This is a genomic window from Anaeromyxobacter sp. SG17 (assembly GCF_022690695.1).
Classification (GTDB): Bacteria; Myxococcota; Myxococcia; order Myxococcales; family Anaeromyxobacteraceae; genus Anaeromyxobacter; species Anaeromyxobacter soli.
This window is the reverse complement of the sequence record NZ_JALCYX010000033.1, coordinates 1-46,481: the sequence shown is the minus strand read 5'-3', so window position 1 is coordinate 46,481 and position 46,481 is coordinate 1. Positions and strand designations below refer to the sequence as shown.

General features: G+C 74.5%; 39 protein-coding genes, 1 tRNA gene and 1 pseudogene. 28 read left to right on the top strand and 13 right to left on the bottom strand.

Going from position 1 to position 46,481, the window contains the following annotated elements; genetic code table 11:
• Both MNY60_RS13665 and MNY60_RS13660 read left to right on the top strand, forming a co-directional pair.
• On the top strand, window positions 1-437 hold a 437-nt coding region (locus tag MNY60_RS13665), incomplete at its 5' end, for an ATP-binding cassette domain-containing protein (RefSeq protein WP_242360810.1).
• The gene (locus tag MNY60_RS13660) at window positions 434-2,080 is read left to right on the top strand and encodes a hypothetical protein (RefSeq protein WP_242360808.1); all 1,647 of its coding nucleotides are present in this window, start codon (window positions 434-436) and stop codon (window positions 2,078-2,080) included. The genes MNY60_RS13665 and MNY60_RS13660, both read left to right, overlap by 4 nt.
• A gap of 93 nt (window positions 2,081-2,173) precedes the next feature.
• Here the strand turns inward: MNY60_RS13660 and MNY60_RS13655 are convergent, their stop codons facing one another.
• The 4 genes from MNY60_RS13655 to MNY60_RS13640 form a co-directional block, all read right to left on the bottom strand.
• Window positions 2,174-3,700 carry a Glu/Leu/Phe/Val dehydrogenase gene (locus MNY60_RS13655; RefSeq protein WP_242356780.1) on the bottom strand — a complete coding sequence of 509 codons (1,527 nt, stop codon included), beginning with the start codon at window positions 3,698-3,700 and terminating at the stop codon, window positions 2,174-2,176.
• Window positions 3,701-4,132: 432 nt separating this feature from the next.
• Window positions 4,133-4,498 carry a GIY-YIG nuclease family protein gene (locus MNY60_RS13650; RefSeq protein WP_242360806.1) on the bottom strand — a complete coding sequence of 122 codons (366 nt, stop codon included), beginning with the start codon at window positions 4,496-4,498 and terminating at the stop codon, window positions 4,133-4,135.
• An 11-nt stretch (window positions 4,499-4,509) separates the two neighbouring features.
• Complete coding sequence (locus MNY60_RS13645) at window positions 4,510-5,109, bottom strand: DUF2239 family protein (protein ID WP_242360804.1); 600 nt, start codon at window positions 5,107-5,109, stop codon at window positions 4,510-4,512.
• A gap of 304 nt (window positions 5,110-5,413) precedes the next feature.
• Window positions 5,414-5,489 (bottom strand) — tRNA-Thr (locus tag MNY60_RS13640).
• A 115-nt stretch (window positions 5,490-5,604) separates the two neighbouring features.
• Here MNY60_RS13640 and MNY60_RS13635 point away from each other — a divergent pair.
• Window positions 5,605-5,961 carry a translation initiation factor IF-2 gene (locus MNY60_RS13635; RefSeq protein ID WP_242360802.1) on the top strand — a complete coding sequence of 119 codons (357 nt, stop codon included), beginning with the start codon at window positions 5,605-5,607 and terminating at the stop codon, window positions 5,959-5,961.
• Here MNY60_RS13635 and MNY60_RS13630 read toward each other — a convergent pair.
• Window positions 5,929-8,973, bottom strand: coding sequence for a BamA/TamA family outer membrane protein (locus MNY60_RS13630; RefSeq protein ID WP_242360800.1), 3,045 nt, complete (start codon window positions 8,971-8,973; stop codon window positions 5,929-5,931). The genes MNY60_RS13635 and MNY60_RS13630 overlap by 33 nt on opposite strands.
• Window positions 8,974-8,982: 9 nt before the next feature.
• Window positions 8,983-9,969, bottom strand: a complete 987-nt coding sequence (locus MNY60_RS13625) for an alpha/beta fold hydrolase (protein ID WP_242356773.1) — start codon at window positions 9,967-9,969, stop codon at window positions 8,983-8,985.
• Window positions 9,970-10,072: 103 nt separating this feature from the next.
• On the opposite strand from MNY60_RS13625, the gene MNY60_RS13620 reads away from it, so the two are divergent.
• The 19 genes from MNY60_RS13620 to MNY60_RS13530 all read left to right on the top strand — a co-directional run bounded on the left by MNY60_RS13620 (window position 10,073) and on the right by MNY60_RS13530 (window position 33,941).
• Window positions 10,073-11,107 (top strand): cation diffusion facilitator family transporter, encoded by a 1,035-nt coding sequence (locus MNY60_RS13620; RefSeq protein WP_242340427.1) that lies wholly within the window; start codon window positions 10,073-10,075, stop codon window positions 11,105-11,107.
• Window positions 11,108-11,166: 59 nt separating this feature from the next.
• Window positions 11,167-12,111: a hypothetical protein gene (locus tag MNY60_RS13615; protein WP_242360799.1), complete on the top strand. Its 945-nt coding sequence runs from the start codon at window positions 11,167-11,169 to the stop codon at window positions 12,109-12,111.
• Window positions 12,108-12,647, top strand: a complete 540-nt coding sequence (gene rsmD, locus MNY60_RS13610; RefSeq protein ID WP_242356816.1) for a 16S rRNA (guanine(966)-N(2))-methyltransferase RsmD — start codon at window positions 12,108-12,110, stop codon at window positions 12,645-12,647. Before MNY60_RS13615 ends, rsmD begins: the two co-directional genes overlap by 4 nt.
• A gap of 18 nt (window positions 12,648-12,665) precedes the next feature.
• Window positions 12,666-13,163: a pantetheine-phosphate adenylyltransferase gene (gene coaD / locus MNY60_RS13605; RefSeq protein WP_242341178.1), complete on the top strand. Its 498-nt coding sequence runs from the start codon at window positions 12,666-12,668 to the stop codon at window positions 13,161-13,163.
• 108 nt (window positions 13,164-13,271) lie between these two features.
• Complete coding sequence (locus MNY60_RS13600; RefSeq protein ID WP_242341179.1) at window positions 13,272-14,474, top strand: pyridoxal phosphate-dependent aminotransferase; 1,203 nt, start codon at window positions 13,272-13,274, stop codon at window positions 14,472-14,474.
• A gap of 241 nt (window positions 14,475-14,715) precedes the next feature.
• Window positions 14,716-15,234 (top strand): outer membrane beta-barrel protein, encoded by a 519-nt coding sequence (locus MNY60_RS13595; RefSeq protein ID WP_242341180.1) that lies wholly within the window; start codon window positions 14,716-14,718, stop codon window positions 15,232-15,234.
• Between the two features lie 307 nt (window positions 15,235-15,541).
• On the top strand, window positions 15,542-17,212 hold the full coding sequence (locus MNY60_RS13590) for an ATP-binding protein (protein WP_242356818.1): 1,671 nt from the start codon (window positions 15,542-15,544) through the stop codon (window positions 17,210-17,212).
• Window positions 17,187-19,070, top strand: a complete 1,884-nt coding sequence (locus MNY60_RS13585; protein ID WP_242356820.1) for a hypothetical protein — start codon at window positions 17,187-17,189, stop codon at window positions 19,068-19,070. Before MNY60_RS13590 ends, MNY60_RS13585 begins: the two co-directional genes overlap by 26 nt.
• A complete protein-coding gene (locus tag MNY60_RS13580; protein ID WP_242356822.1) occupies window positions 19,057-21,423 on the top strand; it encodes a DUF11 domain-containing protein in 2,367 nt (788 codons plus the stop codon). Before MNY60_RS13585 ends, MNY60_RS13580 begins: the two co-directional genes overlap by 14 nt.
• 180 nt (window positions 21,424-21,603) lie before the next feature.
• On the top strand, window positions 21,604-24,858 hold the full coding sequence (gene carB / locus MNY60_RS13575; protein ID WP_242356016.1) for a carbamoyl-phosphate synthase large subunit: 3,255 nt from the start codon (window positions 21,604-21,606) through the stop codon (window positions 24,856-24,858).
• 91 nt (window positions 24,859-24,949) lie between these two features.
• Window positions 24,950-25,456 carry a transcription elongation factor GreA gene (gene greA / locus MNY60_RS13570; RefSeq protein ID WP_242339991.1) on the top strand — a complete coding sequence of 169 codons (507 nt, stop codon included), beginning with the start codon at window positions 24,950-24,952 and terminating at the stop codon, window positions 25,454-25,456.
• A 26-nt stretch (window positions 25,457-25,482) separates the two neighbouring features.
• Window positions 25,483-28,200, top strand: a complete 2,718-nt coding sequence (gene recG, locus MNY60_RS13565) for an ATP-dependent DNA helicase RecG (protein WP_242360797.1) — start codon at window positions 25,483-25,485, stop codon at window positions 28,198-28,200.
• Between the two features lie 57 nt (window positions 28,201-28,257).
• On the top strand, window positions 28,258-28,881 hold the full coding sequence (locus MNY60_RS13560; RefSeq protein ID WP_308197069.1) for a protein-L-isoaspartate(D-aspartate) O-methyltransferase: 624 nt from the start codon (window positions 28,258-28,260) through the stop codon (window positions 28,879-28,881).
• 19 nt (window positions 28,882-28,900) lie between these two features.
• Entirely contained in the window at window positions 28,901-29,428 is a 528-nt protein-coding gene (locus tag MNY60_RS13555) for a hypothetical protein (RefSeq protein WP_242339993.1), read from the top strand.
• 58 nt (window positions 29,429-29,486) lie between these two features.
• Entirely contained in the window at window positions 29,487-30,683 is a 1,197-nt protein-coding gene (locus MNY60_RS13550) for an aminotransferase class I/II-fold pyridoxal phosphate-dependent enzyme (protein WP_242339994.1), read from the top strand.
• 3 nt (window positions 30,684-30,686) lie between these two features.
• Window positions 30,687-32,057 carry a threonine synthase gene (gene thrC / locus MNY60_RS13545; RefSeq protein WP_242356012.1) on the top strand — a complete coding sequence of 457 codons (1,371 nt, stop codon included), beginning with the start codon at window positions 30,687-30,689 and terminating at the stop codon, window positions 32,055-32,057.
• A gap of 10 nt (window positions 32,058-32,067) precedes the next feature.
• Window positions 32,068-32,436: a hypothetical protein gene (locus tag MNY60_RS13540; RefSeq protein WP_242356010.1), complete on the top strand. Its 369-nt coding sequence runs from the start codon at window positions 32,068-32,070 to the stop codon at window positions 32,434-32,436.
• A gap of 1 nt (window position 32,437) precedes the next feature.
• Window positions 32,438-33,091, top strand: a complete 654-nt coding sequence (gene tmk / locus MNY60_RS13535; protein ID WP_242356008.1) for a dTMP kinase — start codon at window positions 32,438-32,440, stop codon at window positions 33,089-33,091.
• A gap of 103 nt (window positions 33,092-33,194) precedes the next feature.
• Window positions 33,195-33,941 carry a molybdopterin-binding protein gene (locus MNY60_RS13530; RefSeq protein ID WP_242356006.1) on the top strand — a complete coding sequence of 249 codons (747 nt, stop codon included), beginning with the start codon at window positions 33,195-33,197 and terminating at the stop codon, window positions 33,939-33,941.
• Between the two features lie 61 nt (window positions 33,942-34,002).
• Here the strand turns inward: MNY60_RS13530 and MNY60_RS13525 are convergent, their stop codons facing one another.
• The gene (locus tag MNY60_RS13525) at window positions 34,003-34,203 is read right to left on the bottom strand and encodes a hypothetical protein (RefSeq protein WP_242339999.1); all 201 of its coding nucleotides are present in this window, start codon (window positions 34,201-34,203) and stop codon (window positions 34,003-34,005) included.
• A gap of 49 nt (window positions 34,204-34,252) precedes the next feature.
• On the opposite strand from MNY60_RS13525, the gene MNY60_RS13520 reads away from it, so the two are divergent.
• Window positions 34,253-35,068 (top strand): hypothetical protein, encoded by an 816-nt coding sequence (locus MNY60_RS13520; protein WP_242360795.1) that lies wholly within the window; start codon window positions 34,253-34,255, stop codon window positions 35,066-35,068.
• Window positions 35,069-35,080: 12 nt separating this feature from the next.
• Here the strand turns inward: MNY60_RS13520 and MNY60_RS13515 are convergent, their stop codons facing one another.
• Entirely contained in the window at window positions 35,081-35,491 is a 411-nt protein-coding gene (locus tag MNY60_RS13515; RefSeq protein WP_242340001.1) for a hypothetical protein, read from the bottom strand.
• 164 nt (window positions 35,492-35,655) lie between these two features.
• Here MNY60_RS13515 and MNY60_RS13510 point away from each other — a divergent pair, with 164 nt between their 5' ends.
• A complete protein-coding gene (locus MNY60_RS13510; protein ID WP_242360793.1) occupies window positions 35,656-36,537 on the top strand; it encodes an acyl-CoA desaturase in 882 nt (293 codons plus the stop codon).
• Window positions 36,538-36,629: 92 nt separating this feature from the next.
• Window positions 36,630-38,012: a glucose-6-phosphate isomerase gene (locus MNY60_RS13505; RefSeq protein WP_242360791.1), complete on the top strand. Its 1,383-nt coding sequence runs from the start codon at window positions 36,630-36,632 to the stop codon at window positions 38,010-38,012.
• A gap of 65 nt (window positions 38,013-38,077) precedes the next feature.
• On the opposite strand, the gene MNY60_RS13500 is transcribed toward MNY60_RS13505, so the two are convergent.
• Entirely contained in the window at window positions 38,078-39,241 is a 1,164-nt protein-coding gene (locus tag MNY60_RS13500; protein WP_242360789.1) for a lysophospholipid acyltransferase family protein, read from the bottom strand.
• Window positions 39,242-39,448: 207 nt separating this feature from the next.
• Between MNY60_RS13500 and mutL the strand changes: the two genes are divergently transcribed.
• From mutL to MNY60_RS13485, 3 genes are all read left to right on the top strand, one after another.
• Entirely contained in the window at window positions 39,449-41,266 is a 1,818-nt protein-coding gene (gene mutL / locus MNY60_RS13495; protein ID WP_242360787.1) for a DNA mismatch repair endonuclease MutL, read from the top strand.
• Window positions 41,267-41,704: 438 nt separating this feature from the next.
• Window positions 41,705-41,872 carry a hypothetical protein gene (locus MNY60_RS13490; protein WP_242340006.1) on the top strand — a complete coding sequence of 56 codons (168 nt, stop codon included), beginning with the start codon at window positions 41,705-41,707 and terminating at the stop codon, window positions 41,870-41,872.
• 57 nt (window positions 41,873-41,929) lie between these two features.
• Window positions 41,930-42,457, top strand: a complete 528-nt coding sequence (locus MNY60_RS13485; RefSeq protein WP_242340007.1) for a hypothetical protein — start codon at window positions 41,930-41,932, stop codon at window positions 42,455-42,457.
• A 9-nt stretch (window positions 42,458-42,466) separates the two neighbouring features.
• On the opposite strand, the gene MNY60_RS13480 is transcribed toward MNY60_RS13485, so the two are convergent.
• From MNY60_RS13480 to MNY60_RS13465, 4 genes and pseudogenes are all read right to left on the bottom strand, one after another.
• Window positions 42,467-43,105, bottom strand: coding sequence for a hypothetical protein (locus MNY60_RS13480; RefSeq protein ID WP_242340008.1), 639 nt, complete (start codon window positions 43,103-43,105; stop codon window positions 42,467-42,469).
• The gene (locus MNY60_RS13475) at window positions 43,102-44,925 is read right to left on the bottom strand and encodes a sigma 54-interacting transcriptional regulator (protein ID WP_242340009.1); all 1,824 of its coding nucleotides are present in this window, start codon (window positions 44,923-44,925) and stop codon (window positions 43,102-43,104) included. Before MNY60_RS13475 ends, MNY60_RS13480 begins: the two co-directional genes overlap by 4 nt.
• 37 nt (window positions 44,926-44,962) lie before the next feature.
• Window positions 44,963-45,805, bottom strand: a complete 843-nt coding sequence (locus tag MNY60_RS13470; protein WP_242340010.1) for a tol-pal system YbgF family protein — start codon at window positions 45,803-45,805, stop codon at window positions 44,963-44,965.
• Window positions 45,802-46,481, bottom strand: a pseudogene (locus tag MNY60_RS13465) (serine/threonine protein kinase); the annotation flags it as partial. The gene MNY60_RS13470 and the pseudogene MNY60_RS13465, both read right to left, overlap by 4 nt.

The window sequence follows — 46,481 nt, the reverse complement described above, 5'->3', positions numbered from 1 at the left end:
GCGAGGCCGGACGGCGCGCCGACGAGCTCCTCGGCGCGCTCGAGCTCGCGGACGACGCCGGGAAGCTCGTCTCCGAGTACAGCCACGGGATGCGGAAGAAGCTCGCGCTCGGCTGCGCCCTCATCCACGGGCCCCGGCTGCTCTTCCTCGACGAGCCGTTCGAGGGCATCGACGCGGTCGCCGTGAGCGGGATCCGGCGCCTCCTCCAGGACCTCGTCGCCCGGCGCGCCCTGACGATCTTCCTCACGAGCCACGTGCTCGAGGTGGTGGAGCGGATCGTCACGCACGTGGGGATCATCCGGGAGGGCCGCCTCGCGGCGCAGGGCACGCTCGCGGAGGTCCGCGGCGCCCTCACGCTCGAGGAGGTGTTCATCCGCACCGTCGGAGACGAGCGCGGCGAGGTGCGCGGCCTCTCCTGGCTCGGCGAGGGCGCGTGAGCGCGGGGGAGGGGGGACGCGCGCCCGCGCCGCCGGGCGCGCTCGGCACCCTGCGCGCGCTCGCGGAGCTCCGCTGGCTCCTGCTCCTGCGCCGGCTGCGGCGCCCCGGCGGCGTGCCGGAGGTCGTCGCGCGCGTCGCGCTCTACGTCGTCGCCGTGCCGGCCGGGCTCGCCTTCGCGGCGCTCACCGGGATCGGCACGTACCAGGCGGTGCGCGCGGGGCGGGGGCTGCAGGCGACCGTGCCGATCGCGGCCCTCTTCTTCGGCGTCTGGCAGACCTGGACGGTCGTGTCGCTCTCGATCTCGGAGCGCGACGCGCTCGACCTGCGCCGCTTCCTCGTCTACCCCATCTCGCCGGCGCAGGCGTTCGGCCACGGGCTCGCGGCGTCGGTGGCGGGCGATCCGTTCGCGGCGTTCTGGTGCCTGCTCCTCGTCGGCGCGTTCGGCGGCGCCGCGGTGGCGCGTCCCGGCGCCTGGCTCGCGCTGCTCGCCGTCGTGCTCGCCGCCTTCGTCGTGGCCACCGTCGCGCTCGTCGCGCTCCTCCAGGAGCTCCTCGCGCGGCTGCTCCGCGGGCGGCGCGCCCGGGAGATCCTGGTCGCGGCGGTCTACGTCGGCGTGGGGGTGCTCCTCGCCTGGACCGCCGGCCATCCCGGCGCGCTGCTCCGCATGCTGCGCGGCGCCCGCGCGCTCCGCTGGCTCGCGTACCCCGCCGCGCTCGCGGAGGCCGGCGCCGGGGAGCTCTACGCGGGCCGCGTGCTGGCGGCGCTGCCCTGGGCCGCGGCGCTCGTCCTGGCCGGCGGCGCGACCGCCTGGGCCGCTTACCGGCTCGCGCTCGCCTCGGCCCGGGCCGGGGCAGGCGGCGCGCCGCGCGCGGCGGCGACGGGCCGGGGCGGCTGGCCGCTCCCGGGCCGGCTGGGCGCGCTCGTCGAGAAGGAGGCGAAGTACGTCCTCCGCCACCCGGTCGCGACGCTGCTCGCGCTCATCCTGCCGCCGTTCGCCGCGATCGTCGCGTGGAAGATCCCGCCCCGGCTGCCCGCCGGGTCCGGCGAGGTCGTGCGCGCGCTGCCGGTGCTGGGCTTCGCGCTCTACGCGCACATGGCGGCGCAGATCTTCTGGCTCAACGCCTTCGGCTGGGAGCGCGGCGGCGGCCGCGTCTGGTTCCTCGTCCCCGTCGCGCCGGCCGAGGTGCTCGTCGCGAAGAACCTCGCGGCCTACGGGCTCTCCGCCGCGCTCTTCGCGGCGGCCGCGGCCGCGGCGATCGCGGTCGGCGGTCCGCTGCCGGGCTGGGCGCTCCTCGCCGCGGTGGCGCTCCACGCCGGCATCGCCCCCTGGCTGCTCGCGGCGGGCAACTTCGTCTCGGTGCTGAACCCGCGCGCCGCCGCGAGCACCGTTCAGCGCGGCGGGTCGCTCTCCCCGCTCTCGTCGCTCGCGGGGATGGTCATCGTCTCCTGCGCCGCGGGCGCCTTCGCGGTCCCGGTGGTCTTCGCCGTCCGGCGCGACGCGCCCTGGCTGCTCGTCCTGGGCTGGACGGCGCTCGGGCTCGCCGGCGCGATCGCCTACCGCGTCGCGCTGCCCGCGGCCGCGCGGCTCCTCGCGCGGCGCCGGGAGCCGCTCCTCGACGCCATCGCGGGCGACGAGGACTGAACGGCCGCGCCCGGCGGGCCGGCCTCCGGGGAGGCTTGGCGCGACGCCGGGCGCGGGGTGAGGCGGGCCGCCGGAGGGCGACCTTCGGGGCCGCTACTGCGAGAAGCCCTCGATGAGGTAGTGCGCCTCCACGCGCTTCAGCGCGAGGACCATCGCGGCGGTGCGGACGTCGATCTCCTGCCCGACGCAGTAGGGGCGCGAGTCGTAGTGCGGCGTGCGCTGCGGGCGGTTCCGCGCGATGTCGCGGATGATCGCGTAGTTCTTCTTGATGGCCTGCTCCAGGCGGCGGTTCACGTCGCCCTCGGTCCAGTGCTCGAGCCGCTGGTTCTGCAGCCACTCGTAGTACGAGACGGTGACGCCGCCGGCGTTGCAGATGATGTCCGGGATGAGATCGATCTTCCGGCCCATCATCACGCGATCGCCGTCGCGGGTGGTGGGGCCGTTCGCGCCCTCCGCCACGAGCTTCACCTTGAGCCGCTCCGCGACGTCGCCCGTGATCTCCTCGCCGAGCGCGGCGGGGATGCAGATGTCGGCGTCGATGGACCAGAAGTCGTCCTTGGAGATCGCCGTCGCCCCCGGGAACCCCTCGACGGTGCGGCGGAGGTTCTCCTTGTTGCCGTGGACGTACTGCACCAGGGCCGCGACGTCGATCCCCTTGTCGTTGTGGATCGTCCCGTTGGCGTCGTTCACGGCGACGATCTTGGCGCCGTGCGCGGCGAGGATCTCCGCGGCCGAGGAGCCCACGTTGCCGAAGCCCTGTACGAGGATCCGCGCGCCCTTGAGATCGAAGCCGCGATCGCGCGCCCACTCCTCGATGCAGTACACGACGCCCTGGCCCGTGGCGCGGACGCGCCCCTCGGAGCCGCCGATGCGCACGTCCTTGCCGGTGACCACCCCGCGGAGCTTGTGGTGCTCGCGCTCACCGTCCGTGAACTGGCGCATCATGTACGCCATGATTTCCCCGTTCGTCCCGACGTCGGGCGCCGGGATGTCCACGAACGGGCCCATGAAGTTCTTGAACTTGTAGATGTAGCGGAGGGTGATGTGCTCGATCTCCTCGCGCGAGTAGTTGAAGGGGTCGAGCTTGATGCCGCCCTTCGCCCCGCCGAACGGGATCTCCGCGATCGCCGTCTTCCAGGTCATGTCGGCGGCGAGCATCTTGAAGAGGTCGAGCGAGACGTCCTTGTGGTAGCGGATGCCGCCCTTGTACGGACCGCGCACCTGGTTGTGCTGGATGCGGTAGGCCTTGAACTTCCGCGGGCCGCCCTTCTCGATCCGGAAGAGGCCCATCTTCGGGATGTTGATGACGCCCTGCCGCATGTGGATGTCGGAGCGGAGCAGCGCGCGGCGGTGCAGGATGAAGTTGCCGTTCGCGAGCGGCTCGAGCGCGTCGGCCGCCTTCATGTCCGAGGGCTGCAGGTCCTTGAACTTGGGCGCGTCCTCGGCGGAGAGGGGCACGAGCCGGTCGCGCAGCTCCGTGGTGACGTAGAAGATGTGCTCGAAATCCGGCTCCTCCAGCTCCATCCGGACGCGGGGGTTCATCTGGATGAGATCCGCCGCCCGATGGAACGTCTCCATCGCCTCGTCGTAGAAGCTCTTCCTGCCGTTTCGACCGGCCATCGCTGTCGACCTCGGTTGGGGGGGACTCCGCGCTTCGCTAAGGAGGCGAAGCCGGGCGCATGCTAGCCCTCGTTCCGCTCGCGGTCAAAATCTGCGAGTTACCGCGATTCCTCAATATAATGGCGAGGTTGCCACGGCGCGAGGGCGCGGAAATCCGCGCCTCCGGGACCCCGCCTCGGGGGCTCTGCAGGCGGCGGCAATCTAACGCCGCCAGAAACGGGCCGACAGTCCAACGCGCGGCCCGGATAGGGGGCGCACGGGCGGGTGGTCCCCCGGTCCACGTGAGCCACGGAAGGGCTCTACGGGGAGGTGCGCCCACCCCGAAGATCGGACGCTTGCTTCACCCTCCAAAGCGCTGGAATTGCGCCGCGAACCGCCGCGTCGCCGGGCCTCCGCCGTGCGAGCGGTCGGCGGGCTCCATCGCAGCCTGGGTCAGGTAGGTCCTGGTCCGGACGGGGTGTTGTAGCCGCGGTCGCCGTACGGCTGCAGCCGCTCCAGCCACGCCGCCTCGAGCTGCCGCACCGCGTCCCGGGGGTACACGAGGCCCTCGTCCTGCTCCTTCAGCACCTCGAGGACCTCGAAGACGAACGCGTCGGGGCCGAGCGCGCGAACGTCCGCGCGGAGCCGCGCGTTCCTGTGCGCTCCGCGCGCGAGCTCCATCCGCCTGCCGTTGAGCGTCTTCAAATTCAACGTGCTCTCGACCAGGATCATCCCCGTCCGGACGTTCCTGATCTGGTACACGCCGGCCTCGGGCCTCGTCTCGCGCGCCGCGCGCTTCAGCTCCGCTCTCCGATCCATCGGGTCTCTCCTCAGCGGCCGCGAGGCTTCGCGGTGGGCTCGTCCGGAGGCGGACGCTCGAGCCGGGCCGCTTCTTCCCACAGCGCCAGCAGGTGGGTGCGGACGTCCTTCGGCCAGGACCGGACCAGCGCCCGGAGCCGCCTCGTCTCCCCGGCGTACAGCGCGCGCGAGGCCTCCTCGAAGCCGGCGAGATCGCCAGCCATCGCCCACATGAACCGGCCTGCGGCCTCGCGGGCCCGCCGCGCGCGCTCGCGGTCCGGCTCGCGCTTCCTCGCCTCGTCCACCAGCCGCCGGAGCGCCGCAGAGGCCCCGCTCGGCTGCTGCTCCAGCCACTCCCAGTGACGGGGCAAGAGGGAGATCTCGCGGCTCACCACCCCGAGCCTCGGCCGGCCCGGCCCCACCCGCGGCGGCGGCTCCGCGCGCGCGACGACCTGCTCCGGCGTGCCCCGCAGGTCGAAGTCGATCTGCCGGCCCGTCGCGTCCGCGAACACCAGCACCGAGCCCCCGCCGGCGTCGTGGTGCGCTTTCACCGCGACCAGCACGTCGCGCCTCGCGCCCGACGCGAGGCGCCGGTCGCCCGCGAACGCCGTGTACCTGTCCTCGTCCGCCAAGTCGCGTCCCCCAGAGCCACCGGTATTTCACCCGGGTCAAAATCGGGAGAGACCTACCGCGGAGCGCGCCCGCCCGTCAATAACACCCGGGTAAAACGCGAGGAGCGGGACCGCCGCTCACGACTGGCCGGCGGCGGCGCGGGGCCGGCGGGGAGGGCGAGCGCCCTCGCTCTACTTGCAGCCGGATGGGCCGGGCGTTCCCCCGCCGGGCGGCGTCGACGGCACCGAGGAGGACTGGCGGAGGCGATTCTGTCGGCCCGAAAGGAAACGGGCGCTCGACCGTGAGGCCAAGCGCCCGCGAAACTGGAGCCGACACCCAGACTTGAACTGGGGACCTACTGATTACGAATCAGTTGCTCTACCGACTGAGCTATGTCGGCGCTCTTCCGTCGAAACGGGCGCGTTGTTTAGCACCGCCCGGAGCGCCCTGCAAGGGCGGAGTCGCGGAGTCGGGCGTCGCTCGCGCCCATGACGCTCCGCGCCTAGCTTCAGGGCATGAGGAAGAACCGTCCTGGCTCGGCGAAGAGCGCCATGGGGCAGCAGGAGGCGGCGTTCCGCCGCGCCGCGCCCGGCAAGCAGTTCATCGGCGGCGAGAGCGCCCGCCAGAGCAAGGCTGCCCGCCAGGCGGAGCGGCGCAAGGTCGAGCGCATGGCCGAGGTGGACTCCGCGACGCGGACCGCCGAGGAGCTCGGCACGCCCATCTCGGCCATCCTGGCGGAGCTCGTCCAGGACACGACGCGCCTCGCGCGCACGCTCTTCTTCGCGCCGTTCCGCATCGCCCAGGCGTTCGTGCACGACCCGAGGACGCGCACGACCCGGTCAGAAGGACGCTCCCAGGATCACGTAGGGTGAGACCTCGTCGGGCCCGAGCCAGGCGTCCGCGGCCCGCCACCCGCCGAAGGGCGCGCCCATCGCGCGGGCGAGCCCGAGCCGCAGGTCGGTGCGGAGGAAGTAGCCCAGGACGAGCTCGAGGCGGAGCTCCGCACCGACGCCGAGCCGGAGCGCCTCGCCCGAGAGCCGGTTGCCCGCGAGGATCGGCTCGCCGGGCCGGTCGAACGTCTCGCCCAGATCGGCGAACAGGGCACCGTGCACCCGCCGCAGGAACAGCGGCCAGGTGCCGTGGCCGAGCCGGGGCGCGCCGAGCGGGAAGCGCAGCTCCCCGTTCGAGAGGACGTACCCCGTCCCCTCGAACGACCCCACCGCGTAGCCGCGCAGCGCATCCGGCGGCGCGCCCGTGAGCCCGAGCGCGGCGCCGAGGGCGATCGAAAGCACGTCCGGCTGCGAGACGCCTCCCAGCTCGAACGGCGCGCTGCCTCCCAGCGTGCCGCGCGCGAGGCCGCCGGAGAGCCTGAGCGCGAGCACCGTCCGCGAGAGCCCCGGGACGCGCAGGTACTGCTCCACCGAGCCGCGAGCACGCGCGAGCTCGTAGTCGCTGCCCGTCGCCGGCCCGGCGTAGCGAAGCGAGAGCGAGGCGTTCCGGCCCTCCTCCGGCGAGATGGAGCGGACGAAGCGCCGCGCGTCGGAGTAGGAGATCCGGAGCGAGAGGTCCGAGAGGAAGCCGTCGCGGAACGGGTAGGGCAGGCTCGGATCCGGGCCGGGCTCTCCCGCGAGCGTGTCGTAGCGGGTGCCGCTCCAGCCGAGCCTCAGCGCGGTGACGCGGGCGAGCCGCGTGAAGGTGAAGGTCGCTCCCGCGTCGGCGAGCGTCCACACGGACAGGAGCCGGTCGCCCGGGTCGGGAGAGCTGCCCACGAAGCGCGACGAGGAGAGGTCGAGCCGCGGCCAGGACCAGGCGCCCTGGTAGGCGAGGGCGTAGCCGGGCTCGCGCGTGGGGGTGCTCCAGAACGCCTGCGCCGCCCAGGCGTGGCGGAAGAGCACGTCGACACCGCCCGTGATCGCGCCGACCACCGTCCCCGACGCGTCGCCGGAGAGGAAGGGGAGCCAGAAGGTCGGGCCGAGCGTGTCGAGCGCGCGGTAGGGGCGGGAGGGGAGCGGGGCGGGATCGTCCGCCGCAGACGCCGTCGAGGTCGCGGTCGAGGTCGAGGTCGAGGTCGAGGTCGAGGTCGAGGTCGAGGTCGAGGTCGAGGTCGAGGTCGAGGTCGAGGTCGAGGTCTGCTCCCCCGCCGCCGCCGGCGCGGGCGGCGCGGGGAAGGGCGGCATGAAGCTGCCGGGATCGAGCGGGATCGTGGCGACGTCGTAGCCCGCGCGGGAGTACAGGAGGAACGCGATCGTCTTCCCGTCGGGCGAGACGTCCGGCTGGAACGCTCCGGTCTCGACGTTCGTGACCTGCGAGATCTCTCCGGTCGCCGCCTCCCACGCGTACAGGTTGTAGAGCCCGCCGCGATCCGAGTCGAAGAGCACGAACCGTCCGTCCGGCGTCCAGGCCGGGGACGTGTCGAGCGCGCCGTCGTCGGTGAGGCGCGTGACGCGCCCGTCCTCCCACAGGGCGAGATCGCGACGACCGCCCTCCTGGAGCGTGAACGCGATGCGCCGGCCGTCCGGGGAGACGCGGGGCTCGTACACCTCCGCGCCGCGGTGCGAGAAGAGCACCTCGCGGGCGCCGAGCCGGCCGGCGGCGTCGAGCGGGCGCCGCACGAGCGCGAGCACCCCCGGGCCGGAGCGCTGGACGTAGACCAGGAACGCGCCGCCCGGCGCGAGATCCGGATCGGTCGCGCGCTCGCCGCGGGTGAGCGCCCGGGTGCGTCCGGTGCGGAGGTCCACGCGGCGGAGGTCGTCGTAGACGCGGAACTCGCGGTGGACCTCGCCGATCGCGGCGATCGCCTCGCCCGGTGTGCGGAGCGCGAACGTGCCGTTCGCGTCCACGGTCGCGGCGCGGCCGAGGTCCTCGCCCTCCGGCGAGACGCGGAACAGCCCGGGGCGGCCGTCGAGCGGGCGCCGCCAGTACGCGACGAACGAGCCGTCCGGGCTCCAGCGCGGGTTCTCCGCGCGCCCGCCCCGCGCCGTGAGCCGGCGCGCCGCGGTGACGGGCCGCTCGCGCACCGCCGTCACCACCTCCTCGCCGCGCCCGCGCTCGGCCTCCGCGTACTCGGCCCAGAGCTCCGGGAAGGACCGGCCGCCGAAGTACGGCCTCGCCACCCAGGACGGCGCGTACGGCCAGAGCTGCGCGCCCTGCCGGCCGAGGTAGCCCGCGATCGCGGCGTCCCCGTAGCGCTCCTCGAGGAACCGCATGAAGCGCCCGCCGAGGAGGTACGGCGCGGTCCCGACCGGCCACTCGAGCAGCGGGTTCGAGGCTTCGTCGAGCGGCGGGAACCCCGGCGGCTCGAGGGCGAGCGCGCGCGCGTACATCTCGTGGATGGCGCTCGCGTTGCGCCCGCTCGCGGGATCGCCGTTCGACTCGTGCAGCACCGCGAGCCCCTCGGTCATCCACGCCGGGACGAGCCCGTTCGGCGCGAACAGCTTGCCGAAGATCCGGTTCGCGGCCCCCGGGATGCCGCCGACGTGGTCGAGGTGGAGGATGTGGACGTACTCGTGGAAGACCAGGCTCTCGAGCCAGTCGCGGTAGTCGTTCAGCTCCGAGAGCGACGGCGGCGGCACCGCGTAGAGGCGGATCGTGTCGTAGGGGAGCGGCGTCGCCGAGCCGTTCGCGTCGTCCACGTCGTCGGAGAGGACGATCTCGGTGCGGCGCGGCGCGTACCCAAGCACGGGGGTGAGCGCGGCGTGCGCGCGCTCCGCGACGACCGCGACGTCCTGGGCGAGCGGCTCCTCGCCCTGGTGGAAGTGGATCCGGAAGTGCGCCGTGTCGATCGTGCGCCAGCGATAGGCCGGATCGTACGGCTGCGCGGCGGCGGGCCGGGGCGCCGCGGCGAGCGCCCCGAGCAGCGCGACGGCGAGGAGCGCGCGGCGCAAGGGTCGCATCTAGCGGGCGCGCGGCTTCTGCGCGCGCGGGGTGCGGCGCCTGGGCGACGGCTCCGCACCGGTCCGGCGGCGGGGCTTCTTCGGGGCGCCGGTCGCTGCGCCGCCGCGCCCGGCACGGCGGACGGGGGCCCGCTCGCCGAGGAACGCGAGCGTCCGCTCCGCGACGAGCTCGGGCTCCTCGAGCGGCGCGACGTGCGTGCCGCCCGGCACGACGACGAGCTCGCTGCCCGGCACGGCGCGGTGGATCGCCTCCGACAGGCGCATGGGCGTGAACGAGTCGCGCTCGCCCGCCACGACGAGGGTCGGGGCGGCGACGTTCGGCAGGTGCGAGCTCGCGTCGTGCTCGGCGGCGGAGGAGAGCAGCCGGACGAACAGGGTGGGATCGACCTCGGCGAGCTCGTCGAGGTAGCGGACGAGGTCGGCGCGGCGCACGCGGGTGCCGTCCACCTCGAAGGTCATCGCGTAGCCGAGGGCGAGGTCGGTCGGGACGATCGTCCGGAAGGCGAGCCGCGCGACGTCCGGGTACCGCAGGACGAGCTGCTTCGCGTAGGGGAACGCGTAGCGGAGCACCGCCGAGTCGTGGAAGGTGTCGAGCAGGTTCCCCGGGGCGCCGCACAGGAGGACGAGCGCCGCGACCCGCTCCGGGTGGCGGCGCTGGAGCTCGAGGGCGACCTGCACGCCCATGGAGTGGCCGGCGAGCACGGCGCGCTCCTCGCCCGCCGCGTCGAGCACCGCGACGAGGTCCGACACGCAGTCGTCCATCGTCATGCGCTCGGGATCCTCGGGGGCGGCGCTGCGCCCGTGCGCCCGGTAGTTCCAGTGGAGCACGCGCCGCTCGCGGGCGAGCGCGGGCTCGAGCGCCCGCCAGACGTAGCCGGCGCAGCCGATCCCGTCCGTGAGGACCACCGGAGGTCCGCCCGCGCCCGTGCTCGTCCAGTGCAGACGGGTGCCGTCCTGGCCCGTCGCGAGATGCTCGGTCTTCTCCATGGACCTCCGCCGGACCGGCGCCGCGCCGCGCGAGAGCCTCGCGCCCCGGGTGCCCGTCCGTGGCTCCATGGCGTAGACTGAGGGACGCGGAGGTTCAAGCGGAATGTCGCACGGCCACTCCCACGGCCACGGAGCGCACGAGCACCGGCACCCGGGGCCGAACGACGAGCCGCGCGCCGGGCACGAGGGCGGGCACGCGCCCGGCCATCCGGCGCACGAGCACGATCACGGGCCGCACGCGCACGGCATGGGAGGTCACCACGCCGGCGCGAGCGTGCGCCGCCTCGGCGCGTCGATGGCGATCACCGGCGGCGTGATGGTCGCCGAGGCGATCGGCGGGTGGCTCTCGGGCTCCCTGGCGCTCCTCTCCGACGCCGCCCACATGCTCACCGACGCCGGCGCGCTCGGGCTCGCGCTCGTCGCGGCGTTCCTCGCCACCCGCCGCGCGGACGACAAGCGCACCTTCGGCTACCGCCGCGCGGAGGTGCTCGCGGCGCAGATCAACGTCGGCGCGCTGGTCCTCCTCTCCGCCTGGATCGTCTGGGAGGCGGTCCAGCGCCTGCAGGAGCCGCACGGCCCGATCGACCTCCGCCTCATGGCGATCATCGCCTCGATCGGCCTCGCCGCGAACCTCGCCATCCTGTGGTTCCTCCACGGGGAGCACACGCTCAACGCGCGCGCCGCGTTCCTGCACGTGCTCTCGGACACCGTCTCCTCCGTGGCCATCCTCCTCGGCGCGGGCGCGATGGCGCTCCACCCGGAGCTGCGCTGGCTCGACCCGGTGCTGTCCCTCGCGATCTCCGCGCTCATCGTGTGGGGCGCGCTCCGGCTCATCCTCGAGATCACCGACATCCTGATGGAGGGCGTGCCGCGGCACCTCGACGTCTCCGCCGTCACGCGCCAGATGGAGTCGGCGGCGGGGGTGTCCGCCGTCCACGACCTCCACATCTGGACGATCTCCTCGGGCCTCTACGCGCTCTCCGCGCACCTCGTCGTCCGCGCCGAGTCGATGGGCCGCAACGACGACATCCTGAACGAGGTGAAGCGCGGGCTCCGCCGCTCGTTCGGGATCGATCACACGACCCTCCAGATCGAGTCGGTCGAGTACGAGCACCTCCACGACGTGCACACGCACTGACGGCGCTCCCTCCGAGGGCGTGCCCGCGGGCCCGGCCGGACGCGTGCTATACCGTGCGGGTGATCTCGCGCCTGTCCGCGTTCCGGCCCGCGCGCACCGTCCAGCGCCTGCCCCCGCGCAGCGCAGCGTGCCCGCTCTCCTTCCGCGATCTGCTCGCGCCCGCGGCGGAGCTGGGCCTCGTCCTGCCGCTCGTCCGCGCGCCCTCGGCGGCGGTCGCGCGCGGCGCCCTCGTCGCGGCGAAGGCGCTCGGGAGCGCCCTCGGGCTCGCGCTGCCGCGCGGCGGCCGCCCCGAGCGCTGGTTCGCCGAGGTCACCGCCGCCGCGGACGAGGTCGCCGGCGGGCTGCCGCTCCTGCTCGCGGGCGAGGTGAGGGTCGCGGGGGAGGGTGCGCTCGACGTGGAGCGCGCCGTCTCCGAGACCTGGGCGCTCGTGGACGCGGGGCTCACGCACGTGTCGATCGACGGCAAGGCTGTCTCCGCGCCCGAGCGCGGCCGCGTCCTCGCCGAGGTGGCCGCCCCCGCCGTCGAGCGCGGGCTCGGCGTCGACTGGGTCCTGCCGCTCGAGGACGCGTCCGGCGGCGCGCCGCGGGCGATCGCCGGGCTGCAGGCGCTCGCGCGCCGGGGCTTCCGCCCGGACCTCGCGGCGGTGCGCTGCCCGGCGCCGGCGGACGAGGGCGAGGCGCGGGCCCAGGCGGACGCGCTCGCGCGGCTCGCGCTCGCGCTGCGGGGGACGGCCGTCATGCGCCGCGGGCCCGTGACCCCGGCGCTGCTCGGCGCGCTGCAGGGCTCGCCCGTGCGCGCCTGCGAGGACGGGGGCGCGGCCGAGGCGCGGGCCGGCCGGGATCCTGCTCCGCGATCGGGGACCGAGACAGGCGAGGACGCGGAGCGCCGCGAGGCGCGCGCGTTCGCCGAGGTCACCGACCTCGTGGAGGGCCTCGGCGCGGCCGGCTCCGCGTTGGCCCTCGCGAGCGCGCTCCTGCGCCGGGTCGAGGAGCGCGGGCCGTGACCCGGATCATCGCGGGCAGCGCCCGCGGCCGGCGGCTCGCGGCGCCCCGCGGCGACTCGACCCGGCCCACGAGCGACAAGGTCCGCGGGGCGGTCTTCAACGTGCTCGGCCAGTTCTTCGACGGGGGGGACGTCCTCGACCTGTACGCCGGAACCGGCGCCCTCGCGCTCGAGGCGCTCTCCCGCGGCTGCGCCCGCGCCGTCTGCGTCGAGGCGGACCGCGCGGCGGCGGAGCTCATCGCCCGGAACGCCGCGGCCCTGGGGCTCGAGGCGCGGCTGGACGTCCGGCGCGGGCGGGTGGAGGACGTGGTGCCGCGCCTGCCGCGGCGCGCCTTCGCGCTCGTCTTCGTCGATCCGCCGTACGCGGAGGGTCCGGAGGCGGCGCTCGCGCTCGCCGAGGGGTGCCTCGCGCCGGGCGGCCGCGCCGTGGCGGAGCACGACGCGCGGCGCCCGCCGCCCGAGCGGATCGGGGGCCTCGCGCTCGCGGACCGCCGGCACTACGGCGGCACGGGAATCTCGATCTACGTGGGCGAGTGAGGGATACTCCGCCACCTCATGCCCCGCCGCACCGCCATCTACCCCGGCTCGTTCGACCCGCTCACGAACGGCCACCTCGCCATCATCAACCGCGGCCTCAAGGTCTTCGACCGGCTGATCGTGGCGGTCGCGAACAACCCGCAGAAATCGCCCCTGTTCACGGCGGACGAGCGCATGGCGTTCATCTCCGAGGCGGTCGGGAACGACCCCCGCGTCGAGGTGGACTCCTTCAACGCGCTCCTCGTGGACTACGTGCGCTCGAAGGGCGTCTACACCGTCATCCGCGGGCTCCGGGCGGTCTCGGACTTCGAGTACGAGTTCCAGCTCGCCAACATGAACCGCAAGCTCCTGCCCGAGTTCGAGGCGGTCTTCGTCATGACGGGCGAGGACTACTTCTTCGTGTCGGCGCAGCTCGTGCGCGAGGTCGCCACCTTCGGCGGCGACGTGAGCGGCCTCGTCCCGCCCAACGTGGCGGAGGGGCTCCGCCGCAAGCTCGGCACCCCGGGGCGCCACTAGCCGTCCGCTCCCGCGTTCGGGGCGCGTACCCCACCTCGGTTCTGCTATCGTCGGCGCTTTGGCCGCCCTGGGGGCGGCCTCCACAGCTCGCCCGAGGAGACACCGATCATGAAGCTCGCGAAGCGGCTCGACGCCGTGAAGCCGTCGCCGACCCTGGCCATCACCGCGAAGGCCCGGGAGATGAAGCAGAAGGGCATCGACGTCGTGGGCTTCGGCGCCGGCGAGCCCGACTTCGACACGCCCGCGCTCATCAAGGACGCGGCGAAGAAGGCGATCGACCAGGGCTTCACGAAGTACACGCCCACGAACGGCATCCCCGAGCTGCGCGAGGCGATCGCGGCGAAGATCCAGAAGGAGCACCGGGTCACCTACAAGGCGACCGAGGTGCTCGTCTCCTGCGGCGGCAAGCACGCCCTCTACAACCTGTTCCAGGCGCTGCTGAACGAGGGCGACGAGGTCGTCATCTTCACGCCGTACTGGGTCTCCTACGCCGACATGGTCCGCGTCGCCGGCGGCGTGCCGGTCCTCGTCGAGACCACGATGGACACGGGCTTCGACCCGGCGCCGGAGCAGATCAAGAAGGCGATCTCCCCGCGCACCAAGGCGATCATCGTGAACAGCCCGTCGAACCCGACGGGCGCGATGCTCTCGCGGCGCACGCTCGAGACGGTCGTCGCCGCGGTGAAGGGCACGGAGATCCTGATCGTCTCCGACGACATCTACGACAAGCTCGTCTACAAGGGCCGCTTCGAGAACGTCCTCGATCTCGATCCCTCGCTCCAGCCGCAGGTCGCGCTCGTGAACGGCGCGTCGAAGACCTACTCGATGACCGGCTGGCGCATCGGCTGGACCGCGGGCCCGCAGGCGCTCATCTCCGCGATGCAGAAGCTCCAGGACAACTCGACCTCGAACCCCGCCTCGATCTCCCAGAAGGCGGCGCTCGGCGCGCTCACGCTCCCGGGCGTGGACGAGGAGGTCGAGAAGATGCGCAAGACGTTCGACGAGCGGCGCAAGCACATCGTCGGGCGGCTCAACGCCATCCCGGGCGTCCGCTGCTTCGATCCGGGCGGCGCGTTCTACGCGTTCCCCGACGTGAGCGCGCTCCTGTCCCGGAAGGCGCCCGGAGCGGCCGAGCCGCTCGGCACCGACGGGAAGCTCATCGACCTCCTCCTCGAGAAGCACCTCGTCGCGGCCGTCCCCGGCTCGGCGTTCGGCGCCCCCGGCTACATGCGGCTCTCGTTCGCGACGTCGATGGAGCAGATCGACAAGGGCTGCGACCGCATCGCCGAGATGGCGAAGAGCCTGGGTTGAGGCTCCGTCTCACGGGGCCCTCAGGGTTGACCACCTCCTGAGGGCTGCGCGCCGCTCCGTGCACCCCGACGCCCCGCCGGCCCCGTTGGCCGCGCGGGGCGTCGTCGTCTCGTGGCGTGGCCGCGCCACGACATGCGCGGCGTCCTGCCGCGGGGGTCCTTTTCTTCGGCGGTGGGCCGTCCAGGGCTACAGTCCCGCGAGCCCACGACGCACCGACCGTGCGTGAAAGGAAAGGAGCCTCATGAAGAAGCTCGTGTTCGCCCTCGCCGCCCTCGCGCTCTCCGCCACCGCCCACGCACAGGACGCGCGCCGGCCCTTCGGTCTCGGCATCTCCATCGTCCCGCTGGAGGGCGCCGGCCCGCCGACGATCGAGGTCTACGCGCCCATCAACGTGGCCCCGACGCTCCGCATCGAGCCTTCGCTCGGGGTGCTGACCCAGGACCGGCCGGCGGGCCAGGTCGACCGGAGCGACGTGACGGTGGGCGTCGGCGTCTTCTACGTCCAGCGCCTCGCCGCGCCGTTCGACCTCTACATGGGCGGCCGGTTCAAGCTCAACTTCGCGAGCAGAGACAACGGCACCAACGACGAGAGCGGCACGGACGTGATCCTCGCCGCGGCCATCGGCGGCGAGCACTACCTCACGACGAACTTCTCCCTCGGCGCGGAGGCGCAGCTCGGGTTCCGCTCCGACTCCGACGCGTCCGGCGACTCCTCGGGCGTGTTCACGACGGGCCTCGCGTTCCTGCGGTTTTATTTCTAACCGGGGGCTGCGCCCCCGCCCCGCCGAGCGAAGCTCGTCGGGACCCCGCGACCTCGACGCCCCGCCGGCCATGCGCCGCGCGGGGCGTCGTCGTCTCCAGGGGCGAGGGCGTCAGTGCGCAGAAGGGCGAGCGCGGCGCACATCCGCAGCCAGCCGCGCCCACCCGCCGACAGCCCGAGACGGGCAACTTCACGGAAAGGCGACCGGGTCCAGGTATGCTCCGGGTCGAAAGCGCGCCGGGGCGTCCCGCGGACGCTCGCAGCGCGCGACGCCGCCTGCGCGGCGACGCGCACCCGGGGGACGATGGATGAAGACGTCGTCGAGCCGACCGCCTGGATCGGACACGGGAGACCGGGAGCTCCTCGGCCCCGGCCTGATCCACGAGCTGCGCCAGCCGCTGACCGCGCTGGACGCCGCCCTGCGGCTCGTCGCCCGCGAGCTCGGCCCGTCGGTCACGACGCTCGACGTCTGGTCCATGGCGACCGGGCAGGTCGCGCGGATCCAGGAGACGCTCGACACCTTCCAGCAGCTGATGACGGGGGGCGCCGAGCTGGGCACCTTCCTGGTGGAGCCGGTGGTCCGTCGCGCGATCGCGGCCGCGCGCGCGCGGCTCGACCTCCTGGGCGATCGCTTCGCGCTCGTCGTCGACCCCGACGTGCCGGGCGCGCACGGCAGCGCCCAGGCGCTCCTCCACGCCGTCTCGAACCTCGTCTCGAACGCGCTCGACGCGGTCGAGCAGGGCGGCGGCGGGCGGATCGAGGTGAGGGTGCTGCGAGCGCCGGACGGCGCGCGGGCCCAGGTGCGGGTGGCCGACGAGGGGATCGGCATCCTCACGGCGGACCGCGAGCGGATCTTCACGGTGGGCTACACCACGAAGGCGCGGGGGAAGGGGAGCGGGCTCGGCCTCGCCATCGCGCGCCGGATGCTGCGGGCCGCGGGCGGCGAGCTCCGCCTCGCGGCAGAAGCGGACCCGGCCAGGCGCCCGTGGGCCAGCACCGAGCTCGTGGTGGAGCTCGCCGCGAGCGCCGCGGAGCCGGTGCCGGTCGCCCCCGCGATGGCGGCCCCCCGCAGGCGCGGGCTCCGCGTCACGCTCGTCGGGGTGGCCTTGCTGGCCGTGGCCGCCGCCGGGTGGGCCGGGCTCCGCCCGTCGCGCACCGCCGGCGAGGCGGCCGCGGTCATCGCCTCGGCCGAGGCGGGCGAGGTGGTGCTGGAATCCGCCACCGGGGCGATCGAGCGGCTCCGCCCCGGCGGGTGGGAGCCGGTGGTCGCGGGAGAGCGGCTCCGCGAGGACGACACGATCCGCACGGGCGCCGGCGCGGCCGCGACGCTCGCGGTCGGCGACCGCTCGCGCGTCGCCGTGTCCGACGCGACGCAGCTCACGGTTCGTGAGCTCACCGCAGCGGTTCAGCGGCTGCGCCTGTCGCGGGGCCGCATCTCGGTCGATCACCAGCCGGACGGCGCGCGCGTGCTCGTGGTCGAGAGCGACGACGGCGCGAGCGTGGCGCGCGCGAACGAGGCGCGGTTCAGCGTGCTCGCGAGCGGCAGGTCCCTCGCCGTGGCCACCGAGACCGGCGTCGTCCGTCTCCAGGCGGCAGGCGCCAGCGTCGACGTGAGCGCCGGGCGCCAGGCGGTGGCGTTTCGCGGAGCGGCCCCGGATCCGTCCCTTCCCATTCCGCCCGCGCTCCTCCTCAAGATCGCGAGGACCGCGCGGGGGGAGGGGGTGTGCACCGTGTCAGGCGTGGTCGATCGCGGCGCGGAGGTCCGCGTCGAGGGGCGCCTCGTCGAGGTCGGCGGGGACGGGAGGTTCTCGGTCCGTCTCCCCGCGCGCGCGGCGATGCGCGCGTCGGTGGTCATCCGCGACGCGGCGGGCCACGGCGCGGAGCGCCAGGTCCCGTGCGCGCCGATCGCGCCGGAGCAGGACGTCTCCGACTTCGCCGTCCGCTGGGGACAGGATGCGAGCGCGCGCAGTCACCGCTAGCTGCGCGGTCGCGGCGCTCGTCGCGGCGGCCCGGGCGGCGGCCGGCGACCTCGCGCTGCGCGTGACGCCCGAGCGGCTCGTGCTCGGCCCGGACGCACGCGCCCTGATCGAGCTCGCGGGGGCCGGCGACGCGCCTCCCCGGCTCACCGTGAACGTGGGGCGCGTCGAGGGGCTTCGCCCCGCCGGCGCCGGCCGGTTCGTGGCGGAGTACGTCGCGCCCCCCGAGCAATACCCGCAGGTCGCGATCGTCGCGGCGAACGCCGGGGAGTCGTGGGGTTGGACGGCCCTCCCGCTCACCGGCCGGGGGCTCGCGACGGCGCGCTCCGCCCCGCACGCCCGCATCAGCGTCACCATCGGCGAGGCGTCCTTCGGACCCGTGACGGCGGACGCCTCCGGCGAGGCGCGCGTCCCGGTGGTCGCTCCGCCCGGCGCTCGCTTCGCCTACCACCGCGGCCGGCCGCTCGATCTCAACGCACCCCCGGTGCTGCACGTCCACCTCGCGCTCGGCAGCGCCGAGGTGGTCGCGGACGCGCCGCGCGACCTGCCGCTGCGCGCCTTCGTCGTCGCGCCGGACGGCGCCCCGCGCGCCGGCGCACCGCTCCGGCTCGAGGTCAGCGAGGGTCGCGTCGTGGGGCTCGCGGAGGTGGCCCCGGGGAGCTGGGCGGGCACCTGGCGCCTCGCGCCCGGACGCGCCGGCGTGGCGAGGGCATCCGCGGCGCTCGCCGACGAGCCGGGGCTCGCCGCGTCGGTCCAGCTCGCCCGGCGGACCGGCGCGCTGGCGCGGCTGACGGTGCAGGCCGCCGAGGCTCGCGTCGCGGCGGACGGGGCAGTCCTGCTGCGCGTCGAGGCGTCGGACGCGGCCGGCAACGCCGTCGAGGCCTCGCCCGCGGTCCAGGCGACGCTCGGCGAGCTCTCGGCGCTCGTGCCCGTCGCCCCCGGAGCGTGGGAGACGCGCCTCTCGGTCCCCGGGCGCGTCGGGTCGGCCCGGCGGCTGCAGGTCCTCGCGCGCGCCGGCCCCGTGGAGGGCCGCGCCGAGCTCGAGGTCGCCGGGGGTCCCCCCGTGGAGCTCGAGGTGGTCGCGGAGGAGGCCCCGCTCGTCGCGGACGGCCGCGCGGCGGCGCGCGTCCGCGTCCGGCTGCGCGACCGCTTCGGCAACCCTGCGGAGGGGGCCGCGCCCGAGATCGCGGACGCGCGGCCCGCCGTCGTGGAGACCCAGCCGGACGGGCCCGGGGCCTGGGTGGTGCGGTATCGCCCGCGCCGCGCGAGAGAGGACCGCGCCGACGTCCTCTCCGTCCGCGCGGGCGGGCTGATGGGCGCCGCGCGGCTCACGATCGTGGCGCCGGAGCGGCGGCTGGGGGTCGCGCCGAAGCTGGGGGTCGCGGCCGCGAGCGGCCTCCTCGCGCCGTACGCCGCCGTGGAGGCGGGATACCGGACGACGCTCTTCGCGGGCCGGCTGGCCGTGGCCGGCGAGGCCGGGGCGTTCGTGCACGAGCGCACCGACACGGCGCAGGTCGGCGGCGGCGCGGTCGAGGTCCGCGGCCGCGCTCGCTACCTCCCGGCGCTCTTCACCGTGCGATGGGAGCAGCGCCTCGCCGGCGGGCAGGCGCTCTGGGCCGGGGCAGGGGCGGGCGTCGCGCACGTCGCGTCGGAGGTCTCGACCGACGCCGGCCCCATGTCCGCGGAGGCGGGGCTCGTGACGCTGCTGCACGCCGGGGGTGGATGGGGGCTGCTCCGCCGGCACGGAGGCCCCTTCCTCGAGGCCCGCGTCGCGCGCATGAGCGATCCCCGCTTCGACGCGCTCCGCGGCTCGCTCACCACGCTCCTCGCCGTCGTGGGGTACCGCCATGACGCGTACTGAGCGTGCCCTCGCCGGCGCCGTCCTCGCGGTCGTGCTCGGATGCCGGCAGTCGGCGCCGTCCGCTCCGCCGCGTCCGGTCGCGGCCGAGCCGGCGCAGGGCTTCGAGCAGAGCGAGGCCCTCATCGACATCGTCGGGAGCGCGTTCCACGTGAGGGCGGTGCAGCGCGTCCACGGCGGGAGCAGCGTCGACGCGTCGTATCGCGCGTGGCTCGGCACGACCGAGCTCCGGGACGTCGTGTGGCTCGACCCGACCAGGCTCCGCGCGCGCGTGCCCGCAGGGCTCCCCCGGGGCTTCCACGATCTGAGGGTCGCGGGTCCCTACGGCGAGGGCACCGCGGGCGGCGCGTACGAGGTGCTGCCCGGATCGGCGCCGTCGCTCTCCGCGTCCCTGTCGCTGGTCCAGGCGGCGAGCGTCGGTCAGGAGGTGCTGCTCGAGGTGACGGTGGAGAACGGCGGCGACTTCTCCGTGGAGGGGGTCCTGCCGGAGGCGACGCTGAGCGGGCCCGGCGCGCTCGCGCTCGTCGCGCCGGCGGCGCCGCAGGACCTCGCGCCCGGCGCGCGCTCGACCCTCACGCTCGCGTATCGCGCGGAGGCGCCTGGCGCCGTGTCGGTCTCCGTGTCCGCGATCGGCCGGGATCCGCGCACGGGGGCCGCGGTCGTCGCCACGGCGACGGGCGGCCTCCGCGTCGAGCGGCCGGCCGCGCTCTCCGCCGCGCTCGCGCTGCCGCCCGGGCCGCTCGCGCTCGGCGATCTCCCGGTGACGCTCACCGTCACGAACACGGGCGAGGCGACCGCCGTCGCGGTGGTCCCCGCGTCGCTCGTGGACGACGGGTCCACCGGGGCCGTCGTGGTCGTGTCCGGCCCGACGCAGGCCGTCACGCTCGCGGCCGGGGAGAGCGTCGCCTTCGCCTGGTCGTGCCGGGCGGTCGCGGCGGGGACGCTCGCCTTGACGGCGACGGTGACGGGCGCCGACGCGAACGACGGGCGCGCGCTCGGCGCGAGCGCGACGGCCACCACCGCGACGGTCCCGCACGGCGTCGCCCGCCTCGCCAGCGATCCCTTCGCGGACGGGAGCACGTTCGCCTTCGTCGCGCCGTATCGAGGGCAGGTGTACGTGGGGCCGAGCCGGACCGGGGACGGCGTCGTTCGCATGCAGCGCGACGGGACGGGGCAGGAGTCGCTCGCGCTGACGTTCCCGCGCGACCCCGGCGTCGGCAGCACCTCCTCGAGCGCAGGCCCCTGGCCTCACACGACCCTCGGCTACACGGGGTGCACCGCCGCGGCCTGCGGGCCCGACGGCGAGGACGGGCGGGGCCTGCTCACCTCGGTCTCCTTCGCGGGCGACGAGTGGCTCGTGCTCGGTGGCGCGCGCTCGTCGGGCGAGCTCGACTACGTGTACCTGAGCCGCGCGTCGGCCTCGCCGCTCGACTTCTCCTACGTGGACCTCTCCACCGTGCTCGGGGCGAACACGCGCGGCGTCTCCGCGGCGCTCGGCGCGGGGGGGCGGCTCTATCTCGGCTTCCCGGACAACGGCGGCTCCCGCCCTTACGGCATCGCGCTCCTCCGCGCCCCGACCGCCCCCGGCCTCGACGCGGCGCAGGGGACCGACGCCCTCGACCTGGGCTTGCACGACGCCTACAACGCAGCGTACGGCGGGTTCACGGCGATCTCGATCGTCGACGCGATGGCCGAGCTCGGCGGCCGCGTGTACTTCTTCGACGACGTGGGCTGCCTCGTCGCGAACGGGCAGGCGCCCGCGACGAAGAGCGACTTCCTCGGCTGCTCTCCGGCCGCGAGCGCGGCCTACGACCGGAAGCAGTCCGTCGCTCCCCCGCGCCAGTTCGATCTCGAGCCGCCCGACAAGGCTTGGCCCCAGGCGGTGGCCTGGAACGGGCGGCTGTACGCCATCCGGAACACCACCACGGGCCCCCAGCTCTGGTCGTGCGACCCGGCGGGCGGCGCCGACCCGGCCGTCTGCGACCCGACGGACTGGACCCTCCTCGCGGCGGACGCGGCCTACCGCACGCGGCTCGGGTACCCCGGCGTCACGGCCGCGTCGATGCTGCTCGCCACGCCGAGCCACCTGTACCTCGGGCTCGACGATCCCGGGGCCGGCCTCCACGTGTTCCGCACGCGCGCCGCGCTCCCCGCGATCTCCGACTTCACGGGACTCGACGGCTGCGCTGCCGGGACGCCCGGGTGCCAGGGGCTGGGAGGGGACGGCCTGGGGACGCCCGCGCTGACGCACATCCTGGACGCGAAGCTCGTCTCCAGCCCGGACGGCCGGACGGACCTGTTCTTCACCGCCCGCGGCGGCAGCTCTCCTTTCCAGCTGATCCGGATGGATCCCTGACGCCGGGCCCGGGCGCTCGGCGGGACGTCGCACGCCTGGTCGCTCGTGGCCCGGCCCGCCTCGGCGCGGGGCGCCCGCGGCGGCTCCCCGGCGCCGCCGGCCGGCGCGCCGGGCGGCATGCGCCGAGGCTCGCCGACCGTGTCGAGGTCGGCCCGAGGTGTGCTAGGTTCCCCGCCCCATATGCCGCGTCGCACCGACATCCGGAAGATCATGATCGTGGGCTCCGGGCCGATCGTCATCGGCCAGGCCTGCGAGTTCGACTACTCGGGCACCCAGGCCTGCAAGGCGCTCAAGGAGGAGGGCTTCGAGATCGTCCTCCTCAACTCGAACCCCGCCACGATCATGACGGACCCGGGGTTCGCCGACCGGACCTACGTCGAGCCGATCACCCCGGAGGTCGCCGAGCAGATCCTCGCGCGCGAGAAGCCGGACGTGCTCCTCCCGACGCTCGGCGGGCAGACGGCGCTGAACCTCGCGGTCGCGCTCGCGCGGAACGGGGCGCTCGCTCGCCACGGGGTCGAGCTCATCGGCGCGCAGCTCGGGGCGATCGAGAAGGCCGAGGACCGGCTGCTCTTCAAGGACGCCATGCAGCGCGTCGGCGTCGAGCTGCCCAAGTCCGGCTACGCGACGAGCTGGGACGAGGCCCGCGCCATCGCCGAGGACATCGGCTTCCCGGTGATCATCCGCCCGTCCTTCACGATGGGCGGCGAGGGAGGCGGCGTCGCCTACAACCGCGAGGAGTTCGAGCCGCTGGCGAAGCGCGCGCTCACCCTCTCCCCGACGCACACGATCCTCTGCGAGGAGTCGATCATCGGGTGGAAGGAGTACGAGCTCGAGGTGATGCGCGACAAGCACGACAACGTCGTCATCATCTGCTCGATCGAGAACTTCGACCCGATGGGCGTCCACACGGGCGACTCGATCACGGTGGCGCCCGCGCAGACGCTGACGGACAAGGAGTACCAGCGGATGCGGGACGCCGCGGTCCGCATCATCCGGGAGATCGGCGTCGAGACCGGCGGCTCGAACATCCAGTTCGGCGTGCACCCGCGCACGGGTCGGATGGTCGTCATCGAGATGAACCCGCGCGTGTCGCGCTCGTCCGCGCTCGCCTCCAAGGCGACCGGGTTCCCCATCGCCAAGATCGCCGCCAAGCTCGCCGTCGGCTACACGCTCGACGAGCTCAAGAACGACATCACCCGCTACACGCCCGCCTCCTTCGAGCCGACGATCGACTACGTCGTGACGAAGGTGCCGCGGTTCGCGTTCGAGAAGTTCAAGGGCGCCGACGACACGCTCACGACGCAGATGAAGTCCGTCGGCGAGGTCATGGCCATCGGCCGGACGTTCCAGGAGAGCCTGCAGAAGGCGCTCCGCGGGCTCGAGATCGACCGCTGCGGGCTCGAGTCGCCGCTCGGCAAGCGCCCCGGCGACGCGTACTCGGCCGACGAGGTGGAGCGCATCAAGGCGCAGGCCCGCGTGCCGCGCTCCCACCGCATCTTCTGGATCGCGGAGGGGCTCCGCGCCGGCCTGTCGGTGGACGACCTCTACGCGCTGACCTACGTCGACCCCTGGTTCCTGCGCGAGATGGCGGGGATCGTCCGCGCGGAGGCGAGGCTCGCGGAGGGCGGCCTCCCCGCCGGCGCCGAGGCGTTCCGTACCGTGAAGCGGATGGGCTTCTCGGACAAGCGCATCGCCCAGCTCGTCACCACGACCGAGAAGGCGGTGCGCGACGCGCGCTGGAAGGCGGGGGTCCGGCCGGTGTTCAAGCGGGTCGACACCTGCGCCGCCGAGTTCGAGGCCTACACGCCGTACCTGTACTCCACCTACGAGGAGGAGTGCGAGGCGGCGCCGACCGATCGCCGCAAGGTGATGATCCTCGGCGGCGGCCCGAACCGCATCGGGCAGGGCATCGAGTTCGACTACTGCTGCGTGCACGCGTCGTTCGCGCTGTCGAAGGCCGGGTACGAGACCATCATGGTCAACTGCAACCCGGAGACGGTCTCGACGGACTACGACACCTCCGACCGGCTCTACTTCGAGCCGCTCACGCTCGAGGACGTGCTCGAGATCGTCCACGTCGAGAAGCCGGAGGGGCTCATCGTCCAGTACGGCGGGCAGACGCCGCTCAAGCTCGCGGTGCCGCTCCACGAGCTGGGCGTGCCGATCTTCGGCACGACGCCCGACGCGATCGACCGGGCCGAGGACCGCGAGCGCTTCGCCGAGCTCATCGTGAAGCTCGGGCTGCGCCAGCCGGAGAACGGGGTCGCGCGCAGCGCCGGCGAGGCGTTCGCGGTCGCGCGGCGCATCGGCTACCCGGTCATGGTCCGCCCGTCCTACGTGCTCGGCGGCCGCGCCATGGAGGTCGTGTACGACGACAAGGACCTCGAGACCTACCTGCGTGAGGCGGTGCAGGCCTCGAACGAGCGCCCCGTCCTCGTGGATCGCTTCCTCAAGGACGCGGCCGAGGTCGACGTGGACGTGGTCTCCGACGGCCGCGACGTGGTGGTCGGCGGCGTGATGGAGCACATCGAGGAGGCCGGCATCCACTCCGGCGACTCCGCGTGCGCCCTGCCGCCGTTCAGCCTCGCGCCCGACAAGGTCGCGGAGATCGGGCGTCAGTCCGTCGAGCTCGCGAAGGAGCTCGGCGTCGTCGGCCTCATGAACGTCCAGTTCGCCATCCAGGGCGACGACGTGTACGTCCTCGAGGTGAACCCGCGCGCGAGCCGGACCGTGCCGTTCGTCGGCAAGGCGACGGGCCTGCCGCTCGCGAAGGCGGGCTCGCTCTGCATGGTGGGCAAGAGCCTCGAGGAGGCGGGGGCGCGCGGGGCCGAGCGGCCGCGGCACGTCTCGGTCAAGGAGGCGGTCTTCCCCTTCGCGCGCTTCCCGGGGGTCGACACCATGCTCGGGCCCGAGATGCGCTCGACCGGCGAGGTCATGGGCATCGACCTCGACTTCTACCGGGCGTTCTTCAAGGCGCAGGCGGCGGCGGGCAACACGCTCCCCGGCACCGGCGCCGGGCGCCGGGCGTTCGTCTCGGTGAAGGACTCCGACAAGCCCGCCATCGTGGACGTCGCGCGGCGGCTCGTCGCCCTGGGCTTCGAGGTGCTCGCCACCGCCGGGACGAGCGCGTACCTCGGGGCGCGCGACATCCCCACCACGCTCGTCCTCAAGCTGCACGAGGGGCGCCCCTCGATCGTGGACCGCATCAAGGACGGGGACGTTCACCTCGTGTTCAACACGACGGCCGGCAAGCAGGAGATCGCCGACAGCTACTCCATCCGGCGGGAGACCCTGATGAAGGGCCTGCCCTACTTCACCACCCTGACCGGCGCCCGAGCGGCGGTGGGGGCGATGGAGGCCGCCCGCGGCGGCAGTCCGAGCGTTCGCTCGATCCAGGAGTACCACGGGGTCGGCCGGCAGGCGTCCCGTTGACAGCAAGCCGCGGGCGCTCTACTGAAAGGTCTGGAAGCGGCCGCCCCGGGCTTCTCGGGCCGGCCGCAGTCATTTTTTCGGAAGGTGGATGATGTCCGAGCGCGTCCCCATGACGAAGGGCGGCCTCCTCCGGCTCAAGGAGGAGCTCAAGCGCCTGAAGAACGTCGAGCGCCCGAAGATCGTGAAGGAGATCGCCGAGGCGCGATCCCACGGCGATCTCTCCGAGAACGCCGAGTACCACGCGGCCAAGGAGAAGCAGAGCCACATCGAGGGCCGCATCCTCCAGGTCGAGCACTGGATCGCGAGCGCCGAGGTCATCGACGTCTCGAAGCACGTCGGCGATCGCGTCGTGTTCGGCGCGACCGTGTCGCTCGAGGACTCCGACTCCGGCGATCAGGTGACCTACCGGATCGTCGGTGAGCTCGAGGCGGACCTGAAGCAGGGGCGGATCTCGGTCACGAGCCCCATCGCGCGCGCGCTCATCGGGCGCGAGGAGGGGGACACCGTGACGGTGCGCACCCCCGGCGGCGAGAAGGAGTACGAGATCCATTCCATCGCCTTCGTCGAGGAGGAGCTGCCCGCCGAGTCCGGGGAGTAGTCGGACCGCGCTGGTAGCCTCGCGCCGTGGAGCGGAGGGGCCGCCAGGGCGATGCGCCCGCCGCCGGGGAGCCGGGTCCCGGCCTCGAGGCCGCGCAGCAGGCGCTCGCGGCGCTCGTGCCGCCGCTCCGCTTCGCGGTCAAGGACGGCTTCGTCGGCGCGGCGCGCCTCAAGGGCTTCGGCGAGCTCGCGCGCGGCGCCATCGCCCGCGCCCGGGCCGCCGGCGCGCCCGACACCCCGGCGCTGCAGCGGCTCGCGGTCGAGGCCGACGGGTTCGACGCGCTCCCCCTGGACGGCCGTCGCGCCGCGCTGACGCGCATCGCGGGCGGCCTCTCCGCGCTCATCCCCGTGCCCGACGAGCTGCGCGAGGTCGCCCGGCTCGGGCGGACCGAGCTCGGGAAGAGCAGGAGGATCGCGCCCGCGGCGCCGACCTCGCCCACCGCGCGGTCCACGCCCGCCGCTCCGTCCACGCCCGCGGCTCCGTCCACGCCCGCGGCACGGACCCCGACCCCGACCCCGACCCCGACCGCGTCCTCGTCCTCGTCCTCGTCCGCGTCCGCGTCCCCGACGACGACCGCCTCGCCCCCGCCGGCCCCCGAGCCCTGGACGGAGGCGCCTCCTCCGCGCTCGCCGGAGGAGCGCGCCGCCCGCCGCAAGCGGCTCGCGACGGCGCTCGCCGAGCTTCCCCGCGTCCACCCCGCGACGCGCGCCCAGCTCGAGGAGCGCGGGCGCACCACGGTGGAGCAGGCGCTCGAGTTCTTCCCCAAGGCCTACCAGGACCGCACGCACGTCCGGCGCGTCGCGGAGCTGCGGGCCGGCGACGAGGGGATCGTGCTCGGCACGGTGAAGCACGTCCGCGTGCAGCGCATGCGGAACGGGCGGCCGCTCCTGAAGGTCGGCGTGGCCGACGCGTCGGGCGCGCTCGAGCTCGTGTTCTTCAACCCGCCGCCGTGGCGCCTGCGGCAGTTCGCGGCGGGTGAAGGGCTCCTCTGCTCGGGCAAGGTGACCGAGGGGTTCGGCCGGCGGCTCCAGATGAGCCAGCCCGAGGTCGAGAAGCTCACGGCGGGCGACTCGGCGAGCTTCGGGCGCGTCGTCCCCATCTACGCCGGCCCGGCCGACTACCAGCACCCGGCGCTGCGCAGGCTCGTGAAGCGGCTCGTCGACGAGCACGCGCCGCTCGTGGTGGACGACCTGCCGCCCGAGGTGCGGGCGCGGCGCGAGCTCCTCTCGCGGGCCGCGGCGCTGCACGACGCGCACTTCCCCCCGCCCGGCACCGACCTCGCGCTCGCCGCCGAGCGCGCCACCCCCGCCTTCCGCCGGCTCGTCTTCGAGGAGCTCTTCTTCCTGCAGCTCGCCCTCGCGCTGCGCCGGCGGGGCGTGCGCACCGAGCCTGGCATCGCGTTCGACGCCTCGCCGGCGGTGATCGCGCGCGCGCTCGAGCTCCTCCCGTTCCTGCTCACCGGCGCGCAGGCCCGGGCGCTCGACGAGATCGCCCGCGACATGGCCCGGCCCGAGCCGATGAACCGGCTGCTTCAGGGCGACGTGGGCAGCGGCAAGACCGCCGTCGCGTTCGCGGCGATGATGGTCGCCGTCCGCTCCGGCCACCAGGCCGCCCTCATGGTCCCGACGGAGCTCCTCGCCGAGCAGCACGCCCGCACGCTCGCGGGCTGGCTCGCGGGGACCGGCGTCGAGGTCGCGCTCGTCGCGGCCGCGTCTCGCGGGAAGGGGCAGAAGGAGACGCGCGCCCGGGTGGCGGACGGCACGGCCCGGATCGCGGTGGGGACCCACGCGCTCCTCGAGCAGGACGTCGCGTTCGATCGCCTCGGCCTCGTGGTCGTGGACGAGCAGCACCGCTTCGGCGTGCTGCAGCGCGCGAAGCTCATCTCGAAGGGGCGCCGCCCCGACGTGCTCGTGATGACGGCGACGCCGATCCCGCGCACGCTCGCCCTCGCGTTCTACGGCGACCTCGACCAGTCCAAGATCGGCGAGCTCCCTCCGGGCCGCACCCCGGTCGCGACGAGGGTCTACGGCGACTCGCAGCGGCGGGCCGCCTACGACGTCGCGCGGCGGGAGCTCGAGGCGGGGCAGCAGGTGTACGTGGTCTACCCGCTCGTCGCCGAGTCCGAGAAGACCGATCTCGCCGACGCGACGACGGGCGCGGAGGAGCTGCGCCGCGTCTTCGCCGGCCACGAGGTCGGGCTCCTCCACGGCAAGATGAAGGGCGACGAGAAGCAGGCCGTGATGGATCGCTTCCGGTCGGGGGCGCTCCGCGTGCTCGTCGCGACCACCGTCATCGAGGTGGGCGTGGACGTCCCGAACGCGAGCGTGATGATCGTGGAGCACGCCGAGCGCTTCGGGCTCTCCCAGCTCCACCAGCTCCGCGGGCGGGTCGGCCGGGGGGCGTCGCGGAGCCACTGCCTCCTCATCGCGCACTTCAAGCGGGTGGGCGACGAGGCGCGGGAGCGGCTCCACGCCATGGAGGAGACGCAGGACGGGTTCGAGATCGCCCGCGTGGACCTTCGCATCCGCGGCCCAGGCGAGCTCCTCGGCACGCGCCAGTCGGGCCAGAAGCTCTTCGAGGTCGCCGACCTCTACCGCGACGAGGCCATCCTGGAGGAGGCGCGCGAGGACGCGTTCGCGCTCGTGGAGGCCGATCCCGAGCTGCGCCGCGCCGAGCACCGGCCGGCCGCCGAGGCGCTCGGGGAGCGCTGGTCCGGGCGGCTCTCCCTCGCGCAGATCGGCTGAGCGGCAGGCTTCGGTCTCACCGTTTCCCGGTCGTGACCGACCGTCTAGGATGGCCTCGTGAGCGCCGACCTGTCGCGCGCCCTGGAGGCGATGGGCATCCGGGATCCCGCGGTCCTGCGCGCCGTGGCCGAGGTGCCGCGCGAGCTGTTCGTGCCCCCGGACCTGCGCGGCTCGGCGGACGCGGATCACCCGCTGCCCATCGGCTTCGGCCAGACCATCTCCCAGCCGTTCGTGGTCGCCTACATGACGGAGCAGCTCCGCCTCGGCGGCCGCGAGCGCGTGCTCGAGGTCGGGACCGGCTCCGGGTACCAGACGGCGCTCCTCGCGCGGCTCGCGGCGGAGGTGTTCTCGATCGAGATCGTCCCCGCGCTCGCGGAGCGCGCGCGCGAGGTCCTGCTCGGCACGCTCGGTCTCCAGAACCTCCGCCTCCGCACCGGAGACGGCGGGGCGGGCTGGCCCGAGGCCGCGCCCTTCGAGCGGATCCTCGTGACCGCCGCCGCCCCGGAGGTGCCGCCCGCCCTCGTCGCCCAGCTCGCGCCCGGCGGCCGGATGGTGATCCCGGTGGGCGAGGCGCCCGACCTGCAGGTGCTGCGCGCCGTCGACAAGGGCAACGACGGCGCGAACGTCTGGACCGAGCTCATCCCCGTCCGCTTCGTGCCGCTCACCGGCGCCGCCGGCTGATGCGCTACACTCCCCCGCGATGATCGTCTGTCCGGTGTGCGACCACTCCCAGCCCGGCGCAGGGGCGTGCGAGCTTTGCGGCGGCCCGCTCGCGCCGGAGGCCGACCTCGCCGCGGGGATGGCCGCGCTCGACGGGCTGGAGCCGACCCTCCATCCCGCCACGTGGGCGGCGGACGCGCCGCCCGTGGAGGGCCTCGAGCCGACCGCCCACGCGCCTGCCGGCGCGGTGGCGCCGCCGCCGCTCGAGCTCGAGCAGACGCGCATCGCGCCGCAGGACGTCGACGCGCCCGCGCTGGACGGCCTCGAGCGGACGGCGCAGCAGGGGCCGGACGACGGGCCGACGCCGCTCCCCGTGTTCGTCACCTGCCGCTACTGCCGGAGCCCGGCGCTCCCCGGCGAGCGGATCTGCGGCCAGTGCGGGATGCGCCTGCCGCTCGCGGGCGGGGCTTCCGGCGCGCCGGCCGCGCCGGCAGGGCACGTCTGCGGCTGCGGCGCGCTCGTCCGCGGCCGCTCGTGCCCGGCGTGCGGCGCGCGGCCGCCGCCGTGAGGCTTCGCTCGCCCCCTTGAAATGCGGGGCGGCTCCCGGCAAATTGGCGGGTCCCTCCATGAAAACCTTCCACGACCCCGAGGTGTTCGCGCGCGTCAAGCGGCTCCCCACGTACGTCTTCACGATCACGGATCGGCTCCGCGACGAGGCCATCGCCCGCGGTGTGGACGTCGTGGACCTCTCGATGGGGAACCCGGACCGCGGCGCCCCGGCGCGCGTCGTCGAGCGGCTGAGGGAGGCGGCTGGGGATGCGCGCCTCCACCGCTACCTCGATCCCCGCGGCCTGCCCGAGCTCCGCGCCGCCGCCGCACGCTGGTGGAAGCGCCGGCACGGCGTCGAGGTAGACCCCGCCCGCGAGGTGCTCATCACCATCGGCTCGAAGGAGGGCATCGGCCACGCGCTGCTCGGCCTCCTCGCCGAGGGCGACGCGGTGCTCGCGCCCACGCCGACGTACCCCATCCACGCCTACGGCGCGGTGCTCGCCGGCGCGGAGACGATCCCGGTGCGCGTGGGGCCCGGGTTCGACTTCTTCGACTCGCTCGTCGAGGCGACGGAGAAGGCCGAGCGGCGCCCGAAGGGGATCGTGGTGAACTTCCCCGCGAACCCGACCGCCGCGGTCGCGACGCCCGAGCTCCTCGAGAAGATCGTCCGCTTCGCCGAGGCCCGGCACCTCTTCATCATCTCCGACCTCGCCTACGGCGACCTCGTGTTCGACGGGGGACGCGCGCCGGCGATGCTCACCATCCCGGGGGCGCGCGAGCGCACGCTCGAGTTCATGTCGCTCTCGAAGAGCTACGGGATGGCGGGGTGGCGCGTGGGGTTCTGCGCCGGGAACGCCGCGCTCGTCGCCGCGGCCGCGCGCGTGAAGAGCTACCTCGACTACGGCCTGTTCGGCCCGACCCAGCTCGCGGCGGTGACGGCGCTCGACGAGTGCGAGGAGGACGTCGTCGCGAACCGCGCGCGCTACCAGCGCCGCCGGGACGCGCTCGTCGCCGCGTTCGGTGCGGCGGGCTGGCGCATCCCGCCGCCCGCGGCGAGCATGTTCGCCTGGGCGCCCATCCCCGAGCCGTTCCGCGGGCTCGGCTCGCTCGAGTTCGCCCGCCGGCTCGTGGAGGAGGCGGGGGTCTGCGTCGCGCCGGGGGTCGGGTTCGGCGCCGCCGGCGAGGGCTTCGTCCGCATCGCGCTCGTCGAGGACGAGGCGCGCCTCGCGCTCGCCGCCGAGCGCGTCCACGGCCTGCTGCAGAAGGGGAGGTGACCTGTGTCCGCTCGGGCGTCCGCTCCGGCCCCCTCGGCCTGGTTCCGCTGCGCGGCGGGCTGCGACTTCCGCGCCGAGCTCGTCGACGTCGTCTACGAGTGCCCGCGCTGCAGCGGGCTGCTCGAGGTGGAGCACGATCGCGCGGCGCTCGCCGCGCGATCCGGCGACGACTGGAAGGCGCTCTTCGACTCCCGCTTCAAGCTCGGCGCGTGGCCGTACGGCTCCGGCGTGTGGGGCAAGAAGGAGTGGGTCTACCCGCAGCTCGCGACCGAGAACGTCGTCTCGATGTTCGAGGGCGGCAGCCCGCTCCTGCGGGTGGACCGCTACGCCCGCGAGCTCGGCCTCGACGACGTCTGGGTGAAGGAGTGCGGCGTCACGCACACGGGGTCCTTCAAGGACCTGGGCATGACGGTGCTCGTCTCGGCGGTGAACGAGATGCGCGCCCGCGGCCAGGCGGTGCGCGCCGTCGCCTGCGCCTCGACGGGCGACACCTCCGCCGCCCTCAGCGCCTACTGCGCCGCCGCGGGGATCCCGAGCGTCGTCCTCCTGCCGCGCGGCAAGATCTCGACCGCCCAGCTCGTCCAGCCCATCTCGAACGGCGCGCTCGTGCTCGAGCTCGACACCGACTTCGACGGCTGCATGCGCGTCGTGCGGGAGCTCGCGCACACGAAGGACATCTACCTCGCGAACTCGATGAACTCGCTGCGCATCGAGGGGCAGAAGACCGCCTCCATCGAGATCGCGCAGCAGCTCGGCTGGAGCTCGCCGGACTGGATCGTGATCCCGGGCGGCAACCTCGGGAACGCGAGCGCGGTCGGGAAGGGCTTCCTGCTCATGAAGGAGCTCGGGCTCGTCGACCGGCTCCCGCGCCTCGTCGTCGCGCAGGCGGCGCAGGCGAACCCGCTGTGGCGGGCGACGAGCGGCGCCGGCGTGAGGCCGACCGCGGCGGTGGTCGTGCCCCCGGTCGCGGCGCAGCGGACGCTCGCCTCGGCGATCCAGATCGGCGCCCCCGTGTCGGCGAAGCGCGCGCTGCGCGCCCTCGAGGCGCTCGACGGCGTCGTCGAGCAGGCCACGGAGCAGGAGCTCGCGGACGCCGCGGCGCGCGCCGACCGCGCCGGGCTGTTCACCTGTCCGCACACGGGCGTCGCGCTGGCCGCGCTCGAGAAGCTCGCCGCGCGCGGCGCGATCCGCAGGGGCGAGCGGGTGGTCGTGATCTCCACGGCGCACGGGCTCAAGTTCTCGGACTTCAAGGTCGGCTACCACGACGGGACGCTGCCGGGGATCGCCTCGCCCCTCCGGAACCCGGGCGTCAAGCTCGCCGCGACGCTCGGGGCGGTCCAGGACGCGATTGCCGCCCGCTTCGGTCAGCGGTAGAAACGGCCCGATGGTGACCACCCCCGCCCAGGACCCCGCCGCGCTGCGCGCCGAGCACGACGCGCTCGCGGCGCGCCTCGAGATCCGCCGCTCGATCGACCACGTCCGGCGTGGCGCGTACGTCGGCTTCGCGGCCCTCATCGGCATCGGTCTCGCCGTGAAGCTCGGCTGGGATCGCTGGGGGACCCCGGCGCCCGGCGTCGCGCGGAAGATCCCGACCGGACCGCCGGTGTTCTTCTACCTCGCCGTCGTGCTCGCCGCGGTCCTCGCGGCCCTCGCCCTGCGCGAGGCGCTCCGCGCGCGGCGCCTGATGCGCGACGAGGACGCGCTCTTCTCCCGCCTGCTCGCGCTCCGCGGCATGCTGGGGCTCGATCACTGACATGCCGGCGAGGCGCGTCCGCCGCGGCCGCTTCATCGTCCTCGAGGGGCTCGACGGGGCCGGGACGACGACGCAGGCGCGTCTGCTCGGCGATCGCCTCCGCGGCGCGGGCCGGGCCGTCCACGTCACCGCCGAGCCGTCCGGAGGTCCGATCGGGAGCCTCGTCCGCCAGGCGCTGTCGCGGCGGGTCGTGGGCGGGCGGGGGGAGGGTGAGCTCGATCCCGGCGCGCTCGCGCTGCTCTTCGCCGCCGATCGTCTCGACCACGTCGCCGCCGAGATCGCCCCCAAGCTGGCGGAGGGCGTCGACGTCGTCTCGGACCGCTTCACCCTCTCGTCGCTCGCCTACCAGGGGCTCACGACCGGCGCGCTGGCCTGGGTCGAGGCGGTGAACGCCCGCGCGGCCACGCCGGACGTGACGCTCTTCCTGCGCGCCCGCGCGGCGGTGGCGTTGAAGCGGCGGCGCGCCGCGACGATGGACCCGGAGCTGTACGAGGTGTCGGACTTCCAGCGCGCGGTGGCGCGGAGCTACGACCGCGGCATCGCGCTCCTCCGCGCCGCGGGACAGCGCGTGGTGGAGCTCGACGGCGAGGCGCCGGTGGAGGCCGTGGCGGACGCGGTCTGGGCCGCGGTCGAGAAGCTCCGCTCCGGCCGCTGACGCGGGCCGCGGACCCGCCCTTCGGCCCCGAGACGCCCCCGCGGCAGCGCCGCGCCCCGTCGCGCGATTTGCGGATCTCGCGCGCGCCCTCTACTTAGATGGGATGCCCGGTCCCACGGCGATCCTCGTCGTCATCGGCAACGAGGTGCTCTCCGCGAAGGTGCAGGACGAGAACGGCCCGTGGGCCGCGCGCCGCCTGCGCGATCTCGGCGTGCAGCTCGACGCCATCCTGACCCTCCCGGACCGCGTGGACGACGTCGTCGACGCCGTGGACCGCGCCCGTCGCCGCGCCACCTGGGTGTTCACCTCGGGCGGGGTCGGCCCGACCCACGACGACGTGACGGTCCCGGCCGTGGCGCGCGCCCTCGGGCGCCGGCTCGTGCGCTCGGGCGCGCTGGTCGAGAGCCTCCGCGCGATGCACCGCCGCCATCACGACGGGGCGGAGCCGCCCGAGGCGACGCTGCGCATGGCGGACGTGCCCGAGGGGACGCGCCTGCTCGGAGACCCGTCGTTCCCGACCCTCGTGGTGGAGAACGTCGTCATGCTCCCGGGCGTGCCGCAGTTCTTCCGCTGGCAGTTCGACCGGATCGCGCACCTGCTCGCGGCCGATCCGTTCCACCTCGCGTGCGTCTTCCTCTCGCTCGGGGAGGACGAGATCGCGCCGGCGCTCGCGCGCGTCGCGGAGGCACACCCGGCGGTGGAGATCGGCAGCTACCCGCGCTTCGACGAAGCCGATCACCGCGTGAAGGTGACGATCGAGGCGAAGGACGGGACGCGGGTGGACGCGGCGCTGGCGGAGCTGCTCGCGGCGCTCCCCGACGGCGCGGTGGTCCGGACGGAGCCCGGGTGAGGCCGCGCAGGCGCCGCGCCCACGGAGGACGGGCCGCGCGCCGCGGCGGGCCGGGCCCCGCTCAGAGCTCGAAGCGATCGATCTTGCCGGCCTTCTGCAGGACCTCGAGCGCGCCGAGCGTCGCCTTCTCCTTGTCGTTGCCCTGGATCTTGACGACGAGCGGCGACGCGGCGGGCGGGTACACCGCGACGGCCCAGCTGTCGCCGAGATCCTTGTCCACCACGACCCGGCACTCCATGCTTCCGATGAACGCGCGTGCCATGCGGGATCACTCCTTCAGAGTGCGCGCAAGATATCCCGAAAGGCAGCCGATGAGAAACGTCCGCTTCGTCCTCCTGCTCGCCCTCGCCGCGTGCTCCTCCGGCGCGCGCCTGCCGCGCTCCGCGCAGGGCGAGACGGTGATCGAGATCCGCGGCGCCGTCGACGGAGGGCCTTACGCGCTCGGTGAGAAGGACCTCGCCGCGCTCCCCCGGCGCGCCGTGCGCGGCGTCGATCCGGTCTCCGGCCGCGAGGCGCTCTGGGAGGGCACCCCGCTCGCGCTGCTCGTCTCGGAGCGCGCCGCGCCGAAGAAGGGGACGGACACCGTCATCGTGCGCACCACCGAGGGCACGGCCGTCCCCATCCCGCTCACCCTGATCCGCCAGCTGCGGCCGGTGGTCGCGGACCGGGCCGACGGCGCGCCGATCGCGATGCGCGTCCTCGCGTGGCCCAACCTGGAGCAGGCGGGGCTCACCACGGATCCCCGGCAGGCCTCCTGGTGGGCGCACGGGGTTCGCGCGCTCGAGATCGTCTTCTGGCAGAAGACGCTCGGGACGGCGCTCGCCGCGCCCCCGGGCGCCTCCGACCGGGCCCGGCTCGGGTCGGGCGAGTTCGGCGCGCGCTGCGTCGCCTGTCACCGGCTGCGGACCGCCGGCGGGGAGCGCGGGCCGGATCTCACGGCGGTCGCGGAGCGGCTGTCGCACGACCGTTTCCGGGAGCTGATGCGCAGCCATCCGGCCCGCACCGATGGGATCGAGCCGCCGGGAGCCGAGGCGAGCGAGGATCTCTGGGCGTTCCTGCGGGCCGTGGCCGCGGCGGGCGAGGGCGGAGCGGCTGCGCCGTCCACCTCCTCCGCGTCGGCGCCGTGAGGAAAAGGGCGGCTAGACAGCCCAGATGAAGCCGATGCGGACGCCGACGAGCTCGGCGATCTGCTTCGCGATCTGCTTCCCGTCGCGCCCCGCCACCCAGCGTGGGATGACGACGTGGAACTCGCCCCCGGTGAGCTCCGCGGCGGAGGCGAAGAGCTGCCACCGGCTCGCGACGTCCTCGAGCGTCACCGGACCGGGTGAGAGCACGTCGAGGAACACCGGCTTCGGGGCGTCGCAGAAGAGCGCCGGGCGGTGATCGCGCATCGCGCCGTGGATCACCTCGGGCTGGTCCCAGCCCGGGAGATCGGCCCGAACCCCCGAGTAGCCCGCGAGCGGGAGCGTCTCGGCCATGAGGCGGATGAACGCCTCCTTCTGGACGTCGTTCGCCGCCTCGACCGTCGTGGGGGTCTCGAGCATCTCCATGGCGCAGCCAGGCGGTCGGAAGGAGCTCCCCGCCGGTCCCCGGCCCTCCCACACGAAGGGTGGTCCTCGATCCAGCATGGCGCATCCCCCGCGCTCCGCCGCGGGGCGGGCCACCGTGCGCGCGGTGACCCGCCCATGACGGCCGCTCGCCAGATCGCCCGGAGATGACGACCACGCCTCCCCGGAACCTCGACGCGATCCACTGGGGTCACTCCCTCCCGTTCTTCGCGGTCCATGCGGCCGCCCTCGCGACGCCCTTCCTCGCGCCCGTCGAGGGCCGCTACATCGCCCTCGCCGTCGGTCTCTACCTCCTCCGGATGTTCGGCGTGACGGCCGGGTACCACCGTTACTTCTCGCACCGCGCGTTCCGCACGTCGCGCCCCTTCCAGCTCGCCCTGGCGGTGCTCGGCGCGTCGGCCGTCCAGAAGGGGCCGCTCTGGTGGGCCGCCCACCACCGGGACCACCACCGGTACTCCGACGGCCCCGAGGACGTGCACTCGCCGCTCGAGCGCGGCTTCTGGTGGAGCCACGTCGGCTGGATCCTGGCGCGCCGCTACGACGCGACGAAGCTCGAGCGGGTGAAGGACCTCGCCGTCTACCCCGAGCTCCGCGTCCTCGACCGCTGGCACCTCGCCGTGCCGCTCGCCCTCGGGGGCGGCCTCTTCCTGGCGGGTGGGCTGCCGGCGTTCCTCTGGGGCTTCTGCGTCTCGACGGTGCTCCTGTGGCACGGGACGTTCGCCATCAACTCGCTCGCCCACGTGTTCGGCCGCCGGCGCTACGAGACGGGGGACGGCTCCCGGAACAGCCTCCTGCTCGCGCTCCTCACGCTCGGGGAGGGGTGGCACAACAACCACCACTTCTACCCGTCGACGGCGCACCAGGGCTTCTTCTGGTGGGAGATCGACGTCTCCTTCTACGCGCTCCGGCTCCTCTCCGCGGTCGGCCTGGTGCGCGACCTCCGGATGGCGCCGGACCGCGTCCGCTTCGCCCACCGCACGACCGCGGGGGCGGCGCCCCGCTCCGCCGCAGTCCCGGATCCGGGCTGAGGGCCGTCGGACACCGTCGGGGCCCCCGCGCCGCGAGTCCTCGCCAGCGCGGCGGACCGTCGCTAGAGTGGCGGCGCACCGGGAGGGAACCCATGGATCGCCTGTCACTCGACGTGAACGGCTGCTTCGACGCCGCCGCCGACGGCCTCGGCGCGGACGCGCTCGACGCGCTCGCGCCCTCCGCCGCGGCCGCCTTCGACGGGTTCGAGGCGCGGCGCCGCTCGGGCGAGCTCGGCTTCGCCGACCTGCCGCGGGACGCGGCCACGGCCGACGCGAGCGCCGCGCTCGCGCGCGATCTCGCCGCCCGGTTCGAGAACCTCGTCGTGCTCGGGATCGGCGGCAGCTCCCTCGGCGGCCGCGCCATCCTCTCGGCGCTCACGCACCCCTTCCACAACCTCCTGCCGCGCGACCGGCGCGGCGCCATGCGCGTCTTCTTCCCGGACAACTCGGACCCCGCCACCTTCGAGGCGCTCCTCGGCACGCTCGAGCTCGAGGAGACCTGCTTCGCCACCATCACGAAGTCCGGCGGCACCGCCGAGACCATGGCGCAGCACCTCGTGCTGCGGGAGCGCTGCATCGCCCGGTTCGGCGAGGAGGGGTACCGCGCGCGCTGCGTCCTCGTGACCGACCCGGCGAAGGGCGCCCTCCGCGCCATCGCCGACGCGGAGGGGCTGCGGGCGCTGCCGGTGCCGGCGAGCGTGGGCGGCCGCTTCAGCGCGCTCAGCGCCGTGGGGCTCCTGCCGGCCGCCGCGGGCGGGGTCGACCTCACCGCGCTCCTCGCGGGGGCCGCCGCGATGGAGGCGCGCTGCCGCTCCGGCGCGCTGCGCGAGAACCCGGCGCTCCTCTACGCCGGCGTGCTGCACCTCATGGACCGGCAAAAGGGGCGGCGGATCCACGTGCTCATGCCCTACGCGGACGGGCTGCGCGACACGGGCGACTGGTTCGTGCAGCTCTGGGCGGAGTCGCTCGGGAAGCGCCCCGAGGTCGGCCCGACGCCGTTCCGCGCGGTGGGCGCCACCGACCAGCACTCCTCGATGCAGCTCATGATGGAGGGGCCGCACGACAAGGTCGTGACGTTCGTGCGGGTCGTCCAGCCGCGGGCCGACGTGTCGATCCCGGTGCCCGACACGTACCGCCCGCATGGAGAGATCGCGTACCTCGACGGCCACACGATGGGCGAGCTCATCGAGGCGGAGCGGCGCGCGACCGAGGCCGCGCTGCGCAAGGCGGGGCGCCCCACGGTCTCGATCCAGCTCCCGCGCCTCGACGCGCGGGCCATGGGAGAGCTCCTGATGCTCCTCGAGCTCGCCACCGCGTACGCGGGCGGCCTGTACGGGGTGAACGCGTTCGACCAGCCCGGGGTGGAGGCCGGCAAGCGCTACGCCCAGGGGCTCCTCGGCCGCCCTGGCTACGAGCAGGCCCGCGACGAGCTGCTCGCGCGGGCCCACACCGACCCCGCCCTCGTCCTCGGCTAGACGCGAGCTGGAGCTCGCCGGCGCCGGCGTTCGTCCGCGGTCGACGCGGCCCCGAAAGCCGCCGGTCAGAGGAACACGGAGCGACGCGCGGCCAGATCCTCGTCGAGCATCGCCTGGAGCGTCGACCGCACGCGCTCGGTGAGGGCGCTCACCGTCGAGGGATCGTGCACCGCGTCCGGGCCCGCGCCGCCCAGGTCGATCGGATCGCCGAACCGGAGCGACCAGCGCGAAGGGAGCGGCACGAGGCCGGCCGCGCCGACCCGGAGCGAGTCGAGGGGCAGGGCAGGGAGGCCGAGCGCCGCCCCGAGCCAGCCCGGCCGCGAGATGGCCGGGGAGGCTTCCTCGCTGCCCACGATGGCGCACGGGATGATGGGCGCGCCGGTGCGGAGCGCGAGCTTCACGAAGCCGCCGCGGCCGAACCGCTCGATGCAGTAGCGCTCGCCCCACGCCTTCCGCGCGACCGCGCTCCCCTCGGGGAAGACGCCGAGGAGCCCCCCGTCCCGCAGGATGCGCTCTGCGGGCTCGGGCGCGGCACGGATCGCCCCGAGGCGGATCGCGAGCGCACCGAACACGGGCAGCCCGGCCTCGCGATCGTCGAGGAGGGGACGGAGGTCTCGCCGGGCGGGGTGGTCGCGGTGGAGCGCGTGCCGGAGCACGAGCGCGTCCCACGGCACGGCCCCTGCGTGGTTCGCGACGACGATGGCGGCACCGGCCGGCGGCACGCGGTCGAGGCCGCGCGCCTCGGTGCGCCACCAGGTCGCGTACAGCAGGTCGAGGAGCGGCTGCGCTCGCTCGTGGAAGCGCGCGTCGAGCCCGTACCGGTCGAGCCGCTCGGGTGGCTCGAGCAGGCGCGCCAGGTCGATCGCGCTCCCGAGCGCGTGCTTCACGCGCGGCAACAGCCGGGCGAGCGTCTCCCTCAGCTCCCCGGCGGCCGACGCGAGCCCCGCGCGGCCGGCGACGTCGGCGAGCCGGTGCTCGAGCCCCTCGAGCGTGCTCTCGACGCGGTGCTCCAGCGCGCCGAGCCGATCGGCGGCGGCGCGGAGCCGCGCGGCGTCGGGGGAGGGGGCCTGAGGTGCGGTCGGGGTCGGGGTCGGGGTCGGGATCCTGGTCGTGGTCGCGGCTGGGGTCGAGGTCGAGGTCGGGATCGGTCCGCTCACCCCGGCGCGCGCCACCGCGGGCACCGGCTCGCGCGGCGCTGCACCCCGCGCGAACGGGTCGTTCCCCAGCACCGGATGCGTGGGCTTGGGCCTGGGCGCGGGACGTGCGCGGGCCTCGGGCCTGGGCGCGCGCGTGCGCTTCCCGGCTCCCGTTCGGCCTCGGCTCTTCCCTCCCGCCATCGCGCACCTCATAGACGGGTGTACCCACGCTCGTCAAACGGACGGACGGGGACGGGCCACCCGGCACCGCGGGTCCGGGCGGTGTGGTACGACACCGCGATGCCGCGCATCCAGGTCCTTCCGCCCGGGCTCGTGAACCAGATCGCCGCGGGCGAGGTGGTGGAGCGCCCGGCGTCCATCGTGAAGGAGCTCGTCGAGAACGCGCTCGACGCCGGCGCGACCTCCGTCGCGATCGACGTGGAGGAGGGCGGCCTCGCGCTGGTGCGGGTCGCCGACGACGGGTGCGGGATGGCGAGCGAGGACGCCCACCTCGCGCTCGAGCGGCACGCCACGTCGAAGCTGCGGGACGCCGCCGGCCTCGCGGCCATCGCGACGATGGGGTTCCGCGGCGAGGCGCTGCCGGCGATCGCGTCGGTGGCGCGGTTCCGGCTCGACACCGCAGCGGCGGAGGACGGCGCCGGGACCCGGCTCGAGATCGAGGGCGGCGCGCGCGTCGCGGCGGGCCCCGTCGCGCGTCCGCGCGGCACCACCATCGAGGTGCGGGACCTCTTCTTCAACACCCCGGCGCGCCGCAAGTTCATGCGCGCACCGCCGACCGAGGCCGGCCACGTCAGCGAGGCGGTGGTGCGCCTCGCCCTCGCGCGCCCGGACGTCGGGTTCACGCTGCGATCCGCCGGGCGGCTCGTCCTCGGCGCTCGCGCCGGTGCGGAGCTCGCCGATCGCGCCGCGCAGGCGCTCGGCCGCGACGCGCACCGGCACCTCGTGCCGGTGGACGCCGCGCGCGGCCCGGTCCGGGTGCGCGGGCTCGTGTGCTCACCCGATCACTCGGAGGCGACCGGGCGCGCGCTCTATCTCTTCGTGAACGGTCGCTACATCCGCGACCGGGGGGCCGCTCACGCGGTGCTCCGCGCGTTCGCCGGGACGCTGCCGCCGGGGCGGCACCCCGCGGGCGTGCTGTTCGTGGAGCTGCCCCTCGACCGCGTCGACGTGAACGTGCACCCGCAGAAGCTGGAGGTGCGGTTCGCGGAGGCGCGCGAGGTGTACGACGCCCTGTTCCACGCGATCGCCGGCACGCTCCGCACCGCCCCCTGGCTCGCACACGGCCGCGGCGCGGCGGGCACGGGGGCCGCCACCACGCCCCACGCGCTCGTGCCCTCCGGCGACGGGATCGCGGGCGGCGAGGAGACGGCGGCGGTGCTCGCCTGGGCGCGAGAGGCCCACGCGCCGGAGGGGAGCGGCGCGCTCGTCGCGCCCCCGAGGCCGGCGCCGGGCACCACGGCCGCGTTCGCGTTTCCGATCTCGGACGAGACGGGCACGGCGCGGCCTGGCGGGTACTTCGCCTCGCTCCGCTACGTGGGGCAGCACGCGCGGACCTACCTCCTGTGCGAGGCCCCGGGCGGGACGCTCGTCGTCATCGATCAGCACGCGAGCCATGAGCGGCTCCTGTTCCACCGCCTGCGCGAGGCATTCCGGACAAGGCAGCTCCCCGTGCAGCCGTTCCTGCTGCCTCAGGTCGTGACGCTCCCTCCCGCGGTCGCCCGGGCGCTCGAGGGCGGGCTCGCCGAGCTCGGCCGGCTGGGGTTCGACGTCGAGCCCTTCGGCGGCGATAGCTTCGCCGTGAAGGGCACCCCGGCCGCGCTCGCCGGCGTCGACCTCGAGGGGCTGCTCCTCGATCTCGCGGGTCAGCTCGAGCTCGTGGGGACCGGCAGCGCCGTGGACGAGGCGCTGCACGATCTGCTCGCCACGATGGCCTGCCACGCCGCCGTCCGCGCGAACCAGGACGTCGCGCCGGAGGAGGCGCGCGCCCTGCTCGACGGGCTCGACGCCATCGACTTCAAGGCGCGCTGCCCCCACGGACGGCCGGTGGTCTTCGAGCTCCCGCTCTCGGAGCTCGAGCGGCGGGTCGGTCGACGCTGAAGGAAGAGGAAAAGGGCAGCTCTCGGCGCCGTCTTCGGCGTTGTACGAGCGACGGTGAAAGCGACCGCGCCGAGAGCTCCCAAGTGGACGCCCGGCTGCCGGCTCGGAGTGCGGGGGGGGTGACCCCAAGCCGATGCGAACGTCCTGGCGGGATGACTTTCAATCGACGTGCCCACTCGGGTTCTGAAAATATGTCCCACGATCCCGAGATGTTCCGGATCGGGGCTGAAAAGCATCCAGTCCGGACCTTTCAGGGTTGAAAGCATTCGATTCAAAACTGCAATGCGCCTCACCCTCGACCGGCAGGCTGTAAATTCGTCGCCCCAGGGGGCGGCAAAGTTCACGGCTTCCGCGCTCGCCCGAAGGGGCTCCCCGGGGATTCTCTTGCAGATTGGAGAGGTTCCCCGCGGGCCGACGCGGCGCCGTCCGGCACCGCCGATGCAATCCACCCGCTGCGTGCAGGGCGCGATCACAGGCAGGGACGTGCTGTTCCACTCCGTCACCATCGTGCGGCTGTTCGGTCCCGTCTTCTACGTGCGGTGCCTGCGGGCGATGTGGAGCGGGCGCCCGTGCACGTTCCTCGAGGTGCTCGCAGGTCATCAGTAGCCGCCGCCGGCGCCCAAACACTCGACGCGGCGTCGCCCGTTTGGCAGAGTCCCGCGCGTGCCGCGGGACCCCCGCTACAAGCCGTACCGGACGGCGCTCTGGCTGCTCTACTTCGCCGTCATCGCCCTCGCGCTCGCGGTGGTGATGACGAGCGTCGTGCGAAACCTGCGCGGACCCCACCGGCCCCCCGCGACGGGCGCGCTCCCGACGCGCGCCGCGCTGCGGGTGTGCGTGACGGAGCTCGAGGCGCTGCACGCCGAGCAGAACGAGCGGGCCTGGCGCCTCGGGGACGAGGTCGGCGAGAAGGACGCCATCCAGCGCTGGGAGATCTGGGCGCGGGAGTGGGAGCAGCGCGTGGACGATCTCGCCGAGCGCTGCCGGCTCGACGCGGCGGATCCGGATCCGCAGGGCTTCGGCGGGCGCAAGGAGCTCGCGCACGCCCGCGACGCGGTGCTCGAGCTCCACCGGGCCTACCGGGCGCAGGTGAACCGGTTCGCTCAGGAGGAGGCGAACCTCGCCCACCAGGCCGCGGCCTCGCTGCACGAGGCGCGCGAGGCGCTCGCGCGGCCGCCGGAGCGGCGGTGAGCTCCCCGCTCAGCCGGCCGGGACCACGGGCGGCGCCGGGCAGGTGACGCAGCCCGCGCCCGTGCAGCCGTCCGGGGAGGGCGGCACCGTCAAGAACACCCAGCGATAGACCTGGACCTCGAACCCGAGCTTCGGCTTGCGATACGCGGACGTGGCGGTCGCGACGTCGGCGTTGGGATCGAAGCCGTTCGACACCACGAGCTCCACGACGTGGAGGGCGCCCGCGGTGCCGGCCGCGGCGCTGCCGCCTGCGCTCGGGTACTGGTAGGCGGGGAACTGGAACGCGGGGGTCTCGCGCAGCGTGGGGTCGACGGTCCCGTCGCCCGGGGCGAGGATGTCGTTGGCCTGCTGGACTGCGAGGCTCGGGCGGTTCGTCGGGTCGTAGTTCACGAACCAGCGCGCCACGACCGCCTCGTTGGTGATGGCGTCGCGGAGCGTCGCGCCGAGCGGGAAGACGGGCTCGCGCGGGCAGCCCGCCGGGACGCGCACGATCGACTCCGGCTGGAGCACCGCGCGGACGGTGTCGTCGACCACGATGCGCGGCGGCGTCACCGGCTGGCCCTCGGGGTAATCGGGCAGGGGCTGCGGCAGCGGGCACCCCGAGAGGACCACGGCCGCGATCGCGGCCGCCCTGGCGGTTCTCCTCACGCGTCGTCCTCCTCGTCGGGCGGGAGCTTCTGGCCGCGCCGCTCGGCCTCGAGCTTCTCCAGGTGCCGGAAGATGGTCCGCGGATCGACGCCGAGATCCTTGGCCGTCTTGGTGCGGTTGCCCTGGTTCCGCTCGAGCACCTCGTTGATGTAGCGCTTCTGGAACTCCTCCTTCGCGGCGACGAGCGGGAGGATGGGCTCGAGGTTCTCCGGCCGCAGGTCGAGGTCCTCCGCCGACACGAGCGCCTTGTCGGCGAGGACGACCGCCTTCTTGAGGCGGTTCTCGAGCTCGCGGATGTTCCCCGGCCAGGCGTACTTCCGCATCGCGACCACCGCGCTCGGCGCGAACCCGCGCACCTTCGCGCCGAAGTCCTTCGCGTACTTCTGCAGGAAGTACTTCGCGAGCACGACGAGGTCCTCGCCGCGCTCGCGGAGGGGCGGCAGGAGGATGGAGACCACGTTGAGGCGGTAGTAGAGGTCCTCCCGGAACGTGCCCTTGCGGATCTCCTCCTCGAGCACCTTGTTCGTCGCGGCGACCACGCGGAGGTCCACCGGCTCCGGGCGCGTGTCGCCGACCTTCGTCACCGAGCGCTCCTGGAGCGCGCGCAGGAGCTTCACCTGCAGCGCGGCCGGCATCTCGCCCACCTCGTCGAGGAACAGGGTCCCGCCGTGCGCCGCCTGGAACTTGCCGGGCCGGGTGGCGATGGCGCCCGTGAACGCGCCGCGCACGTGGCCGAACAGCTCCGACTCGAGGAGCGCCTCGGGGATCGCCCCGCAGTTCACCGCGACGAACGGGCCGCTCCCCCGCCCGCTGCGGCGGTGGATCTCGCGGGCGACGACCTCCTTGCCGGTGCCGGTCTCGCCCGAGACGAGCACGCTGATGTCCGTCCCGGCGACCTTCTCGATGCGCCGGAACACCTCCCGCATCGACGCCCCCGAGCCGATGAGCTCGCCGTACTGCTTCGAGCTCACCGCCTCGCGCAGGGCCACGTTCTCGCGCCGCAGCGAGTCGAGCAGCATGCCGTTCTGCACGAGCAGCGACGCCTGGGCGGCGAACACGGTGAGCGCCTCGAGCGCGCGGTCGTCGAAGAGCGAGACCACGCTGTCGTTCCCGAGGTAGATGACGCCGCAGACGTCGCCCTTCTGCATGAGCGGCGCGCACATCACCGAGCAGAGCTTCAGGTTCACGACCGAGGTCGAGCCGGACCACTCGGAGTCGTGCAGGGCGTCGGCGACCACGATCGGCCGGCGCGTGTCGATGACGCGCTGGATGATCGAGTCGGAGACCCGCGCCATCGCGCCCTCGATGGTCTCGCGCGCCACGTTCCGCGCCGCCCGGACGGTCATCTCGCCGTCCTCGAACAGGATGAGGAAGCCCTTGTCGGCGTGGGTCACCTCGAGCAGGGCGTCGATGAGCTCGTCGAGGAGCCGGGCGAGGTCGTTCGCGCCGAGCAGCCGCTCCGAGAACCGGACCAGCGTCTCGAGGGCCAGGAGCCGCTGGCCGGAGCTCGGGCCCGGGCGGGCGGGGGCCGCGCGGGGGGCGGGGTCGAACACGAGCTCGGTCCCCGCGACGCGGATCCGGTCCCCGGGGCCGAGCCGCCACGCCGCGCGCCGCTTGCCGTTCACGGTCATGTCCGCGCCGTCGTGCGCGGCGGCGTTGTACTCGCGACCGTCCCAGTGGATGTGCACCGCCGTGCGCGGCATGCCGGGATCGGGCACCGCCACGTCGTTCTCCACGTCGCGCCCGACGCTCGTGATGCGCTTCACGAGCGCGATCTCGCGCTCCACGCCGTCCGGGCTCTTCACGATGAGCGTTGCCACGATCGACTTGCCTCAGTTCCGAATCGTCATCGGTCCCTCAGAACGCCCACTCCAGCTTGACCGACCCGGCGCCGCCACCGGGCGAGACCTCGGTCTCGACGATGGGCACGAAGTGCTTGTGCGCGTCCCACACCCCGTACGCGTAGAGCGCCCAGAACAGGCCGGCGGACACGTACTTCACCGCCTCGACGCGGCCGAGCAGCACGCGGTCCGAGTCGGAGTACGGCGGCCGCGAGCAGCCCGGCTGGCCGGAGATGCAGGAGCGGGTGCGGTCCTCGGCGAGCTGGTTGTGGAAGATGATCGCGGAGAGGTTCACGACGCCGGCCACGATCTGGCCGGCCGCGATGGCGGTCCCCTTCGCGCGATCGCCGTTCTGGAACTGGCCCGCGCCGAGCGGCATCCAGTTGAACAGGTACAGGCGCTCCTGGACGCGCACGACCTTCGTCGGCGGCCCGGTGCGCGCCTGCTCCTCCGCCAGCAGCCGCCGCTTCGCCTCGTCCGCGAGCCGCTCCTGCTCTCGCAGCGCGCGGCGCCGCTCGCGCAGCGGCGCGAGCGCGGGCTCGTGCTCCCGCTTCACGCGGTCGAAGAACTCGACGATGGGCGGCGGGACGAGGAACGGGTCGAGCGCGTAGTCGGGATCGTGGGAGAGGAGGTTCACGAACGCCGCGCGCGCCTGGGCCTGATCGCCGAGGTGGTACTCGGAGATGCCGAGGATGCGGTAGGCGTCGATGGCCTCGTCCTCGCTGAGCGAGGGGCCCGTGGCGAGGTAGCGCCGGAGCGTGCCGGCCGCGTCCGCGTAGGCGCCGAACTCGAAGCGGTCCTTCGCGCGCTTCAGCTCCGGCGGGGCCGTGAGCACGAGCGCGATGAGGAGGGGGATCACGGCGTCACGGCTCCGTCGGAGTGGGGCGCGCTCGCGGGGCCCGCGCCGGGCTCCGGCGCGCCGGAGGGCGGGGGCGGCTGCCGCGCCGCCGTCGGGGCGGCGACGATCACCTCGCCCCCGGCCCGCAGCTTCACCTGAACGTCGCGCATCGCCGCGCCGGCCGCCTCGAGGCCGATCCGGGCGGGCGCCTCGTAGGGGCTGTCCGCCCCGGAAGGCACCGGGATCGCGAACGAGGCGCGCTGCGAGTCGCCCGCGGTGCCGACGAGCTTGCCGTCCACGTACACGCGCGTCGCCGGGTCTCCCTCGACGCGCAGCCGGGCCGGGCGTGGCGTGAGCGGCACCCGCAGCTCGCCGAGGCGCTGCGCCTCCTCGGCGGTGATCTCCCGGACGAACGGCGTGCAGCAGGCGTGCTCGATCTGGATGACGTGGGTGCGGCCCGGCGCGACCGAGAAGCGGACGAGCTGCTCCCCGCGCGCCACCTCGATCCCGTCGAGCAGCGCGCGCTGCGCGTACGGCCGGACGTGCACCGACAGCGAGGCGGGAGGGCCCGAGGCGCTCTCCCGCGCGCGCGGCGAGGGCGCACCGGCGCGGCCACCCCGCGGCCGGTGGGCCGCGTGAGCCTCGCCGGCGGGCGCGGCGCCTTCCGCGGGGCGCGCCTCGGGGTCGGCCACGGGCT

Bases quoted from the DNA above. Each gene is read 5' to 3' on its own strand.
- MNY60_RS13580 (WP_242356822.1), top strand. From the start codon at position 19,057: ATGACGCGTACTGAGCGTGCCCTCGCCGGCGCCGTCCTCGCGGTCGTG.
- MNY60_RS13520 (WP_242360795.1), top strand. From the start codon at position 34,253: ATGAGAAACGTCCGCTTCGTCCTCCTGCTCGCCCTCGCCGCGTGCTCC.
- MNY60_RS13600 (WP_242341179.1), top strand. From the start codon at position 13,272: ATGAAGCTCGCGAAGCGGCTCGACGCCGTGAAGCCGTCGCCGACCCTG.
- coaD (WP_242341178.1), top strand. From the start codon at position 12,666: ATGCCCCGCCGCACCGCCATCTACCCCGGCTCGTTCGACCCGCTCACG.
- mutL (WP_242360787.1), top strand. From the start codon at position 39,449: ATGCCGCGCATCCAGGTCCTTCCGCCCGGGCTCGTGAACCAGATCGCC.
- tmk (WP_242356008.1), top strand. From the start codon at position 32,438: ATGCCGGCGAGGCGCGTCCGCCGCGGCCGCTTCATCGTCCTCGAGGGG.
- MNY60_RS13655 (WP_242356780.1), bottom strand. From the start codon at position 3,700: ATGGCCGGTCGAAACGGCAGGAAGAGCTTCTACGACGAGGCGATGGAG.
- MNY60_RS13585 (WP_242356820.1), top strand. From the start codon at position 17,187: ATGCGAGCGCGCGCAGTCACCGCTAGCTGCGCGGTCGCGGCGCTCGTC.
- greA (WP_242339991.1), top strand. From the start codon at position 24,950: ATGTCCGAGCGCGTCCCCATGACGAAGGGCGGCCTCCTCCGGCTCAAG.
- MNY60_RS13650 (WP_242360806.1), bottom strand. From the start codon at position 4,498: ATGGATCGGAGAGCGGAGCTGAAGCGCGCGGCGCGCGAGACGAGGCCC.
- MNY60_RS13590 (WP_242356818.1), top strand. From the start codon at position 15,542: ATGAAGACGTCGTCGAGCCGACCGCCTGGATCGGACACGGGAGACCGG.
- MNY60_RS13625 (WP_242356773.1), bottom strand. From the start codon at position 9,969: ATGGAGAAGACCGAGCATCTCGCGACGGGCCAGGACGGCACCCGTCTG.
- MNY60_RS13540 (WP_242356010.1), top strand. From the start codon at position 32,068: ATGGTGACCACCCCCGCCCAGGACCCCGCCGCGCTGCGCGCCGAGCAC.
- MNY60_RS13510 (WP_242360793.1), top strand. From the start codon at position 35,656: ATGACGACCACGCCTCCCCGGAACCTCGACGCGATCCACTGGGGTCAC.
- MNY60_RS13530 (WP_242356006.1), top strand. From the start codon at position 33,195: ATGCCCGGTCCCACGGCGATCCTCGTCGTCATCGGCAACGAGGTGCTC.
- MNY60_RS13490 (WP_242340006.1), top strand. From the start codon at position 41,705: ATGCAATCCACCCGCTGCGTGCAGGGCGCGATCACAGGCAGGGACGTG.
- MNY60_RS13555 (WP_242339993.1), top strand. From the start codon at position 28,901: ATGATCGTCTGTCCGGTGTGCGACCACTCCCAGCCCGGCGCAGGGGCG.
- MNY60_RS13635 (WP_242360802.1), top strand. From the start codon at position 5,605: ATGAGGAAGAACCGTCCTGGCTCGGCGAAGAGCGCCATGGGGCAGCAG.
- carB (WP_242356016.1), top strand. From the start codon at position 21,604: ATGCCGCGTCGCACCGACATCCGGAAGATCATGATCGTGGGCTCCGGG.
- MNY60_RS13620 (WP_242340427.1), top strand. From the start codon at position 10,073: ATGTCGCACGGCCACTCCCACGGCCACGGAGCGCACGAGCACCGGCAC.
- MNY60_RS13505 (WP_242360791.1), top strand. From the start codon at position 36,630: ATGGATCGCCTGTCACTCGACGTGAACGGCTGCTTCGACGCCGCCGCC.
- MNY60_RS13550 (WP_242339994.1), top strand. From the start codon at position 29,487: ATGAAAACCTTCCACGACCCCGAGGTGTTCGCGCGCGTCAAGCGGCTC.
- MNY60_RS13525 (WP_242339999.1), bottom strand. From the start codon at position 34,203: ATGGCACGCGCGTTCATCGGAAGCATGGAGTGCCGGGTCGTGGTGGAC.
- MNY60_RS13595 (WP_242341180.1), top strand. From the start codon at position 14,716: ATGAAGAAGCTCGTGTTCGCCCTCGCCGCCCTCGCGCTCTCCGCCACC.
- MNY60_RS13515 (WP_242340001.1), bottom strand. From the start codon at position 35,491: ATGGAGATGCTCGAGACCCCCACGACGGTCGAGGCGGCGAACGACGTC.